Source organism: Pseudomonas sp. R28(2017) (genome assembly GCF_002112505.1).
In the GTDB taxonomy this organism is placed as follows: Bacteria; Pseudomonadota; Gammaproteobacteria; order Pseudomonadales; family Pseudomonadaceae; genus Aquipseudomonas.
The window spans coordinates 1-56929 of record NZ_NEHW01000011.1 but is presented as its reverse complement, the minus strand read 5'-3'; the positions used below and the strand labels follow the sequence as shown (position 1 = coordinate 56929).

The following is a 56929-nucleotide window of genomic DNA, read 5'->3' as shown; positions in this document are numbered from 1 at the left end:
GAACTGTTGTTCGGCCTGGACGTTGACCTGGTAAGTGCGGCCAAAGCGGTTGAAGTCGTTGGTGTACAGCGAGCCCAGGTAGACCTGCAGGGTGTCGAAGATGTCAGTGATCGCCACGCCGTGGGTCTTGGCCTTTTCCCGGTCGATGGCGGCATCGACCTGGGGCACGTTGACCTGGTAGCTGGTGAACAGGCCCGCCAGTTCCGGCACGTTGTGGCTCTTGGCGATGATGTTCTGGGTTTCCTTGTACAGCGCTTCGTAGCCCAGGTTGCCACGGTCTTCGATCTGCAGGCGGAAACCACCGATGGTGCCCAGGCCCTGTACCGGCGGCGGCGGGAAGATCGCGATGTAGGCATCCTGGATGTCGGCGAACTGGGCATTCAGTGCAGCCGCAATGGCCGCCGCCGACTGGCTCGGGTCCTTGCGCTCGTCGAACGGCTTGAGCGGGGTGAACACGATGCCGCTGTTGGGGCTGTTGGTGAAACCGTTGATCGACAGGCCCGGGAAGGCCACCGAGTCGGCAACCCCGGGTTGCTTCAGGGCGATTTCGCTCATGCGCTTGATCACCGCCTCGGTGCGGTCAAGGCTGGCTGCGTCGGGCAATTGAGCGAAGGCCACCAGGTACTGCTTGTCCTGCGCCGGCACGAAACCGGTCGGTGTGGACGAGAAGCCCAGGTAGGTCAGGCCCATCAGGCCGGCATAGACGAACAGGGCGATGCCGCTGGATCGGATGACCCGGCGCACGCCGCCGACGTAGCGGTGGCTGGCACGGTCGAAGAAGCGGTTGAACGGCGCGAACAGCCAGCTGCCGAGTAGCTTGTCGAGGAACCGCGAGAAACGGTCCTTGGGCGCATGGTGGTCCTTCAGCAGCACGGCAGCCAGGGCCGGCGACAGGGTCAGCGAGTTGAACGCCGAGATCACGGTGGAAATGGCGATGGTCAGCGCGAACTGCTTGTAGAACTGCCCGGTGAGGCCGGAAATGAACGCAGCAGGTACGAACACCGCGCACAGTACCAGGGCCGTGGCGATGATCGGGCCGGTCACCTCGCCCATGGCCTTTTGCGTGGCTTCCAGCGGTTTAAGGCCCAGCCCGATATTGCGCTCAACGTTCTCCACCACGACGATGGCGTCGTCCACCACGATACCGATGGCCAGCACCAACCCGAATAGCGAAAGGGCGTTGAGCGAGAAGCCAAACAGGTGCATCACGGCAAAGGTACCGATCAGCGATACCGGCACGGCCAGCAGCGGGATGATCGAGGCACGCCAGGTCTGCAGGAACAGGATCACCACCAGCACGACCAGCACCAGGGCTTCGAACAGGGTGTGTACCACTGCTTCGATGGAGCCGCGTACGAAGATGGTCGGGTCATAGACGATGCTGTAGTCCATGCCTTCCGGGAAGTCCTTCTTCAGCTCGGCCATCTTCGCCCGTACCTCGTCGGAGATCTCGATGGCGTTGGAGCCTGGGCGCTGGAAGATCGGGATGGCCACCGCCGGCTGGTTGTTCAGCAGCGAGCGCAGGGCGTACTGGCTGGAACCGAGCTCGACCCGGGCGATGTCCTTCAGGCGGGTGATTTCGCCATCGGCACCGGCACGGATGATGATGTTTTCGAACTCTTCTTCATTGACCAGGCGGCCCTGGGTGTTGATCGACAGCTGGAAGCTGGTCGAGCCGGGGGCGGGCGGGGCGCCCAGCTGGCCGGCGGCGACCTGGCGGTTCTGCTCACGGATGGCCGCCACCACGTCGCTGGCGGTCAGGTTGCGCGAAGCGGTCTTGTTCGGGTCGAGCCACACGCGCAGCGAGTAGTCGCCCATGCCGAACAGCTGCACGTCACCGACGCCGCCCAGGCGCGCCAGTTCGTCCTTGATGTTGAGGATGGCGTAGTTGGACAGGTAGAGCATGTCATAGCGGTTGTCCGGCGAGGTCAGGTGCACGACCATGGTCAGGTCGGGCGACGCCTTGTCGACGGTGATGCCGATCCGCGTCACTTCCTCCGGCAGCTTGGGCTGGGTCCGGGTGACGCGGTTCTGCACCTGCACCTGGGCGTTGTCGAGGTCGGTGCCCAGGGCGAAGGTGATGGTCAGGGTCAGCTTGCCGTCGGCGGTGGACTGCGAGGACATGTACAGCATGTTCTCGACACCGGTGATGGCCTGCTCCAGTGGCGCGGCGACGGTCTCGCCGATCACCTTGGGGTTGGCGCCGGGGAAGTTGGCGCGCACCACCACGGTGGGTGGCACCACTTCGGGGTACTCGCTGATCGGCAACTGGAACAGCGAGATCGAGCCCGCGATCAGCAGCACCAGCGACAGCACCGCGGCGAAGATCGGCCGGGTAATGAAGAATTTCGAGAAGTTCATCGGTGGGGTCCCTTAACCGCGTGGCGCCTGGGCGCTGGCGACTTTTTCGGTGGAGCCGGCTACCTTCTGCGCCGGGTTGCTGGCCTCGAGGGCCTGGCGCTGCTGGGCGAGGGCGGCGAGGGTCTGTTCACTGGCCATCGGCGTTTCTTCCGGGGTCACCGGCGAGCCAGGGCGCACGCGCTGCAGGCCCTTGACCACGATGCGGTCGTCCTTGGCCAGGCCACTGCGCACGATGCGCAGGCCTTCAAGCTTGGGCCCCAGTTCCACGGCGCGGTAGGCGGCCTTGTTGTCCTTGTCCATGACCAGCACGAACTTCTTGCCAAGGTCGGTGCCGACCGCTTCGTCGTTGATCAGCACGGCGTCGTACTGGGCACTGCCGACCAGCTTCAGGCGGGCATACAGGCCTGGGGTGAACTGGCCGTCGCGGTTGTCGAACACGGCGCGGCCGCGGATGGTGCCGGTGCGCGGGTTGACCTGGTTGTCGACGAAGTTCATCTGGCCCAGGTGCGGGTTGCCGGTTTCGTTGGTCAGGCCCAGGTACACCGGGGTGCTCTGGCCACGCTGGCCCTCGCGCGCCAGCTGGGTGTACTTGAGGTACACGCGCTCGTCGGCGTCGAAGTAGGCGTACACCTTGTCGGTGGACACCACGCTGGTCAGCGGCGTGACATCGGCGGTGACGATGTTGCCGGCGGTGAATTCGGCGCGGCTGACGCGGCCGCTGATCGGCGCGGTGACGCGGGTGAAGCTGAGGTTCAGGCGGGCCAGGTCGAGCTGGGCCTGGATCGCATCGACCCCTGCGCGGGCTTCGGCGGCGGCGCTGCTGCGCGATTCGGCAAGCTCGGCGGAAATGGCGTTGCTGTCGCGCAGGCGCTCGCCGCGGCGGGCTTCGTTGGCACTGCGGATGGCGGTGGCCTTGGCCTGCTGCAGCTGGGCTTCGAGGCGGCGCACTTCAGCCTGGAAGGGGCGCGGGTCGATCTGGAACAGCAGGTCGCCTTTCTTCACCTGGGCACCTTCGGTGAAGCCGACCAGGTCGATCTGGCCCGAGACCCGTGGGCGCACTTCGACGGTTTCCGGCGCTTCCAGGCGGCCAGTGAACTCGTCCCATTCGTTGATGGGCTGCTCGATGACCTTGGCGACGCTGACTTTGGGCGCGGCGGGAGCCTGCACGGCGTCGGGGGTGCGGCCACAAGCGCTGAGCACCACCACTGCCAGGGCAGCGAGGGGAAAGCGCAAGGGTTTGAGTGAGTGATCCATGGAGAACTCCGCCAATGTATTAGTAGTGGGCGGAGTGTGAGTGCCTTGCGCGTGACGCACGAATCGAACGCAGCGAAGGTTATTATCACGCGCAATGATATGTCGGGATCAATCATCGACGGCGGGCATGTGACGGGGCCAGCAGGTAAGCTCTCTAAGACTGTGCCGGCCTCTTCGCGGGCAAGCCCGCTCCCACAAGGACCGTACAGCTCTCGAGGCCTGTGCAATATCTGTGGGAGCGGGCTTGCCCGCGAAGAGGCCGGCACAGCCATCCCAGCCCCGCGACTGAAATAGGCCCCGCCTTGCACAGCTACCACCGCCTCCCCGGCCCCCTCGGCATCGTCCTCCTCGGCGTGCTGCAAATCCTGGTCTGGGGCGGCTCGTTCTTCCTCATGGCGGTGATGACCGACCCGATCAACCGCGACACCGGCTGGCCCAGCCAGTGGGTCTACGGCGCGCTGTCCCTGAGCCTGATGGTCTCGGCGCTGCTTGCCCCTTTGTCCAGCCGCCTGGTCGCCCGCTACGGTGGCCGCCCACAAATGGCCGCCAGCGGTGCGGTGGTGGCGGTGGGGCTGCTGATCATGGCCGCCAGCCACAACCTTGGCCTGTTCCTGCTGGCCTGGGCGTTGATCGGCATCGGCATGGCCATGGGCTTGTATGAAGCGCTTTTCTCCACCTTAGGCGGGCTGTACGGGGAAGGCGCGGGCAAAGCCATCACCGGCATCACCCTGATTGCCGGCTTCGCCTCGACCCTGTCCTGGCCGACCGTGGCCCTGGCCATCGAACACTTCGGCTGGCGGGCGACGTGCGTGTGCTATGCGCTGGTACTGATCGTGGTGGTCGCACCGCTGTACTGGCGGGTGCTGCCTGCGGGCGGTCGGGTCGAGGTGCCGGCCAAGGCTCAGGCAAAAGGCGAAGCGCCCGGTGTCGACCGCCACCTCTACTGGCTGCTGACCAGCATGTTCGCCATCGGCGCGATCATCATGACCGCCATCGCCGTACAACTGGTGGCCGTGCTGCAGGGCCTGGGGCATTCGCTGCCGGTGGCCATCGGCCTGGCGGCGATGCTCGGGCCCAGCCAGGTGGCCTCGCGGGTGCTGCAGATTCTGGCGGGCAAGCGCCACCCGATCTGGACCGCGCTGGCCTGGGTGAGCCTGGTGCTGGTGGGGTTGCTGATGGTGACCTTCGTACCGGCCGCCACCGCGGTGGGCTTGCTGGTGTTCGGCTGCGGTAACGGCCTGCGCGCGATCGTACGTGGGCTGCTGCCGCTGGCGATGATGCCGCCAGCGCAGTATGTGTTGCTGATGGGCCGCATGTCGCGCCCGTCGCTGATCGGACAGGCACTCACACCCGTGGTGGGGGGCTTGCTGTTCGAGCACTTTGGCTCGATGGGGGTGTTGTTGACCCTGTGCCTGTTGGCGCTGACCAATGTGGTGTTGGTCGGCATGGTGATGCACCGGGTGCACAGCAGCGCCGGCACGGTTTGAGGGTCAGCCCTGGGCAAACGCCAGCAGCTTGTCGCCATCCAGCCGGTAGCGCACCCACTCATCCTGTGGCTCGGCACCCAGTGACTTGTAGAAACCGATCGCAGGCTCGTTCCAGTCCAGCACGCTCCACTCGAACCGCCCGCAACCTTTGGCCACGGCTTCGCGCGCAATGTGCCGCAGCACATCCCGACCTGCGCCGCCGCCGCGCTGCTCGGGGGTGATGTACAGGTCCTCCAGATAGATGCCGTTGCGGCCCTGCCAGGTCGAATAGCTGTAGAAGTAAACGGCAAAGCCGATGGCCTTGCCTTCGCGCTCGCAGATCAGGCTGTGCACGGTGCTGGATTCATCGAACAGGCTTTTCTCGATATCGGCGAGGGTGGCGACCACTTCGTGACGGGCGCGCTCGTACTCGGCCAGCTCGGTGATGTAGGCGAGAATCTGCGCAGCATCGGTGCGAACGGCGGGGCGGATGGTCAGGCTCATGCACGGGCTTCCTTGGTTCATATTGAGCGGTACAGTGATGTGTATCTGCATAATTTAACTTAACTGTACCGGTCGCAGGGCAGGGCGACTCCGTTAGTGTGACAGCACCTGCAACAATTCTGGAATGCCTGCCATGCTTGCCTCTGCCGACCTGCTGACCGCCTTCGTGCTGTTTGCCTTCGTTTCCTCGATCACCCCGGGGCCCAACAACACCATGCTGCTGGCCTCGGGCGTGAACTTCGGTGTGCGCCGTTCGATCCCGCATGCCATGGGTATCAGCGTCGGCTTCATGGTCATGGTGCTGGCGGTGGGGTTGGGCCTGGGCGAAGTGTTCAAGGCCTGGCCGGTGCTGTACAGCGTGTTGCGCTATACCGGCGCGGCCTACCTGCTGTACCTGGCCTGGAAGATCGCCACTTCCGGCCCGCTCGGCACGGACGCGCCAGGCGCGCGCAAGCCGCTGGGGTTCTGGGGCGCGGCGGCATTCCAGTGGGTCAACCCCAAGGCCTGGGTGATGGCGGTGGGGGCGATCACCACCTACACGCCGGCCCAGGGCTATGTGACCAATGTGGTGGTGATTGCCGCACTGTTCGCCTTGGTCAACCTGCCCAGCGTCGGCGTATGGGTAATGTTCGGCAGCGCCCTGCGCAACCTGCTGCAAAACCCGCGCTGGCTGATGCTGTTCAATGTCCTGATGGCCTTGTTGCTGGTGATTTCACTTTACCCGCTGCTGTTTGTAGAATCGGCGTTTTCATGAACCGTCGAGTACAGTAAGCCGATGCAGCTGATCCCCTGGTCATTTGACGCCGCCGAAGGTTTCACCTTGCGTGGCTGGCGTTCGCCGGCCAGCGGCAAGCCGCTGCTGCACTTTCTGCACGGCAACGGCTTTTGCTGCCTGGCCTACCAGCCGCTGCTGATGAGCCTCAGTGAACATTTCGATTTATGGCTGAGCGATGTCCAGGGCCATGGTGACAGCGACCATGGCGGTGATTTTCGCGGTTGGAACCGCAGCGCTGCGTTGGCAGTGGAAGCCTTCGATGCCGGCCGTGGGGAATATGGCGACGTGCCCCGGTACGCCGTGGGGCATAGCTTCGGTGGCGTGCTGACCGGGTTGATGCTGGCCAGCCAGCCGGGCTTGTTTGCCCGTGCCGTATTGCTTGACCCGGTACTGTTCAGCCGGCGCATGATCGGTGTGATGGGCGCTGCTGCGCTGGTCGGCCTGCACCGCCGGCATGCCCTGGCGCGCAAGGCTGCCAGCCGGCGCAGCCATTGGCCCGACCGTGAGTCGGCGCGGGCGGCGCTGCAGGGGCGTGGCATCTTCAAAGGCTGGAGCGAAGCCGCACTGCAGGCGTATGTCGAGCACGCGATCGGTGACTGCGGCGAAGGCGTGGTGCTCAAGTGCCGGCCCAGCCGCGAAGTGGAGATCTTCAGCTCGTTCCCGTCGCGCATGTGGGCGCAGCTGGCTGCCATCCAGGCGCCAACCCTGGTGCTTTATGGTGAACAGACCTATCCCTTCGTGCCGCACTCGGTGCAGCGCCTGGCCAGCTTCAACGCTGAGGTAAACGCCCTTCAGGTCCCCGGCGGGCATTGTTTCATGCAGGAAGACCCGGCGATGGCCGCGCAAAAAGTGCTCGAATACCTGCAAGCGTGACCGGCTGTTCCATGGGTGGAACGATCAATGCCATTTCAGCTCACTACCGGCTGATTGGTGTCATTGGTAAGGTTAACCCAGCTTAGAGAGGAGCCTTCTCATGAAAAAGATCCTGGGTATCCACCGCAGCCCTCACGCCCATTGGGTTGGCGATGGCTTCCCCGTGCGTAGCCTGTTCACCTACGACAATCTGGCGAGCAAGATCAGCCCGTTCCTGTTGCTGGACTACGCCGGCCCCTACGACTTCACTTCGACCGGTGACCGTCGCGGTGTCGGCCAGCACCCGCACCGCGGGTTCGAGACCGTGACCATCGTCTATCAGGGCGAGCTGGAACACCGCGACTCGACCGGGGCCGGCGGCCTGATCGGCCCAGGTGACGTGCAGTGGATGACGGCCGCCAACGGCATCATCCACGAAGAGTTCCATTCCCCGGCGTTCGCCCGCAGCGGCGGCACGCTGGAAATGGTGCAGCTGTGGGTCAACCTGCCAGCACGTGACAAGCGCGCGGCGGCGGGTTACCAGACGCTGTTGTCGGCGGACATCCCCGTGGTGCAACTGGAAGGTGACAGCGGCAGCTTGCGGGTGATCGCCGGTGCTTATCAAGGCCATTCGGGCCCGGCGCGGACCTTCACCCCGATGGATGTGTGGGACATGCAGCTCACTGCCGGTGCCAGCCTGCAACTGCCGGTCGCCGAAGGTCGTAATGCTGCGTTGGTGGTGCTGCGGGGTAGCGTGCGGGTCAACGGCGAGCGTGAGGCAGGCCCGGCCAGCCTGGTGCTGCTGGAGCGCGGTGGCGAGCATGTGGCCATCGAGGGGCTCGAAGGCGCCTGCCTGTTGTTGCTCAGTGGCGAACCGATCGATGAGCCGATCGTTGGCTATGGCCCCTTCGTGATGAACAGCCAGGCAGAGATTGCCGAGTCGTTCGATGACTTCCACGCCGGGCGCTTTGGGCAGATGGCGGACGAGGGTGCTGGCTTGGATCATTGACTGCCTGTACCGGCCTCTTCGCGGGCACGCCCGCTCCCACAGGATAACCACAGGTTCGAGCATTGTGGGTTCTCTGTGGGAGCGGGCGTGCCCGCGAAGAGGCCGGTACAAACCCTGCAAATCTTGGCATGATGCAGCGATGCTTCTGTCCCGACTGCACGCAGTTCACCGCTCACTCAACGGCTACGGCCAGCACACGTTGTGGCTGCGCTACCCCACGCCCTACCATTGGCCTTCTACTCAAGCCTTTCTGGCCGCCCGCTGCATCCCCGGCATCGAAACCTTCAGCAATGGCATCTATCGCCGCAGTTTCCCTGTGGCAGGCCAACACGCTGTACTCGAAGCCAGGCCTGCCAGCGGCAATCGCCTGTATATCCAGCTAAGCGGTGTGCCTGCCTCAGCCGTCCCTTCACTGATCGCCCGCATCCGCCGCTTCTTCGACCTCGACGCCGACCCCAAAAGCATCGCCGCCGAGCTGTCCCGCGACCCGTTGATGGCCAGGCTGCTCGCCGCCCGGCCAGGCCTGCGCGTCCCGCAGGGCTGGGACGCCTGCGAGCAAGCCATGCGCACCGTACTCGGTCAGCAGATCAGCGTGGCGGGCGCCATGACCCTTGCCGGGCGCCTGGTGGCGCGCCATGGCCAGCCGTTGCGCCTGCCGGCCGCTGGCCTGACCCATGTGTTCCCGACCCCGAGCGTGCTCGCCAACGCCGAACTGGAAAACCTCGGCATGCCCCGCGCACGCGCTGCCACCCTGGGTACGCTGGCGCGAGCGCTACTGGCGCAGCCAGCACTGTTGCGCAAGGGGCAGGCGCTGGAGCCGCTGCTGGCCAACCTTTGCCGCTTGAAGGGGATCGGCCCCTGGAGTGCCCACTATCTGGCGCTGCGCCAGGCGGGCGTCGGTGATGCGTTGCCATTGGGGGATGTGGCATTGGTCAAAGCCTTGCGCCGGTTGGAGGGGCCAGACGCTCAACTGGCCGAACGCGCGTTGGCCTGGCGCCCCTGGCGCGCTTATGCCGCGCAGCATCTGTGGGCGTCACTGGCTGACTGACAGGCGCAGCCAGCGACCGCCTGTCGCGTCGTGCCAGTATTCGATCGAACGGGCGAGGTCGATCATCGTTCTTCCACTAAGGTGCTAAAGGATTCTCCGCACGATCATTGCCTCGGCGCATGGACGGCCGCTTGGGCATGCGCAATATCAATTAGCACCCTGCCCGCCAAAGGCGTACTCACACAACAGGCCATCCAGTACAGAGAGGGTCGTACCATGTCGTTGATAGGAGTTTCGATGCTGGAAATGCGGCAGATCATCGAGCAGGCCTGCCTGCCCGACCGCTGCGAAGTCAGCTGCCCGGACGGCACCACCTTGACCATCCGCCTGGGTCAAGGAGAAAGCCTGGAGGAGGGCGTGACCCTCTCCGGGGTCCCGCTGCAGAGCTTGAACAGTTGTCGCGACCTGGTAAACCTGGTCGGCCAGCTGCACACCCTGCGAGATAGCCAGCCGGCGGCACTCAGGGCCATCGCCTGAGCACCCGAAGTGCACCCCGGTCAGCCGAGGCTGGCCGGGCGCACGTATTCCGGCATCAGGCCATTGGTCCAGAACAGGATCATCGACACCAGGATGGTCACCAGCAACAGCAGGCCCACGCCCCAGACGCAGCTGGCAAACAGCATGGCCTGCTCCTTGCGCAGGCGCAGGAACGTCTGCAGGCCGCCGTACAGCAATACCGTGGCGTAGGCTGAAGCGGCAACCAGCGCCAGCAGGGCCAGCCAGCGGATCGGCAGCAGGCCAACCACTCCCGCGAAGAACCACGGCGTGGCGCAATAGGCGGCGAAGCCGATGCATTGATTGAGTGTCGGTTGCGCATCGAAGCCGCGCGACATCCAGCGGATCATCACCCCCATCAGCATTACACCGACCACCGTGGTGGCATACAGCAGCCCCGCCAGTTGCGCGGCACTGGCCATGCTCAGTTGCACCCGGTCCTGCGCGGCCAGGCTCCAGCCGAAAGTGGTGGTGCCGACGAACAGGCACAGGGCAGGTATCAGTGCCAGCGCCAGCAGGCGCGGCAGGTATTGTTGCGGGTGTTCCTCCTCGGCGCGGCGGATGTCGATCCAGGCGTCGGAGGGGTGGGTGAAGAGCTTGAGCAACGGGCTGTTCATGGCGTTCTCCAGAAGGCAGGGCCTTGTAGGTATGGAGATCTGCCGTTTGCGGCAGGTTCAGCCCAGTGCGCCGCCGTTGATCGGCTTATTGCAGCTCCAATAGCAGGTTCAAGCCGCCATCGCCGCATTTGCCCTGGTCGCGGACCACCCCGTGATAACTACGCCCGTCCCAGATGAATGCCACGCTGTGGGCGCGCTCGACCTTGTCTGGCAGCGGCGGGCAGATGTGCAGGCGCAGGGCAGGGCGGCCCTGCAGGTTGAGGGGGGCAAGCTGGCATTGGCACTCCACGCTCAGGGCCACCGGGCCGAACAGGGTGTCGCGGACATAGTCGAGTTGCAGGCTGGAGTTGGGCGCGCGGCCGGGCATCTTCATGGCAACCGGGCTCCTGGGCGTTGGCAGCGCGGGGAAGGCGGGATGGGCATAGGTGGCAGGCTCCTGGCAAAAGGATGGCACGTATCATCTTTTGGAAGCTTACCGGCGCCGGATGTTCAATTTGTTTCATGGGTTTTCATAGGGTTTTTGGGGTGTGCCGACGAAGGGCCGCCTGGCGGCCCCGGTTCGAGGACGGTCAATCCAGTTGCCAGTTCTTGTCACCTTGGCTCAGTACGCCGCCGTGGTCGGTTCTGTCACCTTCACGTGCTACGGCTTTACCTTCAATTTGAAAACCTGTTGCGCCGGTTTCGATCACCGCTCCGCAGCTGGTGCGGTCGCCGACTCTGGCCACAGCTTTGCCATTGAAGGTGTAGTGAGTGCTGCCTGTCTCAACCACGCCCGGGCCGTGGATCGGGCAGTCATGGCGGTGGCCTACGAGTATTACGGGTTTCATTTCTGGTCTCCTGGATTGGGGGCGGTGCGGGATTCCAGGTCCATATCAGCGGGCCAGTGGACTTTGGGGGCGAGGCGGTCGAATGGGTTGCGATGAAAAGCATTTTCCCAGGGGTCGGGATTTGGGAATTCATCCCAGTCTCTGGGGGGGTGAACGAAGTTGGGAAGTACTTCAGGGCCGTTTTCCATAAAAGCCCTGGCAATTTCCCAGTAAAGTGTACCTTGATGTATATCATCACATAGAAAAAGGCGATCTATGATTTCGTTGGTCTCGGGTTTCTTGACTGATAACATTATTCTTTCTTTTAGCCCGCCGTAGCCCAGCGGTACATAGGTGCGATAAGCCTCTGCTGTGAGGTCGTCCCAGTTGTAGCTGATGGGTCTGACACCCCAGTTTTTTCGGCCGAAAGGATAAGCTTGTTCGAATCTATATTGATAGAAATAAACTTTTCGGCGGAGTCTATTGAAGCGAATAGGTTCGTGGCGTGGCATTTCAAGGTCTAGGCGGATTACTGGTATTCCCACGAATACCGCGCCAAGTACTAAAGCCAGAAATGCGACTATTCTGATGTCGGGCGCGAAAAACCACGTGGGGTCGTCGTAGGCTATAAACGGGATTCCGGTGGCAGTGATAAAAAGTATGCTGGATCCTAGAAATAGCAGAAGCCCACGAGGCCTGAGAGGTGTCCTCGGTATTTCTAGGTAATAATTATCAGCGTGATTAGGTGGTGGGTAAATTCTTGCTGCGGCTGGAGCGACGTTGCAACTTTTATTGGGTGCGGGCAGATCATACTGCCAGCCAAATTCACGCTTTATATTGTTCACTGGTTGCTCTCATTGCTTACGAGTTTTGCATAGGCTTCTGGTATGTTGCGATCAGGCCAGTACATTATGATGAGTGAGGCTGATGTTATGTTGTGCAGTACGGTGTCGGGTGTGAGTTCTAATTCGCCAGTGAATGTTTTGGTGGCATGCCTGTTGTCGTTAGCCGAGTTTGATTCTTGTAGAGATTCACTAAGTTTTAGAGTATCCATTTGGTAGTCGATGTTGCTTGGAACTTTTGAGGTGGGTGTAAATTTTTGTTCTGTGGCTTTGCTTGCTACGTTCGGGGGGTAATGCTCCTTAGATAATATGGCTTCGCCTGCAGCTGTATTAAGATTATTCATGTCACCATGTCGATGGATTAAGAGTTTCCATTGGTAGCTTGAGATTGACTCTAAGAAGCGAGGGAGTAAGACGTTAAATTTTAGACGTCGATGCACTTTAAGGTCGATAGGGATGCCTATTTTTGAATTCACTGGTTGATTGGTGAACATGACCTCGAATTTTAAATCGCCGGATACGCCTAGTGTTGCTGTATTCAACTCAGCGAGTGCGATATCCGCATAGATTGGTGAATCCCAATGTGTGCGGGGATTTTCATTTGCTATTCCGAAGTAGCAGCGACGGGCCCATCGCTCTAATGCTGTTGACTCCTGCTGGCCGCCTGCTTTCATGAAGCTGTATGCGACAAAAGTGAAAATGATCGAGACCCCTAAAGCCCCGGCTGCCAATGAAGTGGATACGGCTAGAATAGCCAGAACGGTGCCGGCAGAGGCGGACACAGTTGCAGCACGATAGAATCTTTTTGCAGTTGTATCCCCGGCTTCGCCCGCACGCCTCGAAGCGATGCACGCTTGAATAGCCTCGAAAATTCCCGATGCCGCATTCAGGGTGGAACCATACTTGGCGACGGCACGACCCATGGAGTGTTCTATCTTTGTGGTTGCCCTTCGCGGCGTCAAAAAACCGATTAACTCTACGCTGCTACCGACAATGCCAAGACCCGACCCATACAGTGTCATCATCGCCTCATTTGATTTAGGGCCAATAACCTCTTCAGCCTTCTTCAAGTTCTTACTTAAGCTGTCACCCAGCAGATAAAGCCCGCCCAGCGAGAGCAATAACTCCCAGCCTTTTCCCACACCTCGTAATCCGATGAAGCTGTCACGCACCAACTGTGAAGCCTGGCCCGCACTGATCTTCATGCCATTCAGGGTCTTGCGCGCTTCCAGTTCCAGCGTCCCCCCTGCCACCTTGATTTCCACCAGCGCCATCTTCGCGGTGTCGTTTAACTGATTGACGTTCAACTTCACCTCCTTGGATAACCGCTCATGCAGGTCGTGCGCCGTGCCCTCGACCCAAACGCTGACCGGGATCACCTGATGTGCGATTTTCGGGTCGAGCACGGCAAGGCTCAGCAATCCGGTCTGGATGATCGGTTTTACCTTGCTTGCTTGCCTGAAAATACCGGCCTTCACGTCTTCGAGGTCCGGCATCATCTCTGCCCGCGCCTTGGCCAGTTTCTCGCTGGCGCTGTTCTGCAGTTCACGCAGGTGCGCGCTCTGCAAGGCGTAGTACTCGCCCAGCTTCATCTGCACCTGCAGTTCGATCAGATGCACACCGTTGTAAATCCGTTGGCTGGCACTGTTCAGGTGCCGCACGGCCTGCTGGATACCAGGGTCGAGCCGCGTCTGCAGGCGCAGACTGGCGGCATTGACCGCGCCCTGCAATTCGGTGATGGCCTGTTTGAGCGAGTCTCGCATCTTCAGGCCGGCGTCTTCGCTGGTGATGAACTTGCTCAGGGCGCTATAAAGCTTCTCACTGTCGTTCCAGTTGGTCGGCTCGCTCGGCGAGAAGCTCGGCAGCAGCGCTGCCATCAGGGGGGCATCGCGCAGCATCAAAGCGCGGTAGGGTGGGCTGTTCGGGTCTTGCAGCCACTTCAGCCACAGCGCTCCACTGGTACCTGGGGCTAGCTCAGGATTGGTGGACGGCGCTTCGGTGATGCCACCGGCCAGGCAAGCAGCGATGGTTTTGCTGTAAGCAATACCCGATTCCCGGTCCCGGCCATCGTAGTCGTGTCGCTCGATCAGCGCAAAGGCCGCGCTCTCGCAGAGTTTCGCGTAGGTGCCAGCATGCCGGTCAATGAAAGCCTGGAACCGGGCTTCTTCCTGCTGGTATTCGGCCTGGAACGCTGCACGCCGGGGCTCGTCATAGCGCTCCTCTAGCTTTTCATCACTCTCTTGCTGGCGCCGTTTAACCTCGCGCTGGCGCTCTACCTTGGGATCGGTAAACACCGGCGGCCCGTCGCCTGTCTGTGGTTCGAACGTCGCTACTTCTTGCGCCGCCCACTCACGCTGGGTAGCGCGAATGATCTGCAGGATCTGCGACGTCTGCAGCTGATAGGCGCGCAGCGGGTCCTCACGCCAGGCCTGGCGCTTGACCACCCAGTTCAGGCGTTGGTGGTTGTACTCCTGGATCAGGCCGACAGTGTCGTCGAGCACCACCGCCAGCACGCCGTTTTCCAGCTGGTGGCGGGCCATGGCGTTGACCAGGAAACCGCGCAGGGCAGTCTTGCGCAGGAAACGGCTGTGAAAGCCATGGGCACTGTCGAACGGCCCGTTCAGTTGCTGGGCATACTCGAATACCTGGCGATCGACCTGGAGGTTGTCCGGGGTCATGGCCAGGCCCAGCAGCTCAGGGTGCTTGCGCGCCTGGATCAGGTCCAGGCCTTCGAAGCGCTGCGCAGGCGCTTGGCCGCTCTTGTAGGCATCTAGCACGCTGACTGGCCAGGGATCGCTGGAAAAGGCCAGCCAGGCCGAGCCGTAGGTGTCGGTGTCGACGTTGAGGAAGGACGATGGGATGTCGTGGTTTTCATGCACGCAGTGCTCGGGCAGCGACGGTGGCGGCCCTGGGTTTGGCTCGTAGGGTAAGAAGCGGCGCAGATGGCCTTGCGCGGTGACTTCGTAGGCGTGCCAGATGCGTTGGTCGAGCAGCACATAGAGATAACCGCTGCGCAAGGTGCGCAGGCCTATCCGCGTTTGCGTGGCGGGGTCGCTGCCGGGGCGGGTATCGGGGACCACGGCGCGGCGCAGGGGGAGGATGGGCAGGCCCTGGCGCTGGCAGGCTTTGCAGGGAGTAAGCAGGAAGTCTGTTTCGGTGATCAGGTTGGCAATGTTCTGACTGAAGCTCATGGGTAGGCCTCGAGATTGGGGAGCGTGGCAAGCAGGCGCCGCCAGTTCGAATCGGAGTAACGCGCCATCTGGGCACTCAGTGGGTATTGCTGATGTATGGAGGCGCTGATCATGTCGCGCACGGCTGTGAGGGTGTGCAGCTGTGGGTGTAGGCAAAGCCAGTGCAAGGCCAGTGCCCGGATGTCTTGCTCAGCGCTCAGACCGAGCCCGCGTGCGTCATTGATGTGATTGAAGGCGCGCACGGCAGCGAATGGAGGGAACGCTGGGACTTTGATTGTGTTGTTGGCAAACAGCGTTGATGCCTTCCAAATCGCCAGCACGGCCTCGATCAGTGCGATGTCCTGTTGAACACCGAGGGCACCCGCAGGTAAACCGCTCCGGGCATGTGGCTGACCTTTCAGGCTCGCCAGGCTGCCGCCACTGGTCAAGAACACCCAGCGCTCGATCGGCCACCAAGGCCCCTGTTCCGCACGCTCGAACAACGCGGCCAGCAGTTCCAGGCGCAGCGGTTCGTAAACAGGGTGAAACGTGGTCGTCCCGGATGCATCGGGCAAACGGCACAGGGCAGTCAGGTGAGCTGCGACGGCGGTGGGCGGCGCTTCGCTGAGCAGCCAACCGCAGACATGGCGCTTGCGCCGATGCATGTCGCGTTCGGCAGCCTGTGCTGTCGCCTCCAGCAGTGAAATGTCAGGCGAGCTTCCGGGCGAGCCAAGACAAACGAGCACGGGATGCAACCCGGGTGCACGAGGCAGGTCGGGCCGAACCACGCGTGTCATCGCTTTGTCGCCCAATGCTAATTTCAGGCTTGCAAGTAATGACTGTTCGCTGCCTTCTGAAACTGCCAGCGGGTCCAGCAGCACATAACGGTATTGCCCGGGGCGGTGGTGTTGGTTGATGAGCTTGATCAAGGCTTCACTGCTCATCGGCCGGTCTCCTCGCACCGGTCGCTGGCATTGGCGAGCAGATCCAGGTCCAGGGTGTTTCCCGATCCCTCGACGGCTGCCTGGGTCGGGCCGAGCAATGTGAGTGTCAGGCCGTTCAGGGTGATGCCTTGCTGGTCCAGCACGATGCTGCCGCCAGGGCTTCTGAACTCGATGCGCTCGCTGGCCTGCAGTTGATAGACCGTGGTTTGCAAGTTCACACCCCCGCCGATGCTGATGTGCTGCCGGCCTTTGATGTGCAGCTCGCTCTGGCCACCGACACTGACATGGTGATTGGCCCCCGTGGCCTCACGATGGTCATTTCCGACTTGCTCGATGAGGTCCTGACCTATGTCTACCTGGCAGGTACGCCCGACCCGATCAGTCCGGTCGCGGCCCGTTTGTTGTTGAAGATCGTTGCCGACCGTCAGCTGCTCGTCATTGCCCACCTGCTCGACCCGGTTGCGCCCGACGCGGGTGGTTTCATCGTGCTTGACCACATTGTTCTGGTCCCGCTCGGCATGGATGAACACTTCCTGCTTGCCCAGTTCATCCTCGAAGCGCAGTTCGTTGAAACCATCACCCTTGTGGGTCTGGCTCTTGATGGTCATGCGCGTCTTGTGTTCCGGCAGGTCGTACGGCGGCAGCTGGTTACCGCAGTACGTACGCCCGGTGATCATCGGCTGATCGGGGTCGCCGTTGACGTAGTGGATGATCACGTCCTGGCCGACCCGCGGGATGGCCATCGAACCCCAGCTGCCGCCGGCCCAGCCTTGCGAAACGCGCACCCAGCAGGAGCTGAACTCGTTGTTCTGGCTCTCTCGGTCCCAAGGGAAACTGACCTTGACCCGGCCCCACGGGTCGCAGTAGATCTCCTCACCGGGTGGCCCGACCACGGTGGCCATGTGCGGGCCATCGACACGGGGCTTGTCCAGCGGGGCAGGGCGCCACTCGGTCCGGCCAGGCACGAGTGTCGCGTTCTGCTGGTAGTGCGTGCCGCGTTCGGCACCGGCGGCTTCTTCCTGCAAGCTGGTGAACTGGCTGCCCTCATGGACGACATGGATCACCCGCCAATGCACGTTCAGGTCTTCACGCGGATGTTCGGTGAGGGTGAAGCTCAGCCCCGGTTGCAGGCGCACATCGTCGCCTTCCACTTCAGCGATGCAGGCATCGTGACGCCGGGCGTCGAGGCGGGTCTGGGTAAAGGGCTTGCCTACCGCATCGCGCTTGTAGCGGCCGGGGTAGTCGAAACGCTCGTAATCCGTCGCTTGGTGAACTACGCCGCTGGCCTCTGCACGGTGCTGCTGGTGATAGGCCGGGTTGGTGAAGGTGTAGTCGCGCTGCACTTGCCTGGCGGTACGTACCTGCTCGCTATAGCGCAACCGACGCAGGCAGGGTAGCGCCTGCACACCGCCGCTGTTGGTGCGGTACAGCACATGATAGGGGCCCATCTGCTCTTGATCATCGAACAGGCCGTCATCGTCATCCTCGGTCTTGATGACGCCATGACTGATCAGCCCCAAGGCCTGCACGCGATCGCTGATGATCAGCTTGTGCTGTTTGGCGCTGTGCGCGAAGCGGTAGACGAAGCCTTCCTCAGCCGCCAGCCGGGCGATGAAGTCGAGGTCGGTCTCGCCGGCCTGCACGCAGAATTCGCGCACCTGATGATTGCAGCTGGCATGCAGCTCGAAGTGCAGGATGCGCTGGCGCTTGAGCATCAGTTCGATGATCTGCGCGGCGGTTTTCTGCTGGAAGATGCGCCAGTTCGAGCGCAGATTGGCGCGTGCCAGTTGTGGCTCGACCAAGGCGTGGTAACGGGTACGACAGAAGCCGGTTTCACCCTGGCTGAAGCTGCTGATCAGGCCGTGCACGTAGCGCAGCGGGCGTTCACCACGCCAGAGGGTGAACAGTGCAGGTTTGTCGAGCAACTGGGCAAAGTCGGCATCATCCTCGAAGCTGATCAGTTCCAGCTGCAACTGGAACGGCGTGCTGATCGCCTCGTCGAGCTTGAACGACACGACCTCGAATTCCATTTGGGTCAGCAGCGGCTGAAAGCTGAAGCGCAGGTCGGTTTGGCTGGACATGTGGATCTCCCTGAAATGCGTGGCATTCGGCTACTGCTGTAAAATGCGCTCCAACGACTCCAGCACCTCGGTGGTAATGAGATGAAGTCGGTAGCTGTAGATCCCGTAGGCAATGGCCATGGCAATGGCAGACAGCACCAGCGGGCTCCACCAGGGCCACTGCCGTTTCAAGCGGAAGTCGCGGGGCGCCACGTTGGTGTAGGGGTCGCTGATTTCTGTCGGGACGGGGCCGCGCAGTTCGCGGATAATCCCGTGCAGCTGGTGGATCAGGGCGTTCAGTGTTTCTTCGCCTTTCGGGGCAACGGCGTACTTGCCCTTCAGGCCCAGGCACAGCGCGAAATACATGAACTCCAGGGCGTCCTGATAGCGCTTGGGCTCCTGTATGAGCCGCGAGAGCACGGTGAAGACCTTTTCACCGCCCTGGGTCTCGTCATGGAAGATGCTCAGCAGCGATGTTTGGCTCCAGCAACTGTTCTTGCCCCACGGGCGTTCCATCACGGCTTCGTCGATGAACAGGCACAGGGCATAGGAGTAGGCCTGCAATTGCGCCGGCTCATAGTTGTTCTGGCGCATCTCCTGGCGAATGTTCTCGATCTGGTTGCGCACTTTCTGGTGCACATCCTTGATGTTCGGAAGTTCATCCAGCGTGCGCAGGCGCATGACCAGGCCGAACAGCGGTGCGGCGGCGTCCAGCATCAGGTTGTCGTAGCCACCGCGCAGTTGAAAGTCCGGGTCCGCCGCGTAAACTTCAGGTTCTGAAGGGGGCGTCTGGCGGCTGTCGCTGGAAAGGCGGGCAGCCCATGCAGTTGGTTCGAGCATGCTTTGAGCATTCTGCTCGTTCATGCGACAAGTTGTATTTGCCGTTCCCGCGTGTTCATCGTTAGCGTTAGAGTGTGTGGGCATCTGGTTCCTCGATTGCCGGCCTGCTTACGGTGGCGCAGGCCAACGAGTGGCTCATCGGTCAGTTGTGATTACGCTGAGCCTGAACACTAACGGGGAATCAATTCTGGTAGGACCGTCGCTCTTCCTATAAGGCTGTAGGAATTTTCAACTCGTAAACGTTCAAGCCTCCCATGAAAGTAACTGGATGTAAGGCTGCCCCGCACAGCCACGCCCCCACCCCCCGAAACGACAATGCATATCATCCCCCGATTCGGGGAATTTCCATGGGGAATCCTCCCCAATCTGTTCCGCTTCCACTTCCAACTAACTGAAATCAAACGCCATTTTCTTATGGCACACACCTTGCTCACTTCCTCGCAGAGTCCCTGTGTCCCGGAGGTGCAGCATGTCGACCCCGTACAAAGGCCCCGTCCTGACATCACTTGTCCTGGCCTTGTTTGGCTGGGAAGCGACCAGCGAGGCTGCCGTGCAGTGCCAGCGCACCCTGGTGGCCAATGTGGTGGCCCTGGACCAGCCACTGATGTTCAACCGCCTTGGCGCGCAGAACGCCAACGGCATGATCTTCGCCCTGCGCGAGGACGTGGTGGATGATCGCCAGGTCCCGCTGAGCAAGGGTGGCGCCGCCGTGCCGGGCAAGGTCACCTTGCGCCCCGACAAGCGCCCGCGGCCGATCGTGCTGCGCGTGGCCGCCGGTGACTGCCTCACGGTCAACCTCACCAACCTGCTCGACTACCGGGCCAACCCCAACAAGCACGGCATCGAAGCCGAGGCGCCCGAGGGCGAAGAGGGGCCGGAGACCGAGGTCGAGAACGAAGCCGGCGAAGGTTTCGTCGCCGATGAGCAGGTGGCCGAGCGCATGGTCGGCTTCCAGGTCAACGGCCTGCAGGCGGTCAACAGCATCGCCGACATCTCCGCCAACACCGGCCGCAACGGTAACTTCCTGGTCAGCCCGGGCAGCACTCGCAGCTACACCCTGTATGCCGAGCGCGAAGGGGCGTTTGCTGCCACCAGCAAGGCCGCCACCTTCGGCGGCGAGGGGACTGCCGGTAACGTCGCCAACGGCCTGTTCGGCCAGGTGGTGGTGGTACCCAAAGGTGGGCGCACCTACCGCAACACGCTGACCGAAGAAGAAATGCGCCTGGCCACCACCGGGCGTACCGCCACCGGCCAGCCGGTGATCGACTACGAGGCCCGCTTCCCGCAGCGCGAGCCGTGGGTGACCGAGGGCAAGGCCGGCAAGCCGATCATCGCGATGATCGACGGCAACGAGATCCTCAACAGCGAAACCGATGCCATCGTCATGGGCCCCAACCCTGATGGCAGCTTCCCCAAGACCACCTATCCGCTGGAAAGCATCGGCAAGCGCAACCCGGCACTGCCCAACCGGCTCGAGGCGTTTCGCGACTTCGCCTCGCAGTTCGCCGACGAAGTGGCTGGCACCCAGGCCTTCCCCGGCTACTGGGCCGACCCGGTCATGGGGCATGTGCTGGAACCGGCACGCGACTCGTTCATGATCAACTACGGCTCCGGCGGCATGGGCGCCGAGGTGGTCGCCAACCGCCTGGGCGTAGGGCCGATGCATGACTGCCTGTCGTGTGCCTACGAAGAGTTCTTCCTCAGTGCGCACACCGTGGGCGATGTCGGCACCCTGGTCGATGTGCCGGCCAACGTCGGCCTCGAACATATCCGCCCCGGCGAAGTGCCGCCGGCCAGCGCCACCGGGGTCAAGGCCAGCATGGCCCTGTACCCGGCGGAACCTGCCAACGTGCACCACAGCTACATCGGTGACTTCACCAAGTTCCGCAACACCCACAACGGCCACGAGCAGCACATCTTCCACCTGCACGGGCACCAGTGGCTGTTCAACCCCAATGACGACAACTCCGACTACATCGATGCCCAGGGCATCGGTGCGGGTGTCGGCTACACCTACGAGATTGCCAACGGTGGCTCGGGCAACCGTAACCGGGTGGCCGGCGACGCCATCTATCACTGCCATTTCTACCCGCACTTCGCCCAAGGCATGTGGGCCATGTGGCGGGTGCACGACGTGTTCGAGGAAGGCACCCGCCTGGAAGTCAGCGGGCAGGGCGAGAATGGCTTCCACAGCGTTCCGTTCGCACTGCGCAGCGGCAAGCCCGCCGTGGGGGCACGGGCACTGCCGGACGGCGAGATCGTTGCCGGCACACCGATCCCGGCCATCGTGCCGCTGCCAGGCAAGGCCATGGCGCCGATGCCTGGCAAGGTCGTGGTGGTGCCCAAGCTCTCTGCCGGGCAGGTGGCCGCCAACGACGATGAGCACCCTGAAGAGGACGACGATGGCGACCACGCCCAGCAGCCTGGCGTAGCCAAGGCGATCGGCTCGCTGGCCCTGGTCGACCGCAGCGAGGCCAACCGCAATGCCGACGGCACCCTGAAGAACCCAGGCTACCCGTTCTGGATCGGCGGCATGGAAAGCAGCGTCGGCAACCGCCCGCCAACCCCGCCACTGGACATGCTCGACCCGGCCCTGGCCCGGCAGCTCAAGGACAGCGGCAAGGCCCTGTGGGCAAACCTCGACCCCAACCAGGTCGATGGCTGGGACGGCGGCCTCGGGCGCCACGCGCTGGACGGTGTCTCGGCGGGCGGTGAAGCGGTGACCACCACCACCAAGCTGGACTTCTCCAAGGTGGTGCACCGGGCCAAGCCGATCTACCTGCCGGAAGAGGGCACCGACGTCGAGCAGGCCGCCATGCAGTTCCATGCCATGGCCGAACACCCCAGCTACGCCCTGATCCCCGGCAGCCAGCCGGTGCCCAAGGCCTTCCGCACCAACGGCGCGCTGCCGACCGCAGGCGCACCGTTCTACGAGCCGTGCATGGATGACCGTGGCAAGCGCCTGACCCAGTCTTCGGGGGTTGGCGAGTTCTTCAGCGGCGAAAGCCTGACCGGCATCAACTTCCGTGGCGCGTCCAGCTTCACCGCCGACCGCCCGCGCATCTACAAGGGCGCCAACATCCAGTTCGATGCGGTGTACAACAAGGTCGGCTACCACTTCCCGCAGGCACGCATCATCGCCCTGTGGGAAGACGCCTGGCCGGTGATCACCAAGCAGCGCCCGCCAGAGCCGCTGGTGATGCGCATGAACACCTTCGACTGCACCATGTACCAGCACACCAACCTGATCCCGTCGTTCTATGAAATGGACGACTACCAGGTGCGCACCCCGACCGACGTGATCGGCCAGCACATCCACCTGCCCAAGTGGGACCTGACCGCCGCCGACGGCTCGGCCAATGGCTGGAACTACGAAGACGGCATCCTCTCGCCCGGCAGCGTGGTCGAGCGCGTGCATGCCATCCGGGCCTTCAACAACTGCAGCGAGGGCGACACCCGCGATGGCACCGCTGCCTGCCCGAAAGCCAAGCAGCACCCGTACTTCGGCCGCTTCGGCCGGGCCGACTGGCTGGGGGCGCGCACGGCCATGCAGCGCTGGTTCGCCGACCCGCTGGTCAACGTGTTCAACGTCGACCGTGGCCTGGGCACTATCTTCACCCATGACCACCTCGGCCCATCGACCCACCAGCAACTCGGGCTGTACGCCACCGTGCTGGCCGAGCCGGCCGGTTCCACCTGGTACCACGCCGAAACCGGCGAGAAGCTGTACAACCCGGCCACCCGCCAGGACGGCGGCCCGACCTCATGGCAGGCGGTGATCCAGACCGGCGACCACGACGGCGACGGCAAGAACGACAGCTACCGCGAGTTCTTCCTCGAGTACAGCGACTTCCAGCATGCCTATGAAGCGGGCGTGTATGTCGGTGCAGGCCCGGATGGCATCCCCAATGCCCAGTCGTTCCCGGCCACCGCCGACAGCTTCCGCTACGCCATCAACCCGCCGGTGCGCGGCAAGGCGTCGAACCTGCTCGAAGCCATCGTCGAGGAGCGTGGCGGCATCAACCCAGGTTGCCCGAGCCGGCCCTGCCCGCAGGCCATCTCGGTCGATGACCCCGGCATGTTCGTGGTCAACTACCGCAACGAACCGCTGGCCCTGCGCGTGTTCGACCCGAACAAGGTCGGCCCGGACGGCAAGCGCGGCATGCAGGCCGACGGGCTGGGTGGCGACCTTAGCTACGCCCTGCAGACCCGCACCGACCGCGCCATCCCGGCGATGAACATGGCGCCCTCGGCGATCACCTCGGCGGTCGGCCCCACCGGCGGCACCACGCGCTTCCCGCCGCACATCAACAAGGCCGGCAGCGAACCGGGCGACCCGTTCACGCCGATGCTGCGCACCTACAGCGGCGACAACGTGCGCCTGCGCATGCACGCCGGTGGCCATGAAGAGGAGCACAACGTCACCCTGCACGGCGTGAAATGGCTGCAGAACGGTTCGGGCTTCGGCAACAGCTCCAACTCGGGCTGGAAGTCGTCGCAGATGATCGGTATCTCCGAGCAGCTGGGCTTCATGGCGCCGGTGTCGATGATCTCCAGTTCCGCCGCCACCAACGGTGACTACCTGTATTCGCTGGACGCGGCGCTGGAAGGCTACTGGAACGGCATCTGGGGCATCATGCGCAACTACACCGCGCAGCGTGCCGACCTGTTCCCGCTGCCCAACAACCCGCAGCCGGTGGCCATGCGCAACACCGTGAACTTCGACGGCATCTGCCCGAAAACCACGGCCAACCCCAACGGCATCGGCACCCGTACCACGGTCAAGCGCAGCTACGAGATCGTCGCCGCGCTGGCCAACGACATCCTGGAAAACCGCAACGGCGTCGCCATCAACGACCCCGCCGGGATTGGCCAGCATGTCGGCGGCCCGCTCAAGGCCAATGGCGGTACCCTGGTATTCAACAACCGCAAGACCAGCATCCCGCTGGTGAGCGGCGTCGACCCGGAGGACGGCGAGCCGTTCAGCATCGGTGGCCACAGTGCGCCGCTGCATGACCCGACCGCGATCCTGTACGTACGCAAGGCCGACCTCGACGCCACCACCGGCAAGCTGAAGGCGGGTGTGCCTGTCGAGCCGCTGATCCTGCGTGCCAACGCCGGTGACTGCATCAGCATCACCCTGGAGAACCGCCTGCCCGAAGTGATGCCGGACCTGCCCAGCACGGCGGTGATGCACAACGTGGTCAAGCGTGACCGCTTCGACAGCGAAGGCGCCACCGCCTTTGCCAACAACCTGATGCGCCCGTCCAGCCACGTCGGCCTGCACGCCCAGCTGCTGGCCTACGACATCACCAAGTCCGATGGTGCCAACGTCGGCCTCAACCCGGTGCAGACCGTGCCGCCCCGGGCCGGCAACAGTGGCGCCTACCCGAGCAAGGTGTACCAGTACTACGCCGGCCACCTGGAGCGTGAAGGCAAGCCGGTGCTGCAACTGGGCCGCACGGTGGACAACATCAACACCACGGCGATCGAGTTCGGTGGCCTCAACCTGACCCCGTCGGACTTCATCAAGCAACCGCAGAAAGGCCTGGTCGGTGCCATGAGCGTCCTGCCGCAGACCGCCACTTGGACCGAGGACACCGCCAGCCGTGCCCAGGCCACGGTGAAGGTCACCGGCCAGGCGGACTACCGCGACTTCGTCACGGTCTGGCAGCGTGCGCTGAACATGCGCTGGGCCGATGGCCGCCCGGTGGAAGGCATCAATACCGAAGGCAACGGCGCGGCGGGCGACCCGCAGGACAACGGCAACATGGCCGTCAACTACCGCACCGAACCGCTGTGGCTGCGCTTCGGCATGGCCCCGGACTCGCCGTTCGGCCGTGCCAACGGCCTGGGCTTCGGCGATGTGCCCAACGCCCATATGGCCTACGCCAACGCCCTGGTCGGCGGCGACCCGCTGACCCCGGTGCTGTACGCCAAGCCGGGCCAGCCCGTGCGCAACCACATCGTCATGCCCAGTGGTGGCAGCCGCGGCATGGTCTACCAGCTGGACGGGCATGTTTGGCCGCTGCACAACTACCAGGCCGAGAAGAACGACCTCGACGGCTACCCGATGAACCTGCCAGGTATCGGCTCGGTGCGCTTCGGCCTCAACCCGATGGCCATGTACATCGGCGCCCAGGAGAGCGTGCTGCCAGCCGCGCACTTCAGCTTCATGCTGCCCAGTGCCGGTGGCGCCAACGCAGTGCCGGGTGACTACCTGTTCCGCGACTATGCCGCCTACGGCAACCTCTCGGGGCTGTGGGGCATCCTGCGGGTGACCAACGACCTGCCGCCGGCAACCGCCGCGGGCCAGTAAGGGAAGGGGAGCGCGAGCATGTACAACAAGAAGAAGACTCGGCCCGCGGTACTGGGCGTGGTGCTGGGCGCAGCGTTGATCGGCCTGGGCGTGGTCTACGAGAACCTCTGGTGCGATGCGCGTGAACTGCTGCAGGAGCCTGCCGACCCGCAGGCCCTGCACCGGCTCAGCCGCGACGGCGTGACCGTGGAGTTCGAGGCGCGGCCCCTGGCCGGCGGCGAGCTGCGCGAGGGCGCCTTCGCCAACGTGCGCTTCAAGGTCACCGACCAGGCCAGCGGCCAGCCGTTGTCGGGCATGGCGCCCGGGGCCTGGATCGACCCGGCGCAGTCGGCGCCGCTCGAAGGCGGCAACCGTGACCAGAGCTGCAAGGCCCGCGTTGCGCTGTTCCTCAAGAGCAGCATCGGTGCACGCCCGCTGCTGGACCTGAACAGCTACTTCCTGCTGGTGCTGAACAAGGATGCCAGCCTCACCGTGATCGACCCGACCGTGTCGGTGGGTGGCATCACCAGCACCCTGGCGCGCATCGACCTGCCAGGCCGCCCCATGGACTGGGCGGCCACCGGGGATGACAAACAGGTATTCGTGTCGATCCCGGAGCGTGGCCAGGTGGCGGTGATCGATACCGAGACCTTCACCCGCGTGGCCACCCTGGACGCCGGCGAATCCCCGGTCCGCGTGGCCTTGCAGCCGGACCAGCACCGGCTGTGGGTGGGCAACAACAGTAGCGACCCAGCCAAAGGCGGGGTGACGGTGATCGACGTCCCCGCGCGCAGCACCCTGAAGTCGTTCGCCACCGGCTCCGGGCACCACGAAATCGCCTTCAGTGCCGACTCGCGCTACGCCTTTGTCAGCAACCGCGACGGCGGCACGCTGAGCATCATCGACATCCCCGAGATGCGCCTGGTGAAAACCCTGGAAGTCGGCCCGCATCCGCTGTCGGTGGCGTACTCGGCACTGTCCCAGGCCGTCTACGTGGCCGACGGTGAAGAGGGCACGGTGCGGGTGATCGATGCCCGCAGCCATCAGCTGCGCCACATCGTCAAGGCCGAGCAGGGCCTCGGGCCGATGCGCTTCAGCCGCGATGGCCGCTATGGCATCGTGCTCAACACCGTGGACAACCAGGCCCTGGTGATCGATGCCAGTACCGACACGCTGATCCACCGCATTCCGGTGGCGGCCGAGCCCTACCAGCTGACCTTCACCAAAGGCTATGCCTACATACGCGGCCTGGCCTCGCCCAAGGTCAGCATGATCAACCTGAGCAGCCTGGGCGAAGGGCGCCAGCCGATCGTCCAGGGCTTCGAGGCCGGCCCCGCGGCGCCGCGCAAGGCCGGTGACCTGCCACTGGCCCAAGGGCTGTCGGTGTCGCGGGACGACAATTCGGTGTTCGTGGTCAACCCGGTGGACAACACCACCTACTTCTACGCCGAAGGCATGAACGCCCCGATGTCCGGCTACAACAACCGTGGCCACCAGGCCCGCGCGACCCTGGTCATCGACCGCAGCCTGCGCGAACTGGCACCGGGCGTGTATGGCTCGACGGTGAAAATGCCGGCGGCGGGCAGGTTCGATGTGGCCTTCCTGCTCAACCAGCCGCAGATCATCCACTGCTTCAGCACCGATGTGGCCGCCGCGCCGGATGCGAGCCAGCGCCGCGGGGCGCATGCCGAGTTCATCGGCCTCGACCAGCCCATGCCACAGCAAACGGTGTTCACCGCCAAGGTGCGCATCGTCGGCGACGACGGTCGACCACGGGTGGGCCTGGACGACCTGACCCTGCGCTACTTCCTGGCGCCCTCGTCGCTGCCGCGCAACCAGCCGCTCGAAGAGGTGGGTGAGGGCGTGTACCAGGCGGCGCTGACCTTGCCCGAAGCCGGTGCCTGGTACCTGCATGTGCAGTCACCGTCGCTCGGGCGCAAGTTCGCCGAAGACAACTACACCAGCCTGCGCGTGCTGCCCGCCGCTGCGGCTACCGCTTCCCAGACCGACGTGAGGCATGTGCGATGAACGCCAAGCATTCTTTCCAGCTGCTTGCCCTGAGCCTGGCCTTGAGCCTTGCCCTGAACCTGGCAGTGCCCAGCAACCTGGCCCTGGCGCATGCCGGCCATGACCACGACGGCCCCGCCGGGCAACCGCCGGCGGCGCACCAGGAAAAGGCCAGCGTGCGGTTTGCCGACGTCCCGCTGCTCAACCAGGACGGCATGCCGGTGCGCCTGGAGCAGGACCTGGTGGGCGAGCGGCTGGTGGTGATGGGCTTCATCTACACCAGCTGCACCACGGTGTGCCCCGTGGTGTCGTCGATCATGGGCAAGGTCCAGCAACAGCTGGGTGGGCGCGTGGGCGAAGAAATCCAGCTGGTGTCGATCAGTGTCGACCCTCAGCGCGACGACGCCAAGCGCCTGCAGAGCTACGCCAAGGCCTTCCAGCATGGCCCAGGCTGGAGCTGGCTCACCGGCTCGCAGTACGCCATTACCGAAACCCTCAAGGGCCTGGGCAGCTTCAGTGCCGACCTCAGCCAGCATCCGCCGCTGATCCTGGTCGGTGACGGCCGCACCGGCCACTGGACCCGCTACTACGGCTTCACCGACCCGGCCGTGCTGGTCGCAGAAATCAACCGCCTAAGTGCCCGCCGCGTGCACGCCAAGAGCACCGCCATCGCCGAACACAACGAGGTGCAGCCATGAGCAGCGCAGCCCGCCACACCACGATGCGCAGTACCGACTGGCTGGCCCTGGTGGCCGTGCTATGGATTCTCAGCTCGGTCGCTTTCGCCCACGAGGGCCATGCGCCGGAGGGGCCCAGCCCGCAACCGGCGCCGCCGACGATGACCAGCGGCGGGGGTACCCGCGATGCGCAGACCTGGTTCACCGACACCGTGCTCAAGGACCAGAACGGCCGCGCGCTGCGCTTCTACAGCGACGTGCTCAAGGACAAGGTGGTGATGCTCAACGTGATCTTCACCCACTGCACCGACGCCTGCCCGCTGATCACCCGCAAGCTGCGCGATGTGCGCGACGCGATGGGGCCGGAACTGGCCAGCCAGGTGACCTTCGTGTCGATCAGCAGCGACCCGCTCAACGACACCCCGGCAGCGCTCAAGGCGTTTGCCGAGAAGCAAGGCGTGGACAGCGCCAACTGGCTGTTCCTCACCGGCGACAAGGCCGATGTCGACCTGGTGCTGGGGCGCATCGGCCAGTTCCTGCCCAGCCCCGAGCAGCACTCGACCCAGCTGATTGCCGGTGACGTGGCCGGCAAGCGCTGGAGCAAGATCCGCCCGGACGCACCGCCCGCTGCCATCGCCCAGCGCATGCAGCTGCTGGCGCAGCCTTTGGCCGGGCGCTGAACCATGAAAACCTGGGCAGTGCTGTTGAGCCTGGCCCTCAGCGCCCAGGCGCTGGCACTCGACCTAACGCCAAATGAACAAGCCGGCAAGCGCCTGTACCGGCACGGGGTATCGAGCAGTGATGCACAGCTGATGGCCCGCGTCGGTGCCAGCGGCATGAGCGTCCCGGCCAGTGTGCTGCCCTGCGCCAGTTGCCATGGCAATGACGGTAAAGGGCGCGCCGAAGGCGGGGTACGGCCGCCCAGCCTCGACTGGCAGCGGTTGGCACTGGGCCAGGGTGAACGGCAAACCAACGGCCGCAACTACCCCGCCTACCGCGACGGCACCCTGGCCCGCGCCATCCAGCACGGCGTCGATCCGGCGGGTAATCGACTGGACCCGGCCATGCCACGCTTCGAACTGACCCTGGCCGACCAGCGCAACCTCACGGCCTATCTCAAACGCCTGGGCGAGGAACGCGACCCCGGCGTTGAAGACGGCGTGCTGCGCCTGGGCACCTTGCTGCCGGCCAATGGCCCGCTGGCGGAGGCCGGGCATGTGGTGCGTGCCGTGCTGGAGGATGGCCTGGCGCAGATCAACCAGCAGGGCGGCATTCATGGCCGGCGCCTGGAACTGGTGGTGGCCGATACCGGCACCGACCAGGCCAGTGCCGAGCACGCCTTGCAGCGCCTGCTCGACCAGGACCAGGTGTTCACCTTGATCAGCCCACTGGCGCCGATGCTCGATCAGCAACTACCGACCCTGCTCGAACAACGGGGTGTGCCGTTGATCGGCAGCACGCCGCGCAGCGGTGGCAATTCACAGATTTTCGACCCCATGCCGGGTATTGCTAGCCAATTGCTGAGCCTGGCCGCCCACGCCAGGCGCACGTTGGGCCTGGCGCCCGATGGCTTGCGCGTGGTGTATGCCGGCAACGAGCAGGCCGCATTGGCCGAGCAGGTGCGCGAACGTTTGCTTGAGCAAGGCTGGGCACCGCCCGCGATCCAGGCCTTTGACGGCCAGGCCGTCGCCGGGCCGGGCATCGTCTTCGTCGGCCGCGCTCAGGCCTTTGCCGCGCTTGCCCAGGCGCTGCAGGCCGAAGGGCGTGAGCCATACCTGTTCGCCGCTTCCAGCCAAGTAGCAGCGGCCGTGGCCAGCTTGCCGGCGCACTGGTCGCAACGGGTGTTCCTGGCCTATCCGTTCGTGCCGGGCGACTGGACCGAGCAGGGCATGGCGACCCTGGCCGGCCTGCAACAGCGCCAGGGCCTCGACCCACGCCAGGCGTCGCTGCAGGTCAATACCTTGTGCGCGCTGAGGCTGTTGTCCGAAGCCCTGAAACAGATTGGCCGCGATGCCAGTCGCGAACAGCTGGTGGCCGCCCTGGAGGGTCTGCACGACGTCGACACCGGCCTGACCCCGGCGCTGGGCTTCGGCCCCGGCAAGCGCCAGGGCATGGCCGGTGCCCACGTGGTTGCGGTGGCGCTGCCCGGGCCTCGTTTTACCGCCGTTGCCCCGTACCGGCCGGTGCCGGACAACCCGTGAGTGGAGGTGGCCATGCGTACCCTGTTGCTGTGCCTTTTGCTGCTGGTTGCCAAGGCGGGCTGGGCCGACGTGCCGGCCGCGCGGGTCAACGGCGTGACCATCGACCTGATGCGCCTGGAGCGCTATTTCAGCGAATACCTGCAAGCCCAGGGCAGGGCAGTGGCCAGCATCCGCAACCCGACGCTGTACAAGCGCCTGCGCGGCCAGGCACTGGACGAGCTGATCGACAAGGAATTGCTCTGGCAGGAATCCCAGCGCCAAGGTATTCACATCAGTGATGAGCAGGTATCAGCGCAGGTCGGTGAGGTCGAGGCCGCCTTCGGCAGCCCGGCGCTGTTCGAAAGGCGCCTGGCTGATGCAGGTTTCGATCGGGCGGAGTACGCTGACTACATGCGCCACGAAATGGCCGCGCAGCAGGTGTACGCCCGGCTCAGCGCGGTAGACGAGCCCAGCCAGGCCGAAGTCGAGGCGTTCTTCCAGGCCAACCGGCAGACCCTGCAAGGAGCGCAGAACCAAAGTGATAGTACGTCGGTCATACCCGAACCGGGCCTGGAGCTGGCCAGGGCTGCGCTCATCGGCCAGTTGCAGGCGCAGGCGCGCCAATCCGTGCGCCAACGTTTGCGCGAATCCGCTACAGTGGAGGTCGCTGACTGAAGCCCTCGAATGGATTTCCCCAATGCTGGGGAATAACGGTTTGGCAAAGTGCCATCACCTTCCCCGGATGTGGGGAACAGAGCCTGTGCGTGCCTTGCGGGGCTGGGCACGGCTTAGCAAGATCAATGACTTACAGTGGTGCGACATGACTATTCACGCCTGGCACGAAGCCTGCTCAAGCCTTATCGAGGCCGCACTTCGCACACCGGGTAACCGGGCAGTATTTGGGAGTCGACCTTGGTGAACAGAGTATTGGTTGTCGATGACGAACAGACCCTTGCGCAAAACCTGCAAGCGTACCTGCAGGCACAAGGCCTGGAAGTTCACGTCGCCCACGACGGTGCCAGTGGTATCGAGCAGGCTCAACGCCTGGCACCGAAAGTGATTGTGCTGGATTACCGCTTGCCCGACATGGAGGGGTTTCAGGTCCTGGAGACCGTGCGCAAGAACAGGCAGTGCCATTTCGTGCTGATCACCGCCCACCCGACTGCCGAAGTCCGTGAGCGGGCCGCCGAACTTGGCGTCAGTCATGTCCTGTTCAAGCCGTTCCCGTTGGCGGAACTGGCCCGCGCGATCTTCGACCTGATGGGCATCGAGCGCCGGCGCAGGGCCACTGACGATCCAGCCGAAGGGTTTATCGAACGACGCCAGAACAGGAACGAATCGTTCCCCTTGCAGTTGTACGATGGCAGCTGGGTGTTGGCCGATCGCCGCCGTAATGGCGCCAAGCCCCCAGGCCCTGACGACGAACAACTGCTCACCGGGGAATAGCGGCGCCCGCTGCCCTGGCCAAGCCAGCCTGCGACGCGCCCCTGAGCGGAGTCGCAGGCCATGTCAGACATACTCGATACACGTGCAGGCAAGCACAGCGCCTACCCCCGCGACCTCCTGGCCCAGGCCCGCCTGCAAGCCGGCGACGAGCGCCTGCTCAATTGCCTGGAACGCCTGGCCAACGACACCCCCGATGGCTTCATTCACCGCCTGGGCCTGACCCTGCATTACCCGGTGCTGGATGCCCAGGCGCTGCTGGCCAGTACCGCACGTTTCGACAAGGTCAGCCTGGCCCAGTGCCTGAAGCGCGAATTCGTGCTGATCGAGCAGGACGGCGCGTTGATCGGTGTGTTCGCCGACCCCTTCGACCACGCCCGCCTGGCCTGGATCGACGACAACCTGCAAGGCGCGCCGCTGTACCTGGCCCATGCCGCCGACCTGGCCACCTTCCTGGCCCGCCACGAAGAAAGCTTCCACGCCGTCGACGCCCTCGACCATGATGCCGAGGCCGGCGGCGAGGTCGACCCGCTGCAACGGCTGTCGCTGACCAGCATCAGCGAAGACCAGAGCAAGGTGGTCAAGCTGGTCAACTCGACCCTGTACGACGCCCTCAAGCAGCACGCCAGCGACATTCACCTGGGCATGACCGGCCAGGGCCTGACCATCAAGTACCGTATCGACGGCGTGCTCAATGGCGCCGGCAAGGCCAGCGGCAGCGCCTTCGCCGACCAGGTGATCTCGCGCATCAAGGTCATGGCCGAGCTGGACATCGGCGAAAAGCGCGTGCCCCAGGATGGCCGCTTCAAGGTCGCCATCGGCGAGCGCCAGATCGACTTCCGGGTGTCGATCATGCCGAGCATCTTCGGTGAGGACGCGGTGCTGCGGGTGCTCGACAAGCAGGACCTGTCCGACCGGGTCAGCGGCGTGCAGCTGCAGGCCCTGGGCTTTGCCGACGAAACCCTGCGCGCGCTGCGCCGGCTGGCCAGCGAACCCTACGGCATGATCCTGGTCACCGGCCCCACCGGCAGCGGCAAGACCACCACCCTGTACGCCATGATCAGCGAGATCAACCACGGCGTGGACAAGATCATCACCATCGAAGACCCGGTCGAATACCAGCTGCCCGGCGTGCTGCAGATCCCGGTCAACGAGAAGAAGGGCCTGACCTTCGCCCGCGGCCTGCGCTCGATCCTGCGCCACGACCCGGACAAGATCCTGGTCGGCGAGATCCGCGACCCGGACACCGCACAGATCGCCGTGCAGTCGGCGCTCACCGGCCACCTGGTGTTCACCACCATCCACGCCAACAACGTCTTCGATGTGATCGGCCGCTTCAGCCAGATGCAGGTCGACCCCTACAGCTTCGTTTCCGCGCTCAACGCCGTGCTGGCCCAGCGCCTGATCCGCCTGGCCTGCCCGCACTGCTGCACGCCGTGCGAGGCCGATGACGAAACCCTCACCGCCTCGGGCCTGACCCGCGAAGCGGTCAGCGGCTGGAAATTCGTCCGCGCCCAGGGCTGCGGCCAGTGCCGGGGCAGCGGCTACCGCGGCCGCAGCGCGATTGCCGAGCTGCTGCACCTGGACGACGACCTGCGGCAGATGATCGTCGAACGCCGCCCTCTGTCGCAGATCAAGCAGCTGGCCTGCCAGCGTGGCCTGCGCCTGCTGCGTGCCTCGGCCCTGGACCTGGTCCGTGACGGCCGTACCACACTCGAGGAGATCAACCGTGTCACATTCATCTGAGCGTTTCTGTGCCGTCCTCGGCGCTGAAGGTGTCGGCCTGGGTCGCCTGCACGGTCATCAACACCAGTGGCTGGGCAGCCGCGAATTTACCTGCGATGCCGCACAACCGGCCTGGGAAGCTGCCTTGCAAGCCTTGAGTACACTGCTGGCCGAGCACGCCGTCAAAGGCGCCCAGCTGCGCGTGCTGCTGTCGGCCCGCTACAGCCGCTTCTGCCTGGTACCGTGGAGCGATGCCATCGGCCACCCACGTGAGCTGGATGCCTACGCCCGGGCCTGCTTCGAGAACCTCTACGGCCAGTCGCTGGACGACTGGCGCATCGTCCTCTCGCCCGAACCTGCCGGCGCCGCACGCATCGCCACGGCGCTGCCCCACGCCCTGCTGCAAGGCCTGCAGACCCTGGGCCGGGAAAGCCGCCTGAGCCTGCGCTCGGTGCAGCCTTACCTGATGGCCGCCTACAACCGCTGCTCGGCGCAACTGGAGCAGGGCGACTTCCTGTTCGTGCTCGCCGAACCTCGCCGCAGCGTGCTGCTGCTGGCGGCCGGCGGTGCCTGGCAACAGGTGCTGGCCCAGGGCTGCGCCGACAGCGATCAGGCCCTGCAGGCGCTGATCGAACGCACCTGCGAGCTGTACGGCGAGCATCTGCCACGGGTCTACCTGCATGCCCCGGGGCGGGGTGACGTGCCGCAGCTGGCGGCGGTGCAGCTGTGCCAGCCGGCCGCCGACAACGACCCACTGTGCGCCATGTGGCGGGCGGTGGCCTGACATGCGCCGCCTCGACCTGGAATTCCAACCCCGTCGCAGTGGCCCGTTGGCCTGGTCGCTGCTGGCCCTGGGCGCCGCCGCAGTCGCCGCATTGGTGCTGGTGCAACAGCAGCTGCAGGTCGAGCAAGCAGATCTGGAAGCCCGCGTGCACGGCCTGGAACTGCAACTGGGCCGCCGCCCGGCCCCGGTCGCCCCGCAAAACAGCGCCGCCAGCCGCGAGCAGGCAGAACGCCTGGCACAGATGCGCAGCGTCTCGCAGCAGCTGCAACGGCCCTGGCAACAGCTGTTCGCCATGCTCGAAGCACAGCCACAGGAAGACGTCGCGCTGCTGACCCTGACCCCGGATGCGCGCAAGGGCCAGGTGCGCATCACCGCCGAGGCACGCAACCTGGAAGCGATGCTGCAGTACCACCAGCGCCTGGAGCAAAGCGACGAGCTCAGCGATGTCTCGCTGCTCAACCACGAAGTGGTGGCCGGGCAGCCCGAGCACCCGGTGCGCTTCAACCTCACCGCCACCTGGGAGACCGGCCATGCGCGTCCCTAGTCTCATCATTCAGGAGCAACTGCACCGCATCGGCCCGGTCGGCCTGGGCGCCGCCGCCGTCGCCGTGTTCGCCGTCGGTGTCGCCCTGGTTGGCGTAGTCCCCGAATGGCAGGCCGTGCGCGAATTGCGCGCCAGCGAAGCGGATGCCAGCGCGCAGGTCGAGCGGGTCAAGCGCGGCGAGCTGAAGATTGCCGTCAAACCCGAGCAGCAGGCGCTGGACAGCCTGCGCCAGCAACTGCCGGGGCAGCCGGAAGCCAGCGAGCTGATCGAGCGGCTGTATCACCTGGCCAGCGCCGAGCACATCAGCCTGGCCCGCGGCGAATACGCCCTGGGTGTTGATCCGAAGACCCAGCTGTCGCGCTACCAGATCATCCTGCCCGTGCGCGGCAGCTACCCACAGATCCGCGGCTTCCTGCGTGGCCTGATCGGCCAGCTGCCAACCCTGGTGCTGGAAGACCTCGAACTGCAACGCAAGACCATCGGCGATACCGAACTCAACGGCCGGGTACGCCTGACCCTCTACCTGTCGAGGTCGTGATGAACACACAACGCGCAGTGATGTGGGTCGGGTTCCTGGGTGTGTCGGCAGCGCTGGCTTGGGCGCCGGGGCACTGGTTCAACCAGGAAGACAGCGTCGTGCCTTTCGCGGGCAAGCCCGCTCCCACAGGGTCGGCGTCGCCTACAGAACTTGTGGGAGCGGGCGAGCCCGCGAAGAGGCCGGAGCAGGCCTCCAAAGACCTGTTCCCAGCCCAGCAATGGACCAAGCCACAAACCCTGGCCACCGTCACCGAACAACCCATAGCCGCCGCGCCCGTCGTCGCCGCGGCCCCCACCGCCCCGGCGCTGCCGTTCCAGTTCGTCGGCCGCATGGGCGACCGCGACGACCTGCAGATCTTCCTGCAGAGCGGGGAAAAACTCTACGTCGTGCGCAAGGGCGACGTGATCGACAGTACCTACCGCCTCGACAGAGTCTCGGCCAATGAGCTGGACCTGGTTTATCTGCCTTTGCATCAGTCACAGACCTTGTCTGTAGGGAGCGCACCATGAAGTCGTCGAAGATGTGCAAGCCTGCTCCGTTCATGCTTCTGGCGCTGTGCGTGGCCATTGCCGGCTGCGGCTCCAGCGGGGTGCGCCAGGACAGCGCCGAGCTGATGAAGGAGGGCCAGTACGAGGCCGGCATCGCCCGCCTGGAAGAGGCCCTGCGCGATAACCCGCGCGACACCGAACTGAACATCGCCCTGGCCCACGGGCGCCAGGCGGCGGTGGAAGCGCTGATCACCCAGGCCGATGCCGACCGCATTCGCCACGACTTCACCAGTGCCCGCATGGGCTATGGCCGGGTGCTGACCATCGAACCGACCAACCGCCGCGCCCAGGAAGGCATCCGCCAGCTGGAACTGATCCGCACCCTCGACGAGCGCGTGGCGCTGGGCCAGGCCGCGCTGCGCCAGGGCGACCTGTTCGGCGCCGAGCGCTACATGCGCGAAGTGCTGCGCCTGGACCCGCAGAACCAGAAAGGCATCGCCCTGCGCACCGACATCGAGAACGTCCAGGCGCGCACCGCGCAGCCGTTCCCGCAACTGCGCAGCAAGCTGGAGCGCCCGGTGACCCTGGAGTTCCGCGACGCGGGCCTGAAGACCATCTTCGAGGTGCTGTCGCAGGTCGCCGGCATCAACTTCATCTTCGACAAGGACCTGCGCCCGGACATGAAAGCCACCATCTTCGTGCGCGACGTGCGCATCGAGGATGCCGTGGCACTGCTGCTGGAGCAGAACCAGCTGCGCCAGAAGATCGTCAACGACAACACCTTGCTGATCTACCCCGACTCGCCGCAGAAGACCAAGGACTACCAGGAACTGGTCATGCGCACCTTCTACCTGACCAGCATCGACGCCAACACCGCGCTGAACATGGTCAAGACCATGCTCAAGACCCGTGACGTGTTCGTCGACGAGCGCCTCAACACCCTGACCATGCGCGACACCCCCGACGCCGTGCGCATGGCCGAGAAGCTGCTGCAGTCGCAGGACCAGTCCAACCCGGAAGTGGTGCTGGAAGTGGAGGTGATGGAAGTCGCCACCTCGCGCATCCTCGACCTCGGCCTGCAATGGCCGAACACCTTCGGCGTGCTGACCGACGACGGCAACCCGGTCAGCGTGCTCGACCAGCTGCGCGGCATCAACTCCAGCCGCATCAGCATCTCGCCGGCGCCGCAGGCCAAGATCAATGCCCAGGACAAGGACGTCAACACCCTGGCCAGCCCGGTGATCCGCGTCAGCAACCGTGAGCAGGCGCGCATCCACATCGGCCAGCGGGTACCGATCATCAGTGCCACCTCGGTGCCATCCACCCAGGGGCCGGTGATCACCGAAAGCGTCACCTACCTGGACGTTGGTCTTAAACTTGAGGTGCAGCCCACCGTGCACCTGAACAACGAAGTGGCGATCAAGATTGCCCTGGAAGTGAGTAACGCCACCCCGCTGGAGGCCACCCGCCAGGGCACCATCCCGGTGCAGGTCGACACCCGCAACGCGCAGACCAGCCTGCGCCTGCACGACGGCGAAACTCAGGTGCTGGCCGGCCTGGTGCGCAACGACCACAACGCCAGCGGCAACAAGATCCCTGGCCTTGGCGACATCCCTGGCCTGGGGCGGTTGTTCGGCAGCAACAAGGACGACATGAGCAAGTCCGAGCTGGTGCTGGCGATCACCCCGCGGATCGTGCGCAACCTGCCGTACCAGAGCCCGTCGGACATGGAATTCGGCACCGGCACCGAGTCGAGCATGCAGGTGCGCCAGGCCATGCCGCTGCCACCGCGTGACGTGCCGGGTGATGTGCCGAGCGACAGCCAGGACAGTGCGCCGGTGATCCAGAGCCAGGTGGCCACCGCTCCCGCCACCGTCTCCGTGAGCCCGCGGCCATGAAACGCCGCCAGCAGGGTTTCAGCCTGATCGAAGTGGTGCTGACCCTGGCCCTGCTCGGGATGCTCGCGACCATGGCCGCACCGCTGACCGAAACGGTGGTGCGCCGTGGCAAGGAGCAGCAGCTGCGCGAGGCGCTGTACCAGATCCGCGACGCCATCGACGCCTACAAGCGCGCCTTCGACGCCGGTTTCATCGAAAAGCGCCTGGATGCCAGCGGCTACCCACCGAACCTGCAGGTGCTGGTCGATGGCGTGCGCGATGTGCGCAGTGCCAAGGGCGCCAAGTTCTACTTCCTGCGGCGCATTCCGCACGACCCGCTGGTGACGGCCAAGAACCAGGATGGCGGCGGTTGGGGCCTGCGCGCGTACGCCAGCAGCCCGGACAACCCACGTGAAGGCGAAGACGTCTTCGACGTGTATTCCAAGGCCCGTGGCAAGGGCCTCAACAACATCCCCTATGGGCAATGGTGATGGCCATGAAACGCAGCCGAGGCTTCACCCTGATCGAACTGCTGGTGGTGATGGCGATCATCGCCACCCTGATGACCATCGCCATGCCGCGCTACTTCAACAGCCTGGACAGCTCCCGCGAGGCCACCCTGCGCCAGAGCCTGGCGGTGCTGCGCGAAGCCCTGGACCATTACTACGGCGACACCGGCCACTACCCGGACTCGCTGGAACAACTGGTGGAACAACGCTACCTGCGCAACACCCCGGTCGACCCGATCACCGAGCGCAGCGATGCCTGGCAGCTGGTGCCACCGCCCGAAGGCGTGGCCGGCGGCGTTGCCGATATCAAGAGCGGGGCCACAGGGAGGGCGCGTGATGGCAGCCTCTTCGCCGAATGGTAAGGCCAGCGCCGGCTTCACCTACCTGGGCGTGCTGCTGCTGATCGCGATCAGCAGCATGGCCCTGGCTGCCACGGGCACGGTGTGGTCGAGCGTCGCCCAGCGCGAGCACGAGCGCGAGCTGCTGTGGGTCGGTGGCCAGTATGCCCAGGCCCTGCGCAGCTACTATCGCGCCTCGCCGGGCCTGGCCCAGTACCCCAAGGAGCTGGCCGACCTGCTCGAGGACAACCGCTTCCCGCAGGCCAAGCGGCACATCCGCCGGCTGTACCCGGACCCGATCACCAACAGTGACGACTGGGGCCTGCTGCGCGCAATCGATGGCCGTATTACTGGCGTGCACAGCCGCTCCGACGCCACCCCGTTCAAGCGCAGTGGCTTCGACACGCAGTTTTCCGGTTTCGAGGGCCTGGAACATTACAGCGACTGGCAGTTCGTCGCCGAGCAGGCCTTCAACGAAAGCGCCAGCGATGCCCGTACCCATGCCGGCCCGGGAGACACGCCATGAAACGCCTGCACGCCCTGTACCTGTGCCTGCTGCTGGCAGCCGGGCTGCCGGGCGCGGCCATGGCCGACGCCGAGGACGAGATGAAGGGCTTCATCGTCGACAACACCATCTCGCACATCGGCCACGACTTTTACTACTACTTCGCCGACCGCCTGCGCGCCACCAGCCGCCTGGATTTCAACCTGGTGGTGCGCGAGCGCCCGGATGCCCGCTGGGGCAGCCTGGTGACCGTGGAGTTCGACCGCGACGTGCTGTACCGGCGCTTTCTGCCACCGAACGTCACCCAATTAAAAGAAGAGGCCGTGATGGCCGCCGACCTGGTCAAGCAGGAAGTCATTCAGCGCAAGCTGCAACGCCTGCTGCAAGACACCACTGATCTGGAGAGGGATGAGCTATGAATACGTGCATACCCCGTTGCCTGGCGGCTGGCCTGCTGCTCGGTGCCTGCGCCGTCCAGGCCACCGAACTGGTGTACACCCCGGTCAACCCGGCGTTCGGCGGCAACCCGTTGAACGGCACCTGGTTGCTGAACAACGCCCAGGCGCAGAACGACTACGACGACCCGGACCTCAAGGACCGCACCGCGTCGATCACCGGCACCTCGGCCCTGGAGCGCTTCAGCAACCAGCTGGAGTCGCGGATGCTGTCGCAGCTGATGGACAACATCAGCAACGGCAAGACCGGCAGCATGGCCACCGATGCCTTCCTGATCGATGTCATCGATGACTCCGGTGCGTTGAGCATCAAGGTCACCGACCGCGCCACAGGAGAAACGTCGCTCATTGAGGTCAGTGGCCTGAACCCCTGAGAGGGACTGGCCGTTTAGCTGGGGAGAGAGCACCATGAAACGTCTGCTGAGCACCTTACTGATTGTCGCCACGCTTGCCGGCCTGCAGGGCTGCGGCCTGCGCGAGCCGATGCCGGCCGAACAGGAGTCGGAAACCCCGACCCTGACGCCACGCGCCTCGACCTACTACGACCTGATCAACATGCCGCGCCCCAAAGGCCGCTTGATGGCCGTGGTGTATGGCTTCCGCGACCAGACCGGGCAGTACAAGCCGACCCCGGCCAGCTCGTTCTCCACCAGCGTCACCCAAGGCGCGGCGAGCATGCTGATGGATGCCCTGAATGCCAGTGGCTGGTTCGTGGTACTGGAGCGCGAGGGCCTGCAGAACCTGCTGACCGAACGCAAGATCATCCGTGCTTCGCAGAAAAAGCCCGACGTGCCCGAGAACATCATGAGCGAACTGCCCCCGCTGCAGGCCGCCAACCTGATGCTCGAAGGGGGCATCATCGCCTACGACACCAACGTGCGCAGCGGCGGCGAGGGCGCCCGGTACCTGGGCATCGACATCTCCCGCGAGTACCGGGTCGACCAGGTCACGGTCAACCTGCGCGCGGTGGACGTGCGCACCGGGCAGGTGCTGGCCAACGTGATGACCAGCAAGACCATCTACTCGGTCGGGCGCAATGCCGGGGTGTTCAAGTTCATCGAGTTCAAGAAGCTGCTTGAGGCCGAGGTGGGCTACACCACCAACGAACCGGCGCAGTTGTGTGTGCTGTCGGCGATCGAGGCGGCGGTGGGGCATCTGCTGGCCCAAGGGATCGAACGGCGCTTGTGGCAGGTGGCGGGGGATCCGGGAGAGGGTAAGGCTGAGGTGGATAAGTTCCTGAGCCAGAATCAGGCGCAGTGATGGGCTTTGGTGGTTGGCTTGAGGTTTTTGGTGCCTGTGACATCGAGCGCCGCCCGCGCGGCGCATCGCGAGCTGCGCTCGCTCCTACGTTTGTTTCGGGCCAGTATCGCCTGTGAGAGGCGCGCGCGACCGTTTTGTCGGTACGACGCGATATCGCGACATGCGCCAAGGCGTCCGCGCGCAAATCCCACAGGAATGATTGGCCCGAAACAAACGTAGGAGCGAGCGCAGCTCGCGATGCGCCGCGCGGGCGGCGCTCGATCTTACGGGCTCTGCAAATCCATCGTCGAACCCTTGAATCACCCCGCCTTGCGCAAGGTCAGGTTGATCCGCCGCTCGCCCATTCGTGGATGCACACCCGGCTTGACCGGCAACACCCCATGAAAGCGCAGCCGGTCTTCACCCCCCCACACCAGCACATCCCCATGGCTCAACGGAACCCGCTGAGTCCGGTCCGACCGCTGCAACCCACCCAGCAGAAACGCCGCCGGCAACCCCAGTGAAATCGACACGATAGGCTGGCTGAAGTCCTGCTCGTCGCGGTCCTGGTGCAGGCTCAGGCGGGTGCCGGGCAGGTAGTGGTTGACCAGGCAGGCATCGGGCACGAAACCCTCGAAACCGGCCGTCGCCGCTGCACGGCCGGCCAGCTCGAGCAGGACCTGGGGCAGGGCGGGCCAGGGTTGGCCGCTGACCGGGTCGTTGGGGCTGTAGCGATAGCCCTTGGCATCACTGACCCAACCCAGCGACCCGCAATTGGTCAACGCCACTGCCATGTTCAGGCCGCCCGGTGTCTGCATGTGCCGGAACGGCGCGGCACGCAGCACCGGGCGCAGCGCGTCGAGCATTGGCTCGATGACGGCCAGGGCGAAGCCGGGCAGCAACACAGTGTGGCTGGCCAGGCGCTGCGGCTGGGGGCCGAACAGGTCGAGGTCGGACTGGATCATGGGGCCATGGCGCGATGTAGGGATGTCGGCATTGTAAGGCGTACACGGTCATTGTAGGAGTCGCGCTTGCAGGCGATCGAGAGCGCAGCCCTCGCTGAAGGGTGTCGATAGTGACTTGCTGGTAAGGACTGTGAGTTAAAAACGTGCGAGCCACTGAAGCGGCCCGCACATGCAACGTTCTTGTACTCACTCAGAACTTGTTGGCCAGTGCCACGTATTCTGTCTCGGCGCTGTCGCAGCACATGCCTTTGTGTTTGCTCCAGCCGTCTCTCTTGATGTCAGCATCGTCTGCAGGATATTGGGAAAAGTCGATGCCATCGTCCTTTGCAGGATCATAATTTCCATACTTGGCCTGCTTCATGAGCATCCACAAATCCCTTCGGTAGGCTGGGCTTACCTGGGTTTTGAGTTCGCGGAGCTTCTGGATCCAGTGGGGTGTTGACATTGGGCAATACCCCATGAAAGCGCAACCGGTCTTCACCTCCCCACACCAGCACATCGCCATGACTCAATGGAATCTGCTGGGTCCGGTCCGAGCGCTGCAACCCGCCAAACAGGAACACCGCAGGCAAGCCCAGTGAAATCGAAACAACTGGCTGCCCGAAGGATCATGGTCCTCACATCGAACATAACAAGCTCATAATCTAGCGATTCATCCGGCGTGCCTGGCCTAGCACAGATAGCTAGTAACTATAACTGATGGATAGCTTTTTGTACCTGATAAAAATGATAGTTGTGATTTACTGGTTTTTGTTCAAGTGTAATTAGGTATAAGTGTGAGGGAAAGACCATGTTCAAAATTCGGAGCTATACGCCTTACGGCTTTTATTGGGCGTTTAGAGGAAGCTTGGTTGGGTTCAACGGCGAGCGAAGGGATACCATGACAGGTTGTGATTTTCTCGGGGTGGGACGGCGGATATATAGCCCAGTGTTAATGAGATTTTGCTCTGAAGACGGATTGAGCCCATTCTACGAGGGCGGACTGAACGCTTATGCTTATTGCGAAGCTGATCCAGTCAATTATTCGGATCCAAGCGCAATGGCTCGGTGGTCTACAATTGTGCGAGAAAAAGTGCTTGCAAGCGGGCGTCGCGCAGATTTGAAAAGAAAGCTACCGCTCCAAGAGCACCCGATCGATTATAGCTTACGTTCTGCTACCTCTGCTACCTCTGCTAGTTCTACTGGTTCTGCTGGCTTTACTGGCTCTACTAGTTCTGCTAAGAGAACACATGTTGGTCGGGTGAATAAAATATATAGGACGTCTGATCCGCGATCTACGAGTAGTGATTTTTGGGTGAAAATGAATTCTGACTATTCAGATTATAATCAACTGGCAAGTGATATGGTTGATACTTATAACGCTAAGGCAGGCAATTCGCAAAGAGGTGTGCCCCCTACTGTGCTGACAAGCGCGATTGAGTATAAAATCAAAACTGGCGGCGGCAACCTTTCAAAGTGGGAGGGCTTGAGCCAGTATAAAAAATCTAATCAATATAAGAATGAGCGTACGGCTATGGCTGCGCTCCATAATAATATAAATCGAGTGGCGAGGCTGGCGAATGAACTACGCGCAGAGTAGGTGCGCATAAAATGACGCAGTGCGTGGTTTGGCGATCAGTTTCCACAAGACCGAGTCGGTAGAAGTTGCGGCTTGGGGGGCTGAACAGACCGAGGTCGGACTGGAACATGGGTTGTCCCTGGTGGGACCAAGCCTCAACATAAAAAAGGGGGCAATTTGAGAGATCAAGGCTTTGATCTCTATGATTAGGTACAGTATCTACATCACAGAAAAAGGAACCGCGACGCCAGGGAGAGGAGACGCCGCGGTTCAAGGGGGGAGCCGATTAACGTTGGGTAGCGGTGGCCGTGTTGCCGTTGCCCATCTGGCTGATGGTGGCGCTCTGGTAGGCGCCGCTCTGGTTCACGATGGCTGCGTTGTTGGTGCCGCCCTGGGTCACGTAGGCGACGTTGGCGCTGTCAGCCTGCTTGATGGTTGCGCTGTTGCCACTGCCGTACAGCTGCGTGGTGTAGCTCTGGTTGGCGTAGCCGGACTGGTCCAGGTTGATGGTGTTGCCACTGCCGGTGGACGAGCCGTAGGCGTAGTTGTCGGTGCCGCGCTGGTCGGCGATGAGGCTGTTGTCGCTCCCGTTCTGCTCGAAGTACAGCTCGTTGTAGCTGTCGGCCTGCTTGGTCTCCATGGTGTTGCCAGTGCCTTTCTGTTTCAGCGTGGCCAGCTGGTACTCGCCGTTCTGGGTCAGGTTGGCGCTGTTGTTGGTCCCGTCCTGGTTGATGTTGGCGGTCTGGTTCTTGCCGAACTGGCCACCCATCTTGTCGCCTTTCCAGTTGCTGGCCAGGACCTTGTTGCCCGTGCCCTTGCTGTAGATGGTCAGGCTCTGGTTGTCACCGGTCTGGTAGCTGAAGTTGCTGTTGTTCTTGCCACTTTGCGAGACGGTGGTGTTCGAGTTGTTGGTCTCGAACTGATCCGACCAGCTGGCGTTGGACTGGCCTGTCTGATACAGGTTGGCGACGTTGTCCTTGCCGAAGCTCTGGTCGATGTAGCCTTCGTTGGTCTGGCCGGTCTGGTTGACCGTGGCGCGGGCGCCGGTCTGGGTGTCCTGCCAGACTTCCACCGAGTGGCCGGTGCCGTACTGGTCGATGGTGATCGTGCCGCCGTTGCCGTCGCGCTGGTCACCGTAGGCGAAGTTCTGCTTGCCTTGCTGGTAGATCTGCACGTAGCCGTCGTTGTGCAGGATGTGTTCGGAGGCGGCGTAGTTGTCCTGGCCATCCTGGGTGATGTTGGCGCGGTTGTTGCTGCCGCCGAACAGCTGCTCGACGAAGGCTTCGTTGCGCTGGCCGCTCTGGGTGGTGGTGGCCTGGCTGTTGACCTGGGTGTCCTGCCACACGGTCGAACGGTTCTCGCTGCCTTGCTGGTTCTGCAGCGACTGGTTGTTCTCGCCCACCGACTGGCTGGCGAAGGCGTCGTTGTAGGAGCCGGCGGCCTGCTGGGTGATCTGGCTGCCATTTTCGAACAGCTGCTCGCCGTAAGCGGCGTTGTACGAACCACTGGCGGTCTGGTTGATGGTGCTGGTGCTGTTTTCCTGCACCGCCAGGTGGTTGTGGCCCTTGCCGGTCTGGGTCTGGGTGGCCGCGGCGAACGGCGCAACCGTCTGCTGCACCTCGGCGATGTTCTGGTTACCGTTCTGCGACTGGTTCGAGGTGCTGTCGTCAGCCATGACCTGGCCGGCCAGGGCCAGGACGATAGCGGCGCTTAGGGGAGCGAGCTTGAACATGGTGGTGCCTCCAGGTCTATCGGTATTGGGTGATCTGAACACGCTGGCCATTGCCGGCTTGGGTCACTGAACTGCTCAGGCCTGTGCCGGCCTGCTCGATACTGGCGCTGTTGTTGTTGCCGATCTGCTCGATGCTGGCGCTGTTGCTGGTGCCGCTCTGGCGGATCGCAGCGCTGTTGCCATATCCCTGTTGGCTGATGCTGGCCATCAGGTCACTACCTTCCTGCAGGATGTACGCCTCCTGCGCGCCCCCGGCCTGGACGATGCGGCCCAGCAGGGCCTGGCCGTTCTGGTCGAGGGCGGCGCGGTTGCCGTTGCCTTGCTGCTCGATCACCGCCGCCTGACCGGCACCGGCCGGCAGCAGGCGGATGATCACCGGTTCACCGAGGTCGCTGCCGGGTGCAAGGTCGGCGTTGTCCATCAGGTCATCGGCCCCGGCCTGGCCCGCCAGGGCCAGGCTCAGCAGCAGTGGATACAGGCGCTTCATGGCGTTCTCCCGGCCTTACTGCACAGTCACGTTGACGGTACGGGTACTGCCTTGGCTGCTGGTCACGGTGGCGGTCGGTGCGGCCGTCGGGACGATCGTGGTGCTGTTGCTCACTGTCAGGCGCCAGCGGCCGGTCACCGGTACCGTGGTGGTGCCGAGGGTCTGCACGCCAGTGGTGGTGGTGACCCGCACGGTGACGGTGTTGCCGGTGGTCACCGACGAGGTACCGCTGACATCCCAGTTGTAACGGTTGTTCGAGCGGGCCAGGACAGTGGCGGCGGTGACCGTGAAGGTCTCGCCGGCCGCAGGCCGTGGCTGCACGTTGACCGTGACGGTGGCCGGGGCGGATACCGCACCCAGGGAGTCACGCGCCTGGTAGGTGAAGGTGGTGGTGAAGGCCGTCGTCACCGTGGCCGGCGGGGTGTAGCTGACCGTGGTGCCATCGCTGCTCACGGTGCCGCGGCCGGCTGCAGGCTGGGTAAGGTTGGTGACGGTCAGCGGCACGTTGCCTTCTGGGTCGGTGTCGTTGGCCAGCACGTTGATGGTCAGCGGCGCGGCCAGGGTGGTCACGGTTTCCGGGTTGGCGGTCGGGGCCTGGTTGGGCGCGACGTTTACGGTCACCGTGGCCGGTTGCGACTTCAGGCCCTTGGCGTCCATCGCCCGGTAGGTGAAGGTGGCCACCACCGGTTGGGTGGCGCCGGCCGGCGGGGTGTAGGTCACCGCCGTGCTGCCGTTGAGCACCACGCTGCCCTGGCCGGTAGCCGGCTGGGTCACGTCGGTGATGCTCAGTGGGACGTTGCCGTCCGGGTCGCTGTCGTTGAGCAGCAGGTTCATCGTCAACGGCACGCCGACGCTGGTGCTGCCGACATCGGCCTGGGCCAGCGGTGGCTGGTTGGCGGCCTCGACCGGCGCGGTGCCGACGACGACCACCGGCTCCACATCCACACCGCCGTGGCTCGACTTGACCGTGACGGTGGCCGGTGGCTGGGTAACGTCGTTGATGGTGAGGGTCTGCAGGGTGCCGGACTTGGACAGCCGACCGTAGCCCTGGGCGACCATGTCCGGGATCACCACCTCATCGCTGGAGCGCGCTTCGATGGTCAGCCGTTTGCTGGTCCATTCGTAGCGTGCGGTGCTGACCTTGACCACATCGGACAGCTTGCTCGAAATGGCGGTCGGCTGGGTGTTGATGTCGCTGCTGCTGGCGGTCACCACCACCACCGGCGGTGGCGCCACCTGGCTCAGCTGCTGGCTGAAGAACAGCCCGCTGTTGTCCGTGAGCATGCTGAACTGGCAAGGCGCTGGCGGCGTGCCGACCAGGGCCAGGCCGTTACGGAAGCAGACGCTGGCGCCTGTCGGGGCCTTGGCGAACACTTCCACCCGGGTGCCGTTGCCATTGCGCGAGTAGGTGGCCCGTTCCAGCGACGCTGGCAACTGCGGACGCTGGTCGAGCACCTTGCCAGACACCGTGAACAGGTTGGTCTCGATGCGCCCGGGCGGGCCGTCGATGCGAATGAAGTTGGTGCCGAACGGGCTACCCTTGATCGCTTCGGGCCGGTTGGGGTCGCCGATGAAGGTGTCGGTGGTGCCGGTGTCGGGGTTGACGGCGGTATAGGGCGCTCCCACGCCCTGGATGAATGGGCCCAGGGCACCGTTCAGTGCGCCGGTGAAGTTGCCGGGGGCACCGATGCCGATGTCGCGGGTGATGTTGATCGCCCGCCGCCCGGGGGTGGTGACGTTGACCGTCTCGACGCCGTAGGGGTGGGTGATGGTGTAGGTACCGGCGCGGGGGACCGAGACGCGGATACGGATGCGGGCAAAGCTTTGCTGGTCGCCGTCGACCGGGTTTTCGGCAGCGAATGCCGCTTCCAGGCCGGCGACATAGGCGTCGAGTTCATAGCCGCTGTTGCCCACCGCCGGGATGGTGGCTTCGGCCAGGAACCAGAACATCTCCGGTGGCCAGTTGTCGGGGAACACCAGGGGCAGGGTATCGTCGTAGATGCCCGGCTCTGGCAGCAGGGTGCACATGTAGGCCGGTGCACCGGGGGCGCCAGCCACCAGCGTGCTGACGGCGCGTGAGCGGCACAGTTCCAGCGAAAGGCCGTCGGCGTCCTTGTACCACAGTGGGTAGCCGCCGGTGGCAAAGGTATAAGGGCCAGGGTCGACCTCGGACAGCGCGGCCCAGGCGGCGCTGGAGAGCGTGAGGGAGAAACCGGCGGCCAACAGCGCACGGCGTTGCCAAGTGTTCATGCTGCCTCCTTGAAGGCCAAGCCTTTGTCTGTTCATGGCACCAGCACCACGTCTTCGGTGTCGCTGCCGCCATTGGCGCTGGTGACCTGTACCTTGGCCGGCGGGATGGGCGACAGGGTGGCTACCAGGCTTTTCTGTGCGCCGTCGCCAGTGAAGTTGCCGACGAAGGTGCCGTTGCCGGTGTGGGCCGTCATCGCAGGCGGGCTGGTTTCGTCGCTGCTGGTGGCGATCACGGTGAGGGTGGCGTTGGCCAGGCTGTATTCGGCCCGGGTGATGGTGACCAGGTCGGTGAGCGGCAAGCTGGCGGTGGTCACGCTGCTGGAGGGGATGGCCACACTGTTGTCGGCACTGATCAGCATGCTGGTCGGCAGCGCCGGGTTGAGCGCCGACTGGGCATACCAGGTGCCGGTGCCGTTGGCTTCGGTCAGCGGCAGGTTAGGGGTCTGGCTGGTCAGGGTGGCGCTGCCGGGCGGTGGTGGGGCCAGCACGAACACGTCCTGCTGGGCGCGCAGGTCGCCGTTTTCGGTGTGCCGCGAGTAGGTGCTGCGCAGCGGGATCAACGGGGTGGGCCGGACCACGTCGGAGAGCTTGCCGGAAATGGCGAACAGGTCGGTCCGCAGGTCGATGCCGTTAGGGCCTTCGATGCGCACGAAGTTAGTGTTGAACGGGCTGCCGGTGACACGCTCGTTGAGGTTGGGGTCGCCGATGAATCTCTCGCTGCCTTCGGTGTAAGGGCCGTTGACGCTGCGCAGGAACGGCCCGACATCGCCCTTCAGTGCGCCGGTAAAGGTACCGGCGGAGCCGATGCCGATGTCGCGGGTCATGTTGATCGCGCGGCGCCCGGCGGCGGGTACATCGAACACCTCGACGCCGTAGGGGTGGGTGACCACGTAGGTGCCGGCCACGGGGACGTCGACCCGGATCCGCACGCGGGCAAAACTGATCTGGTCGTTTTCGGCCGGATCGCCGCCACCGAACGCCGCCTCGATGGCGGTGCCGTAGGTCAGCGTGACCCCGCGGGCGGCATCGGTGATGGCCGCATCGGCGGTGAACCAGAACGATTCATCTGGCCAGTTGGTCGGGAAGGCCAACGGTTGGGTGTCGTCGAAGATGCCTGGCGCAGGCAACAGGGTGCACATGTACGACGGTGCGCCGGGGGCGCCGGCGACGCGTGAACTCACGGCCTTGGACAGGCACAGGTCGAGGGTGCGGCCATGGGTGTCCTGGTACCAGGCGGCGTAGTGGCCGTTTTCAGGTGTATAGGGCCCGGTGTCGACGGCATACAGCGCTGCCTGCGCCGGGAGCTGGAACAGGCCGGCGACGATCGCCACTGCCAGCGTGTTGGGTATCGGTCGGAGCATGAGTCGGTTCCTCCTGCTAACGGGCCCATGGACTTGGGGCGTCTGGGAGGACTAGGGCAACAGCCGTGCCAATTTTTTCACATTAGGCTGGAGGCCTTGCGGGGCAAGGGCTGCGCTCTTGGTTGCGGGATTTTGCTGTGGCGTGTGCGGTGGGCGGTGTCCCCCAGCATTGGGGGAACTGGGTTGGCGATTGCCGGCTTTACGCAAACGTCAGGCTCAAGCACACTGCTGCAAGTCCTGATGCCCGTTGCCCTGCCTTGCGAGGGCACAGCTGGAGTAGACAATGGCGCGACAATTTCCCATAACAAACGCCCAAGACCCACTGCATGAATCCCGCCAGGCGCGCATGCGCCTGGCCAGCGAAGGCGAACTGCCGCTGGGCATGCTGCGCGACGAAATCGACGCCTCCTGGCGCCGCAGCCTCGGCCATGGCCTGGATTGCCTGCAAGGCGAGCAGGTCGGGCTGGGCCTGGAGCAGGGCCATGACCTGCGCACGTTGCTGGAACGCAACCGGCTGCTGGTGGACGCGGTCACCCCCGAGCTGGACTACCTGGTCGCGCGCCAGGGCAAGGCCGGCATCATCATCCTCGGCGATGCCCAGGCCAATGTGCTGGCCATCGAAGGGCAGAAACACGTGCTGGAGCGCGAAGGCCTGCGCGACCTGCATCCCGGCAGCTGCTGGAGCGAATCGCTACGCGGCACCAACGCCATCGGCACCGCCGTGGTCGAAGGCCGGCCGACGCTGATCAACTGTGGCGAGCATTATCTGGACCGGCTCAGCCCGTTCTCCTGCACTTCGGTACCGCTGCGTGACCCGCGTGGAGAGGTGATCGGCGTGCTCGACGTCACCCGCGAAGGGGTCATGGCCCAGCCGCAGGACAGCCTGAGCCTGCTGATGCTGGCGGCTGGCAATATCGAGAGCCGCCTGTTCGGCCTGTGCCACCCCGAGCAACTGGTGCTGGCTTTCCACAGCCGCCCGCAATACCTCAACAGTGCCTGGCACGGCCTGCTGGCGCTGAGCCTGGACGGCGAGGTGCTGGCCGCCAACGACAACGCCTGCCAATTGCTCCAGGTGCCGCGTCAGGGCCTGATCGGGCGGCGCAGCAGCGACCTGCTGGGCGAGCGTTCACCGGCCTTCATCGCGCGCCTGTGGCAGGGCGGGGTGAGCACCGTGCAAACGGCTAAAGGCGAATTCTTTTTCCGTGCGCTGCAGCTGCCGCGGCACAGCCCGCTCAATGGCAGCGCGGCACAGGCCAAACCGGCAGCGGCCAACCAATCCCTCGCGCTGGATGCCCTGGCCGGCGGTGACCCACGGCTGGCGCGCAACCTGCGCATGGCCCGTCAAGGCCTGGGCAATGGTCTGCCGGTGTTGCTGCTGGGCGAGACCGGTACCGGCAAGGAAGTGGTGGCCCGTGCCCTGCACCAGGCCAGCCCGCGTGCCGACAAGCCGTTCGTTGCGGTGAACTGCGCGGCGATTCCCGAGGGGCTGATCGAATCCGAACTGTTCGGCTACCGTGAGGGCGCTTTCACCGGCTCGCGCCGTGGCGGCATGGTCGGGCGGTTGATGCAGGCCCACGGTGGCACGCTGTTCCTCGACGAGATCGGCGACATGCCGCTGGCCTTGCAGGCTCGGCTGTTGCGCGTGCTGCAGGAGCGCCGGGTGGCGCCGCTGGGCGCGGGCGAGGAGCAGGACATCGACGTGGCGCTGATCTGCGCCACCCACCGCGACCTCAAGCGCCTGGTGCACGAGCAGCAATTTCGCGAAGACCTGTATTACCGGGTCAACGGCGTGTCCCTGCGCCTGCCGGCGCTGCGTGAGCGCGATGACCTGGCGAGCATCATCGAGGGCTTGCTGGACAAGTCCGGCGCCAAGGGCGTGAGCCTCGACCCGGCCCTGGCGGCGCTGCTCGAAGGCTTCGACTGGCCGGGCAACATCCGCCAGCTGGAAATGGTCGTGCGCACCGCCCTGGCCATGCGCGAGGACGGTGAGCAGTTGCTGACCCTCGACCACCTGACCGATTGCCTGCTGGACGAACTGGCCAGCGGCACGACGCCATCGGGCAGCCTCAAGGACAACGAACTGGAATTGATTCGTGGCGCCCTGGCGCGCCACCAGGGCAATGTCTCGGCTGCCGCTGAAGCGCTGGGTATCAGCCGGGCAACGCTGTACCGCAAGCTCAAGCAGTTGCGCGGCTGACATGGGCAACCTGTTCGCCAGGCTGGTGGAATCCGGCAACCCTCTGCTCATGCGCCAGGCCCTGGCCTGGCTGTATGGTTTCGTCCGCCCTCATCGACGGGCCATCGGCGTGCTGCTGGGCTTGTCCTTCGGCGCCTCGCTGCTGGCCCTGGTGCAGCCCTGGCTGGTCAAGACACTGATCGACGAAGGCCTGCTGGCCAAGGATTACCAGACCCTCTGGCACATGGCGGCGATCATGATCGGCGCCGGCTTGCTGGGCACGGTGCTGGCGGGCGTCAACCGCTACCTGCACACGCGCCTGTCGGGGCGCATTCTGTTTGCCCTGCGCGATGACCTGTACCGCCACTTGCAGCAGCTGTCGCCGACCTTCTACGGGCGTCGGCGTACCGGTGACATCCTTTCGCGGCTCGACGGCGATGTCGCCGAGATTCAGCGTTTTGCCGTGGATTCGCTGTTTTCGGCGGTGTCGGCGGTGATTGGCCTGGTCGGCGCGGTGGCGCTGATGCTGATGCTGTCCTGGCAACTGTCGTTGCTGCTGGCCCTGTTGATCCCGATCGAAGTGCTGTGGCTGCGCTGGATGCGGCGCAAGGTCGAGCGCGAGGTGCGCAACCTGCGCGAGCGCTCGGCCGACGTGTCGTCGTTCCTGGTCGAGACACTGCCGGCCATGAAGTTCATCCAGGCCGCAGGCCAGCAGAACCGCGAGGCCGGGCGCCTGGACCAACTGGGGCAGGGCTACATGCGCCAGCTGCTCAAGGTGCAGGTGACCGAGTTTTTCACCCAGGCGATCCCCGGCACCTTGACCTCCTGGTGCCGCGCCTGCGCGTTTCTGGTCGGCGGCTGGTGGGTGATCCAGGGCACCTGGCAGCTCGGCGCGCTGATCGCGTTTTCCACCTACATGGGCATGGCGGTCGGCCCGGTGCAGAGCCTGTTGGGCCTGTACGTGGCGGTGCAGCGCATGGCGGTGAGCCTGGGCCGGGTGATGGAGCTCAAGCAGGAAGCCGTGGCCGTGCGCGAGGCCGAATCGCCCAGGCCCATGCCGCAAGGGCCAGGCGAGCTGCGCCTGGAAGGCGTGAGCTTTGCCCATGACGGGCGCCAGGGCGCGGTGCTGGCGCAGGTCGATGCCTGCATCGCCGGTGGCCTGAAGGTCGCCATCAGCGGCGCCTCCGGCGTCGGCAAATCGACCCTGATCGACCTGCTGCAGCGCTTCTACGACCCGGATGCCGGGCGCATCCTGCTCGACGGCGCCGACCTGCGCGAGCTTGACCTGGCCGCTGTGCGCCAGCGCATCGCGGTGGTCAGCCAGGACATCGTGTTGTTCCGCGGCACCCTGGCGCAAAACCTTGCCTATGGTGCACCACAGGCCAGCCGTGAGGCGCTGGAACGGGTGGTGCAGCTGGCTCATCTCGACAGCCTGGTCGAGAGCCTGCCGATGGGCCTGGACGGGCTGCTCGGCGAGCGCGGCCAGCAGCTTTCCGGTGGCCAGAAGCAGCGCATCGCCATTGCCCGGGCGGTGCTGCAGGCGCCTTCCATCCTGGTGCTCGACGAGGCCACCTCGGCGGTGGACGAAGCCACCGAACGCGAAGTGATTGCTGCCATCGACGCACTGTTTGCCGGGCGCACGCGCATCTTGATCAGCCACCGCGCATCGACCCTGGCCGATGCCGACCTGCACCTGCATCTGCAAGGTGGGCAACTGCGGGTGTTGCCCGAGGAGGCGATCAAGCATGGCCGCTGAATTCAAGGTGGGTGTGATCGACAGTGGTTGTGCGCCATCGCAGGCATTGGTCGCGGCGCGGCGCTTCTGGCTCGACGAGGGGGTGCTGTGCGAGGGTGAGCTGCAACCTGACCGGCTTGGCCATGGCAGCGCCGTGTTGGCCAGCCTGCAAGCCGAGGCCGGCGAGCTGCCGCTGTTGCTGGCCCAGGTATTCACCGAGCAGGGCAGCACCAGTGCCTTGCAGGTCGCCGCCGGGTTGTTCTGGCTGGCCGAACAGGGGGTCGCGATGATCAATCTCAGCCTTGGCTTGCAGCAGGACCGGGCCGTGTTGCGCCAGGCCTGTGCCGAAGTGCAGCAGGCCGGGGTGCTGCTGTGCGCGTCTAGCCCGGCGCAGGGCAGTGCCGTGTACCCGGCTGCGTATCCGGGGGTCATCCGCATCACCGGCGATGCCCGCTGCGCGCCAGGGCAGTGGTCGTGGCTCGGCAGTGCCCAGGCTGATTTCGGGGGCCATGTGGGCGAGCGCGGCCGGGCCGGTGCGAGCCTTGGCTGTGCGGCGGTGAGCGGGCGCATTGCGACACTGTTGCAACAGCAGCCCGGCCTTGACCGGCAACAGGTGTATGCCTGGCTGCAGGCCAACGCTGCGTTCAGCGGCCCGGAGCGCCGAGGTGCGGCAGATGCCTGAACCTCGCATTCTGGTACTGGGCGCCGGGCCTGCGGGTGCCGCCACTGCGCTGGGCCTGTGCCGGCTGGGTTACCCGGTCACCGTCGTCTCCGATTGGCGAAGGTTTGCCGCTGTGGAAGGGGTTTCGCAACGGGTGCTGGAAGGGCTGCGCCATGCCGGCCTGGGTGGCGCCCTGGCCGAGGCGGCGGTGCCAGCGACGCGCCAGGTGCGCTGGAATGGCCAGCACCTGCAACTGAATCAGGAGTTTCTGCTTGATCGCCAGCGTTTCGACCGCGCCTTGCGCGATGACCTGACGCGGGCAGGGGTGACGCTGGTGGAAGGGCGTGTGCGCGAAGTTTCCCGTGCCGAGGGCTACCAGGTACGGCTGGATGACGGGCAGCTGCTGCAGGGCGACTTCCTGGTCGAAGCGCGCGGCCGTCAGGCGCCGTTGGCGGCAGACCGCTTGCGTGGCCCGGAAACGCTCAGCCTGCTCAACCTCTGGCAGTCGGCACCTGGCGAGCCGGCATCGGCAGTGGAAAGCCTGGACGATGGCTGGGCGTGGATGGCCAGGCTTGCCGATGGCCGTTGCTACTGGCAGGTCACGCTGGACGCCGAGGGTCTGCCGGGCAAGGCCGCGTTGCCTGAATACTGCGCCGCGCGCCGACGTGCGTCGGCGCTGGTGGCCGAGTTGTTCGATGCGCGTGCGCTGGAACCTGCGCAGGTGCATGCCCGCAGCAGCACGGCAATCCTCGCGGGCGACTGTGTCGGGGATGACTGGCTGCGGGTGGGCGATGCGGCGATGGCGGTTGACCCATTGTCGGGGAACGGGATTTTCCAGTCGCTGTCCTCGGCGTTGCAGGCACCGGTGGTGATCAACACCTTGCTGCGCCGGCCTGAGCGTGCGGCACTGGCCAGGCAGTTCCATCAGCAGCGGATCGAACAGCTGTTTTTGCGCTTTGCCCGTATCGGGCGGGACTTCTACGGGCAGGAGCTTGAACGCGCAGGGCAGCCATTCTGGGAACGCCGTCGGGTTTGGCCGGATGCGCAGCCGTTGCATCTGGCGGCGGACTGGACGGCGGTGCGGGTGGCGCGGCGGCCGGTGTTGCGTGAGGGGTTGGTGGACGAGGCCGAGGTGGTGGTGACGGCGGATCAGCCGTTGGGTGTGTGGCATTTGCAGGGGATCGAGTTGGCGCCGGTGGTGCTCAGATTGCTTGCAGGTGGAGCGCTCGATGCCGTATTGGATGGGAAGCCGGTGGAGCATCAGATGATGCTGCGGCGATGGCTGGTTGAGCAAGGTTATCGTTGAGCGCGCAGAGCGTGCTGGGCAAGGAGGTGCAGTATCTAGCGAACAACTGCAGTCGGCTCAAGATATTGGAGAGTTCATGGTTAGTAAACCGTACTCTAGCAATCACAACCCCTCAACAAAAAGCCAACGCCTCTAGCTAAACTCCTGAACGTCCGCATTCTCCAAGCCAAACCTCTTGAGCAGTCTATTTGCTTCCTCCGAAATAACCAGGCGATGATCCTGAGCTAAACCGAAATCCGACACGCCCGCTACGCCGCTGACTTTCAACCAAACAAACACCGGAAGCACTACATCTGGACTTAACTCTTCAAATGTTTCGGACTTTTTAATATCAACTGGACTGAAACTACACCCCGAAAGGCCAGCTTCTTTTATTGTGGAAGCAACCACCTCAGTAACAATAAAGCACGGAAAAGATTCAAGAAGTTGATCGCCAAGCCAGTCATCAAATTCATACTCTAAAAAGTGAACAACTGGGGGGTACGCTGAGCCATCCAGAACTGTCCCATCACCCAGCCCGCCAGCCACCTCTGGCTCAATATAATAGTACATAACGCTAACCTCATCTGATTGGGGGCTTGAACTCAGCCCCAAACATACCATCAATCTCGGTCGCCTTGTCAAGCAACTGCTGCTTGGTTGGGCTGGGGAATTCCCGATAGAATTTATTCCATTCTTTTCGAATTCCACTCAAGTGCAATCTTGAATTATGTTCCTTAGGAATACCTCTTAAGTTTTCGAGCGAATGAATCTCATCATTTCTCACCAACCCTGGATAACGATTTTGAACCTGTTGCTCAACGGCATGATGAACGACAACTTTTCCTCGCTGCTCAGGATACGCACTGAAAAATGTAGCCCTGTAATCATCAGAAGAAGCCTTGCCAAAAGTTGCTCGCGGCTGAAAATCTTCGCTTGAAGCGCTTAGGCCTTTTGAGTGTCTATGGGTGACTCTCAAATTTCCTAAGTTCGATCCAAGCCCACCATTTGGTTGAACTCCATACCTCGCTGTCAGCCCGCCCACGACGACAGCGCTGCCAAAGGCGATCAACTTCTGTTCATCTGACCCTTCACCGTAACGACCTCCGCCAAAGCGATAGCCTGCAGTACCGCCAACCACCCCCCCAAACATCCCCCAGAGCGTCATTGCCGGCCCCACCAACGCCACCGCACTGGCAACCCCCACTCCAAATACCGCCGCCTCAAGCCATCCGGGTACTTCTGGAGCGATCTCATCCGTGGTCTCGGTATCACCGCCGATAAACACATTCGATGACCCTGCACTAATTCTCCCGTCACAGACCGTACTGTCCCCAACCCGTGCAGCAGGTTGTCCGTTGATGTAAACCGTGCGACTGCCTTGAGCCAGGGTTTGCGGCACGCCGGGATGATCGGAGCACAGCGCTTTATCGACATGCGCTCTGGCAGCGGGCCTGCCATTGATATGCACGTTGTCGGAGCCTGAGGTAATCCACCCGGTCTCGCGTTGAGCATGCGAAAGACTTCCCAGCAACTGACCAATCCCAGCGCCTGTTGCGGCGCCAGCGCCGATCATGGCCGCAATCGCCAAACCACCCAGCCCACCGGTTCCGACCACTGCAATTCCGACCAGCACCGCTCCGGCACCCAGAGCAAGGCCGCCCAACAAGCCGCTCAATGCACTGGAGTGTTCTATTGGATCATCTTGTCGCGCGGCGGCGCCGGTCATACGGCGGCTGCCTTATCAACTTCCGTTGTGCGTAGCTCCAGGCTGCCGGTCATCTCTTCGAAAGCACTGCGCTCGATAGCGGTCATGCCTTTGGGATTGTTGCTGGTTGCCGTGAGCTGGATCAGGAGCGGGCATCCATGTTCGTCCCGGTGCAGAAAAATCAGCTGAATCTGGTGCACGGGCTGACCTTGTTGACGCCAGCGCAACTCGGCTCGTCTAGCCTCCACACCTGCCACCTCGACAGCTGAAAGCGGCTCGAGCCATTGAAGATGAGCGAGTGATTTTTCTAATTCCTTCAACAACTGTTGTGAAAGCACTTCCAGATCTACATCGGGTGAAA

General features: G+C 64.1%; 50 protein-coding genes and 1 pseudogene (1 of these 51 cut by a window edge). 30 read left to right on the top strand and 21 right to left on the bottom strand.

Annotated features, from left to right (window positions below):
• A protein-coding gene (locus CAF78_RS19330; protein ID WP_085676913.1) for an efflux RND transporter permease subunit crosses the window boundary here: on the bottom strand, positions 1–2361 show its 5' portion. The gene continues 819 nt to the left of window position 1, outside the view; 2361 of the gene's 3180 nt are visible here — the first part of the coding sequence; its start codon is at positions 2359–2361; its stop codon lies off the left edge, out of view.
• A gap of 12 nt (positions 2362–2373) precedes the next feature.
• Complete coding sequence (mexE, locus tag CAF78_RS19325; RefSeq protein WP_085676912.1) at positions 2374–3615, bottom strand: multidrug efflux RND transporter periplasmic adaptor subunit MexE; 1242 nt, start codon at positions 3613–3615, stop codon at positions 2374–2376.
• Positions 3616–3968: 353 nt separating this feature from the next.
• Here mexE and CAF78_RS19320 point away from each other — a divergent pair, with 353 nt between their 5' ends.
• Positions 3969–5102 (top strand): MFS transporter, encoded by a 1134-nt coding sequence (locus CAF78_RS19320; protein ID WP_085677060.1) that lies wholly within the window; start codon positions 3969–3971, stop codon positions 5100–5102.
• A 3-nt stretch (positions 5103–5105) separates the two neighbouring features.
• On the opposite strand, the gene CAF78_RS19315 is transcribed toward CAF78_RS19320, so the two are convergent.
• The gene (locus CAF78_RS19315; RefSeq protein ID WP_085676911.1) at positions 5106–5585 is read right to left on the bottom strand and encodes a GNAT family N-acetyltransferase; all 480 of its coding nucleotides are present in this window, start codon (positions 5583–5585) and stop codon (positions 5106–5108) included.
• 124 nt (positions 5586–5709) lie between these two features.
• On the opposite strand from CAF78_RS19315, the gene CAF78_RS19310 reads away from it, so the two are divergent.
• From CAF78_RS19310 to CAF78_RS19290, 5 genes are all read left to right on the top strand, one after another.
• Positions 5710–6339, top strand: coding sequence for a LysE family translocator (locus CAF78_RS19310; RefSeq protein WP_177408551.1), 630 nt, complete (start codon positions 5710–5712; stop codon positions 6337–6339).
• 21 nt (positions 6340–6360) lie between these two features.
• The gene (locus CAF78_RS19305) at positions 6361–7233 is read left to right on the top strand and encodes an alpha/beta fold hydrolase (RefSeq protein WP_085676909.1); all 873 of its coding nucleotides are present in this window, start codon (positions 6361–6363) and stop codon (positions 7231–7233) included.
• Positions 7234–7333: 100 nt separating this feature from the next.
• Positions 7334–8221: a pirin family protein gene (locus CAF78_RS19300; protein ID WP_085676908.1), complete on the top strand. Its 888-nt coding sequence runs from the start codon at positions 7334–7336 to the stop codon at positions 8219–8221.
• A gap of 139 nt (positions 8222–8360) precedes the next feature.
• Positions 8361–9269 (top strand): DNA-3-methyladenine glycosylase, encoded by a 909-nt coding sequence (locus CAF78_RS19295; protein WP_085676907.1) that lies wholly within the window; start codon positions 8361–8363, stop codon positions 9267–9269.
• A gap of 216 nt (positions 9270–9485) precedes the next feature.
• Positions 9486–9746: a DUF1652 domain-containing protein gene (locus CAF78_RS19290; RefSeq protein ID WP_085676906.1), complete on the top strand. Its 261-nt coding sequence runs from the start codon at positions 9486–9488 to the stop codon at positions 9744–9746.
• Positions 9747–9766: 20 nt separating this feature from the next.
• Here CAF78_RS19290 and CAF78_RS19285 read toward each other — a convergent pair whose 3' ends face one another.
• The 8 genes from CAF78_RS19285 to icmH all read right to left on the bottom strand — a co-directional run bounded on the left by CAF78_RS19285 (position 9767) and on the right by icmH (position 19043).
• Positions 9767–10381, bottom strand: a complete 615-nt coding sequence (locus CAF78_RS19285) for a Yip1 family protein (RefSeq protein WP_085676905.1) — start codon at positions 10379–10381, stop codon at positions 9767–9769.
• A gap of 85 nt (positions 10382–10466) precedes the next feature.
• Positions 10467–10754 carry a hypothetical protein gene (locus tag CAF78_RS19280; protein WP_085676904.1) on the bottom strand — a complete coding sequence of 96 codons (288 nt, stop codon included), beginning with the start codon at positions 10752–10754 and terminating at the stop codon, positions 10467–10469.
• A 196-nt stretch (positions 10755–10950) separates the two neighbouring features.
• Positions 10951–11208 (bottom strand): PAAR domain-containing protein, encoded by a 258-nt coding sequence (locus CAF78_RS19275; protein ID WP_085676903.1) that lies wholly within the window; start codon positions 11206–11208, stop codon positions 10951–10953.
• The gene (locus CAF78_RS28775; RefSeq protein ID WP_256573943.1) at positions 11205–12032 is read right to left on the bottom strand and encodes a DUF6708 domain-containing protein; all 828 of its coding nucleotides are present in this window, start codon (positions 12030–12032) and stop codon (positions 11205–11207) included. Before CAF78_RS28775 ends, CAF78_RS19275 begins: the two co-directional genes overlap by 4 nt.
• Complete coding sequence (locus CAF78_RS19265; protein ID WP_085676901.1) at positions 12029–15220, bottom strand: T6SS effector BTH_I2691 family protein; 3192 nt, start codon at positions 15218–15220, stop codon at positions 12029–12031. Before CAF78_RS19265 ends, CAF78_RS28775 begins: the two co-directional genes overlap by 4 nt.
• Positions 15217–16143 carry a hypothetical protein gene (locus tag CAF78_RS19260; RefSeq protein WP_085676900.1) on the bottom strand — a complete coding sequence of 309 codons (927 nt, stop codon included), beginning with the start codon at positions 16141–16143 and terminating at the stop codon, positions 15217–15219. Before CAF78_RS19260 ends, CAF78_RS19265 begins: the two co-directional genes overlap by 4 nt.
• Positions 16140–18224 (bottom strand): type VI secretion system Vgr family protein, encoded by a 2085-nt coding sequence (locus CAF78_RS19255; protein WP_085676899.1) that lies wholly within the window; start codon positions 18222–18224, stop codon positions 16140–16142. Before CAF78_RS19255 ends, CAF78_RS19260 begins: the two co-directional genes overlap by 4 nt.
• A 30-nt stretch (positions 18225–18254) precedes the next feature.
• The gene (gene icmH, locus CAF78_RS19250) at positions 18255–19043 is read right to left on the bottom strand and encodes a type IVB secretion system protein IcmH/DotU (protein WP_256573944.1); all 789 of its coding nucleotides are present in this window, start codon (positions 19041–19043) and stop codon (positions 18255–18257) included.
• Between the two features lie 469 nt (positions 19044–19512).
• Between icmH and mnxG the strand changes: the two genes are divergently transcribed.
• The 19 genes from mnxG (at position 19513) to CAF78_RS19155 (ending at position 40671) form a co-directional block, all read left to right on the top strand.
• The gene (gene mnxG / locus CAF78_RS19245; protein ID WP_085676897.1) at positions 19513–25362 is read left to right on the top strand and encodes a manganese-oxidizing multicopper oxidase MnxG; all 5850 of its coding nucleotides are present in this window, start codon (positions 19513–19515) and stop codon (positions 25360–25362) included.
• Positions 25363–25380: 18 nt separating this feature from the next.
• Entirely contained in the window at positions 25381–27369 is a 1989-nt protein-coding gene (locus tag CAF78_RS19240; RefSeq protein ID WP_085676896.1) for a cytochrome D1 domain-containing protein, read from the top strand.
• Positions 27366–28046 carry an SCO family protein gene (locus tag CAF78_RS19235; protein WP_085676895.1) on the top strand — a complete coding sequence of 227 codons (681 nt, stop codon included), beginning with the start codon at positions 27366–27368 and terminating at the stop codon, positions 28044–28046. The genes CAF78_RS19240 and CAF78_RS19235 overlap by 4 nt, the downstream gene beginning before the upstream one ends.
• A 23-nt stretch (positions 28047–28069) precedes the next feature.
• Positions 28070–28705, top strand: a complete 636-nt coding sequence (locus CAF78_RS19230) for an SCO family protein (protein ID WP_371856917.1) — start codon at positions 28070–28072, stop codon at positions 28703–28705.
• A gap of 3 nt (positions 28706–28708) precedes the next feature.
• Positions 28709–30226, top strand: a complete 1518-nt coding sequence (locus CAF78_RS19225; RefSeq protein WP_085676893.1) for an ABC transporter substrate-binding protein — start codon at positions 28709–28711, stop codon at positions 30224–30226.
• A gap of 12 nt (positions 30227–30238) precedes the next feature.
• Entirely contained in the window at positions 30239–30880 is a 642-nt protein-coding gene (locus CAF78_RS19220) for a SurA N-terminal domain-containing protein (RefSeq protein WP_085676892.1), read from the top strand.
• Positions 30881–31117: 237 nt separating this feature from the next.
• Positions 31118–31651, top strand: a complete 534-nt coding sequence (locus tag CAF78_RS19215; protein WP_177408550.1) for a response regulator — start codon at positions 31118–31120, stop codon at positions 31649–31651.
• A 60-nt stretch (positions 31652–31711) separates the two neighbouring features.
• Entirely contained in the window at positions 31712–33394 is a 1683-nt protein-coding gene (locus tag CAF78_RS19210; protein WP_085676891.1) for a GspE/PulE family protein, read from the top strand.
• Positions 33378–34157: a hypothetical protein gene (locus tag CAF78_RS19205; RefSeq protein ID WP_085676890.1), complete on the top strand. Its 780-nt coding sequence runs from the start codon at positions 33378–33380 to the stop codon at positions 34155–34157. The genes CAF78_RS19210 and CAF78_RS19205 overlap by 17 nt, the downstream gene beginning before the upstream one ends.
• A 1-nt stretch (position 34158) precedes the next feature.
• Complete coding sequence (locus CAF78_RS19200) at positions 34159–34701, top strand: PilN domain-containing protein (RefSeq protein WP_085676889.1); 543 nt, start codon at positions 34159–34161, stop codon at positions 34699–34701.
• Positions 34688–35239 (top strand): type 4a pilus biogenesis protein PilO, encoded by a 552-nt coding sequence (gene pilO, locus CAF78_RS19195; protein ID WP_085676888.1) that lies wholly within the window; start codon positions 34688–34690, stop codon positions 35237–35239. Before CAF78_RS19200 ends, pilO begins: the two co-directional genes overlap by 14 nt.
• Positions 35239–35748, top strand: a complete 510-nt coding sequence (locus CAF78_RS19190) for a hypothetical protein (protein ID WP_085676887.1) — start codon at positions 35239–35241, stop codon at positions 35746–35748. The genes pilO and CAF78_RS19190 overlap by 1 nt, the downstream gene beginning before the upstream one ends.
• Complete coding sequence (locus tag CAF78_RS19185; RefSeq protein ID WP_085676886.1) at positions 35745–37625, top strand: secretin N-terminal domain-containing protein; 1881 nt, start codon at positions 35745–35747, stop codon at positions 37623–37625. The genes CAF78_RS19190 and CAF78_RS19185 overlap by 4 nt, the downstream gene beginning before the upstream one ends.
• Positions 37622–38095 (top strand): type II secretion system protein, encoded by a 474-nt coding sequence (locus CAF78_RS19180; protein ID WP_085676885.1) that lies wholly within the window; start codon positions 37622–37624, stop codon positions 38093–38095. The genes CAF78_RS19185 and CAF78_RS19180 overlap by 4 nt, the downstream gene beginning before the upstream one ends.
• A 5-nt stretch (positions 38096–38100) precedes the next feature.
• On the top strand, positions 38101–38475 hold the full coding sequence (locus tag CAF78_RS19175; RefSeq protein WP_085676884.1) for a type II secretion system protein: 375 nt from the start codon (positions 38101–38103) through the stop codon (positions 38473–38475).
• Positions 38450–38977 (top strand): type II secretion system protein, encoded by a 528-nt coding sequence (locus CAF78_RS19170; RefSeq protein ID WP_085676883.1) that lies wholly within the window; start codon positions 38450–38452, stop codon positions 38975–38977. Before CAF78_RS19175 ends, CAF78_RS19170 begins: the two co-directional genes overlap by 26 nt.
• Positions 38974–39375, top strand: coding sequence for a curli production assembly/transport protein CsgE (gene csgE / locus CAF78_RS19165; RefSeq protein ID WP_027916702.1), 402 nt, complete (start codon positions 38974–38976; stop codon positions 39373–39375). The genes CAF78_RS19170 and csgE overlap by 4 nt, the downstream gene beginning before the upstream one ends.
• Positions 39372–39785 (top strand): curli assembly protein CsgF, encoded by a 414-nt coding sequence (locus tag CAF78_RS19160; RefSeq protein WP_085676882.1) that lies wholly within the window; start codon positions 39372–39374, stop codon positions 39783–39785. The genes csgE and CAF78_RS19160 overlap by 4 nt, the downstream gene beginning before the upstream one ends.
• 34 nt (positions 39786–39819) lie before the next feature.
• Positions 39820–40671: a CsgG/HfaB family protein gene (locus tag CAF78_RS19155; protein ID WP_085676881.1), complete on the top strand. Its 852-nt coding sequence runs from the start codon at positions 39820–39822 to the stop codon at positions 40669–40671.
• A 299-nt stretch (positions 40672–40970) separates the two neighbouring features.
• On the opposite strand, the gene alkB is transcribed toward CAF78_RS19155, so the two are convergent.
• The 3 genes and pseudogenes from alkB to CAF78_RS28190 all read right to left on the bottom strand — a co-directional run.
• Positions 40971–41615, bottom strand: coding sequence for a DNA oxidative demethylase AlkB (gene alkB / locus CAF78_RS19150; RefSeq protein WP_085676880.1), 645 nt, complete (start codon positions 41613–41615; stop codon positions 40971–40973).
• Positions 41616–41805: 190 nt separating this feature from the next.
• Complete coding sequence (locus tag CAF78_RS28195) at positions 41806–42060, bottom strand: acyl-CoA-binding protein (RefSeq protein ID WP_158090047.1); 255 nt, start codon at positions 42058–42060, stop codon at positions 41806–41808.
• A 1-nt stretch (position 42061) separates the two neighbouring features.
• Positions 42062–42220: pseudogene (locus CAF78_RS28190) on the bottom strand (alpha-ketoglutarate-dependent dioxygenase AlkB); the annotation flags it as partial.
• A 185-nt stretch (positions 42221–42405) separates the two neighbouring features.
• Between CAF78_RS28190 and CAF78_RS19140 the strand changes: the two are divergent.
• Positions 42406–43194, top strand: a complete 789-nt coding sequence (locus tag CAF78_RS19140) for an RHS repeat-associated core domain-containing protein (protein ID WP_085676878.1) — start codon at positions 42406–42408, stop codon at positions 43192–43194.
• A gap of 265 nt (positions 43195–43459) precedes the next feature.
• Here CAF78_RS19140 and CAF78_RS19135 read toward each other — a convergent pair whose 3' ends face one another.
• From CAF78_RS19135 to CAF78_RS19120, 4 genes are read right to left on the bottom strand one after another with little or no spacing between them, the layout of a single operon-like run.
• On the bottom strand, positions 43460–44905 hold the full coding sequence (locus CAF78_RS19135) for a curlin (protein ID WP_085676877.1): 1446 nt from the start codon (positions 44903–44905) through the stop codon (positions 43460–43462).
• Between the two features lie 16 nt (positions 44906–44921).
• On the bottom strand, positions 44922–45392 hold the full coding sequence (locus tag CAF78_RS19130; RefSeq protein ID WP_085676876.1) for a curlin: 471 nt from the start codon (positions 45390–45392) through the stop codon (positions 44922–44924).
• 15 nt (positions 45393–45407) lie between these two features.
• Positions 45408–47642, bottom strand: coding sequence for an Ig-like domain-containing protein (locus tag CAF78_RS19125; protein WP_085676875.1), 2235 nt, complete (start codon positions 47640–47642; stop codon positions 45408–45410).
• A gap of 32 nt (positions 47643–47674) precedes the next feature.
• Positions 47675–49003 (bottom strand): hypothetical protein, encoded by a 1329-nt coding sequence (locus CAF78_RS19120; RefSeq protein ID WP_085676874.1) that lies wholly within the window; start codon positions 49001–49003, stop codon positions 47675–47677.
• Between the two features lie 283 nt (positions 49004–49286).
• Between CAF78_RS19120 and CAF78_RS19115 the strand changes: the two genes are divergently transcribed.
• Genes CAF78_RS19115 through CAF78_RS19100 form a run of 4 tightly spaced genes read left to right on the top strand, consistent with a single transcriptional unit; the run spans position 49287 to position 54881 of the window.
• On the top strand, positions 49287–51200 hold the full coding sequence (locus CAF78_RS19115; protein ID WP_085676873.1) for a sigma-54-dependent Fis family transcriptional regulator: 1914 nt from the start codon (positions 49287–49289) through the stop codon (positions 51198–51200).
• Between the two features lies 1 nt (position 51201).
• Positions 51202–52935 carry an ABC transporter ATP-binding protein gene (locus CAF78_RS19110; RefSeq protein WP_085676872.1) on the top strand — a complete coding sequence of 578 codons (1734 nt, stop codon included), beginning with the start codon at positions 51202–51204 and terminating at the stop codon, positions 52933–52935.
• On the top strand, positions 52925–53596 hold the full coding sequence (locus CAF78_RS19105; RefSeq protein WP_085676871.1) for a S8 family serine peptidase: 672 nt from the start codon (positions 52925–52927) through the stop codon (positions 53594–53596). Before CAF78_RS19110 ends, CAF78_RS19105 begins: the two co-directional genes overlap by 11 nt.
• Positions 53589–54881, top strand: coding sequence for an NAD(P)/FAD-dependent oxidoreductase (locus tag CAF78_RS19100; RefSeq protein ID WP_085676870.1), 1293 nt, complete (start codon positions 53589–53591; stop codon positions 54879–54881). The genes CAF78_RS19105 and CAF78_RS19100 overlap by 8 nt, the downstream gene beginning before the upstream one ends.
• Positions 54882–55013: 132 nt before the next feature.
• Here CAF78_RS19100 and CAF78_RS19095 read toward each other — a convergent pair whose 3' ends face one another.
• From CAF78_RS19095 to CAF78_RS19085, 3 genes are all read right to left on the bottom strand, one after another.
• Positions 55014–55433, bottom strand: a complete 420-nt coding sequence (locus CAF78_RS19095; protein WP_256573945.1) for a hypothetical protein — start codon at positions 55431–55433, stop codon at positions 55014–55016.
• A gap of 10 nt (positions 55434–55443) precedes the next feature.
• Complete coding sequence (locus CAF78_RS19090) at positions 55444–56589, bottom strand: PAAR domain-containing protein (protein ID WP_218189786.1); 1146 nt, start codon at positions 56587–56589, stop codon at positions 55444–55446.
• A partial coding sequence (locus tag CAF78_RS19085) for a DcrB-related protein (RefSeq protein ID WP_143515070.1) occupies positions 56586–56929 on the bottom strand: 344 nt, incomplete at its 5' end. The genes CAF78_RS19090 and CAF78_RS19085, both read right to left, overlap by 4 nt.

Bases quoted from the DNA above. Each gene is read 5' to 3' on its own strand.
- mexE (WP_085676912.1), bottom strand. From the start codon at position 3,615: ATGGATCACTCACTCAAACCCTTGCGCTTTCCCCTCGCTGCCCTGGCA.
- CAF78_RS19315 (WP_085676911.1), bottom strand. From the start codon at position 5,585: ATGAGCCTGACCATCCGCCCCGCCGTTCGCACCGATGCTGCGCAGATT.
- CAF78_RS19310 (WP_177408551.1), top strand. From the start codon at position 5,710: ATGCCTGCCATGCTTGCCTCTGCCGACCTGCTGACCGCCTTCGTGCTG.
- CAF78_RS19305 (WP_085676909.1), top strand. From the start codon at position 6,361: ATGCAGCTGATCCCCTGGTCATTTGACGCCGCCGAAGGTTTCACCTTG.
- CAF78_RS19300 (WP_085676908.1), top strand. From the start codon at position 7,334: ATGAAAAAGATCCTGGGTATCCACCGCAGCCCTCACGCCCATTGGGTT.
- CAF78_RS19295 (WP_085676907.1), top strand. From the start codon at position 8,361: ATGCTTCTGTCCCGACTGCACGCAGTTCACCGCTCACTCAACGGCTAC.
- CAF78_RS19290 (WP_085676906.1), top strand. From the start codon at position 9,486: ATGTCGTTGATAGGAGTTTCGATGCTGGAAATGCGGCAGATCATCGAG.
- CAF78_RS19285 (WP_085676905.1), bottom strand. From the start codon at position 10,381: ATGAACAGCCCGTTGCTCAAGCTCTTCACCCACCCCTCCGACGCCTGG.
- CAF78_RS19280 (WP_085676904.1), bottom strand. From the start codon at position 10,754: ATGAAGATGCCCGGCCGCGCGCCCAACTCCAGCCTGCAACTCGACTAT.
- CAF78_RS19275 (WP_085676903.1), bottom strand. From the start codon at position 11,208: ATGAAACCCGTAATACTCGTAGGCCACCGCCATGACTGCCCGATCCAC.
- CAF78_RS19265 (WP_085676901.1), bottom strand. From the start codon at position 15,220: ATGAGCTTCAGTCAGAACATTGCCAACCTGATCACCGAAACAGACTTC.
- CAF78_RS19260 (WP_085676900.1), bottom strand. From the start codon at position 16,143: ATGAGCAGTGAAGCCTTGATCAAGCTCATCAACCAACACCACCGCCCC.
- CAF78_RS19255 (WP_085676899.1), bottom strand. From the start codon at position 18,224: ATGTCCAGCCAAACCGACCTGCGCTTCAGCTTTCAGCCGCTGCTGACC.
- icmH (WP_256573944.1), bottom strand. From the start codon at position 19,043: ATGCTCGAACCAACTGCATGGGCTGCCCGCCTTTCCAGCGACAGCCGC.
- mnxG (WP_085676897.1), top strand. From the start codon at position 19,513: ATGTCGACCCCGTACAAAGGCCCCGTCCTGACATCACTTGTCCTGGCC.
- CAF78_RS19240 (WP_085676896.1), top strand. From the start codon at position 25,381: ATGTACAACAAGAAGAAGACTCGGCCCGCGGTACTGGGCGTGGTGCTG.
- CAF78_RS19235 (WP_085676895.1), top strand. From the start codon at position 27,366: ATGAACGCCAAGCATTCTTTCCAGCTGCTTGCCCTGAGCCTGGCCTTG.
- CAF78_RS19230 (WP_371856917.1), top strand. From the start codon at position 28,070: ATGCGCAGTACCGACTGGCTGGCCCTGGTGGCCGTGCTATGGATTCTC.
- CAF78_RS19225 (WP_085676893.1), top strand. From the start codon at position 28,709: ATGAAAACCTGGGCAGTGCTGTTGAGCCTGGCCCTCAGCGCCCAGGCG.
- CAF78_RS19220 (WP_085676892.1), top strand. From the start codon at position 30,239: ATGCGTACCCTGTTGCTGTGCCTTTTGCTGCTGGTTGCCAAGGCGGGC.
- CAF78_RS19210 (WP_085676891.1), top strand. From the start codon at position 31,712: ATGTCAGACATACTCGATACACGTGCAGGCAAGCACAGCGCCTACCCC.
- CAF78_RS19200 (WP_085676889.1), top strand. From the start codon at position 34,159: ATGCGCCGCCTCGACCTGGAATTCCAACCCCGTCGCAGTGGCCCGTTG.
- pilO (WP_085676888.1), top strand. From the start codon at position 34,688: ATGCGCGTCCCTAGTCTCATCATTCAGGAGCAACTGCACCGCATCGGC.
- CAF78_RS19190 (WP_085676887.1), top strand. From the start codon at position 35,239: ATGAACACACAACGCGCAGTGATGTGGGTCGGGTTCCTGGGTGTGTCG.
- CAF78_RS19185 (WP_085676886.1), top strand. From the start codon at position 35,745: ATGAAGTCGTCGAAGATGTGCAAGCCTGCTCCGTTCATGCTTCTGGCG.
- CAF78_RS19180 (WP_085676885.1), top strand. From the start codon at position 37,622: ATGAAACGCCGCCAGCAGGGTTTCAGCCTGATCGAAGTGGTGCTGACC.
- CAF78_RS19175 (WP_085676884.1), top strand. From the start codon at position 38,101: ATGAAACGCAGCCGAGGCTTCACCCTGATCGAACTGCTGGTGGTGATG.
- CAF78_RS19170 (WP_085676883.1), top strand. From the start codon at position 38,450: ATGGCAGCCTCTTCGCCGAATGGTAAGGCCAGCGCCGGCTTCACCTAC.
- csgE (WP_027916702.1), top strand. From the start codon at position 38,974: ATGAAACGCCTGCACGCCCTGTACCTGTGCCTGCTGCTGGCAGCCGGG.
- CAF78_RS19160 (WP_085676882.1), top strand. From the start codon at position 39,372: ATGAATACGTGCATACCCCGTTGCCTGGCGGCTGGCCTGCTGCTCGGT.
- CAF78_RS19155 (WP_085676881.1), top strand. From the start codon at position 39,820: ATGAAACGTCTGCTGAGCACCTTACTGATTGTCGCCACGCTTGCCGGC.
- alkB (WP_085676880.1), bottom strand. From the start codon at position 41,615: ATGATCCAGTCCGACCTCGACCTGTTCGGCCCCCAGCCGCAGCGCCTG.
- CAF78_RS28195 (WP_158090047.1), bottom strand. From the start codon at position 42,060: ATGTCAACACCCCACTGGATCCAGAAGCTCCGCGAACTCAAAACCCAG.
- CAF78_RS19140 (WP_085676878.1), top strand. From the start codon at position 42,406: ATGTTCAAAATTCGGAGCTATACGCCTTACGGCTTTTATTGGGCGTTT.
- CAF78_RS19135 (WP_085676877.1), bottom strand. From the start codon at position 44,905: ATGTTCAAGCTCGCTCCCCTAAGCGCCGCTATCGTCCTGGCCCTGGCC.
- CAF78_RS19130 (WP_085676876.1), bottom strand. From the start codon at position 45,392: ATGAAGCGCCTGTATCCACTGCTGCTGAGCCTGGCCCTGGCGGGCCAG.
- CAF78_RS19125 (WP_085676875.1), bottom strand. From the start codon at position 47,642: ATGAACACTTGGCAACGCCGTGCGCTGTTGGCCGCCGGTTTCTCCCTC.
- CAF78_RS19120 (WP_085676874.1), bottom strand. From the start codon at position 49,003: ATGCTCCGACCGATACCCAACACGCTGGCAGTGGCGATCGTCGCCGGC.
- CAF78_RS19115 (WP_085676873.1), top strand. From the start codon at position 49,287: ATGGCGCGACAATTTCCCATAACAAACGCCCAAGACCCACTGCATGAA.
- CAF78_RS19110 (WP_085676872.1), top strand. From the start codon at position 51,202: ATGGGCAACCTGTTCGCCAGGCTGGTGGAATCCGGCAACCCTCTGCTC.
- CAF78_RS19105 (WP_085676871.1), top strand. From the start codon at position 52,925: ATGGCCGCTGAATTCAAGGTGGGTGTGATCGACAGTGGTTGTGCGCCA.
- CAF78_RS19100 (WP_085676870.1), top strand. From the start codon at position 53,589: ATGCCTGAACCTCGCATTCTGGTACTGGGCGCCGGGCCTGCGGGTGCC.
- CAF78_RS19095 (WP_256573945.1), bottom strand. From the start codon at position 55,433: ATGTACTATTATATTGAGCCAGAGGTGGCTGGCGGGCTGGGTGATGGG.
- CAF78_RS19090 (WP_218189786.1), bottom strand. From the start codon at position 56,589: ATGACCGGCGCCGCCGCGCGACAAGATGATCCAATAGAACACTCCAGT.